Raw genomic sequence first — 55,275 nt, 5'->3', positions numbered from 1 at the left:
ACAGGCGTTTCGATTGTTGCTAGGCTTCAATCGAAACGCCTAAAAGTAAATTAAACCTCGTCGAACCCCTGATAGAACCGGTTCCACGTAGGCGAAATCAGTATTTCATTCACACAGACATGGGCAGGCATCTCTGCCACGTAGCGCACGGTTTCGGCCAGATCATCCACCTGTAACATACGATCCATTTCTTTCTGCGAGGGCGGCACGGGGCGGTCTTTGAGAATGTCAGTGGCAATTTCTCCGGGCATAATCACTGTAGAACGGATACCGTTCCCGCCCTCTTCACAGTTGATTGTCTCGCTCAACGCAACGACAGCGTGTTTGGTCGCAGTATAGGCGGCGCCCGTCAGACGCCCGACATGTCGGCCGGCCCAACTGGATACGATCATCACCAGACCGTCACCGCGCGCGCGCATCTGCGGGAGAACAGCATGAATCGGATAATAGACACCGTTCAGATTGACATTGACCACCTTGTCCCAATCGCCGCTCCCAAGTTTGTCGAGAGACCGGTTCGGCACATTCAATCCGGCACTGGCGAGCAGAATATCCACACGACCGATGTCAGCGGCGGCCTGTTCGACCGCCCCGGCATCTGCCATGTCCAGCGCTACGGCGCTGGCCTTACCGCCCTTGCCTGTGATCTGTTCGACCACTTCTTCGAGCTTGTTGGCACGGCGACCGGACACGATCACTTCTGCGCCCCGTTCGGCCAGTAACAAGGCCGATCCGGCGCCGATTCCGGTTCCACCGCCAGTGATCCAGACCCGTTTTCCCGCAATTGATGACATGACACTTCCTCCTGCTAAACGTTCCATTTGCAGGATGGGCAGACCCGTGGAGAAAGTAAAATTCTATTCCGCCGAACCCTACGTCAGTTAGATCCGCCAAGCTTTGTGCAAGCAGTCTTTGCCAGATCGGTAATCCGCTCCCAATCACCGCCTGTCACAGCATCTTTGGGCGCAACCCAGCTTCCACCGACACAAACCACGTTTGGCAGTTTCAGATAACTGCCTGCATTGTCCAGCGACACACCGCCGGTAGGACAGAATGTAATCTGTGGCAGGGGTGACGCCAAAGAGCCGAGCGCTTTGGCCCCGCCTGCGGCCTCTGCAGGAAAGAATTTCTGCGTGGTATAGCCCCGCTCCAAAAGGCGCATAGCTTCGGTTGCAGTGGCAGCCCCGGCCAGAAGCGGCAGCCCTTCCGCTTCGCAAGCGTCAATCAACGCATCTGTAGCCCCGGGAGAGACACCGAATTTGGCACCGGCAACTTTGGCGTTTTTCACGTCTTGTGCGGTCAGCAGAGTACCTGCACCCACGATTCCGCCTTCGACCTCGGCCATGGCTGCAATCACATCAAGCGCGGCTTTGGTACGCAGCGTGACTTCCAGAACAGGCAGCCCCCCCGTCACCAGTGCCTGACCGAGTGCGGCGGCTGTGTCCGCAGATTCCACCAGCAGCACAGGAATAACCGGCGCGGTTTTGCAAATCTCAAGCGTCTGCGCACTCGCGGTTTTTGCGTCTATTGTCATGGCTCACGCCTCCTCGAAGTTAAATACAGTTGCCCCGTCGCGGGCCGCGCCGACATTCTGGCGGAAAGCGGCGAACAGTTCCCGCCCGAGACCAACCTCGTTGCTGCCAAGGTCAGGATGGGTGATCGCCCGTTCAAAGATGCTGACGTCTTGCGCATCAAGATGACCATTCTCTGCATCAACCGTCACAATATCACCATCCGCCAGATAGGCCAGCGGCCCGCCGTCCAGCGCTTCGGGGCTGACGTGAATGGCCGCAGGCACTTTGCCCGACGCACCAGACATGCGCCCGTCACTGACCAGCGCCACCTTTATGCCTCGATCCTGAAGCACCGACAGGCAAGGCGTAAGCCCGTGCAGTTCCGGCATACCGTTGGCTTTCGGCCCCTGATAGCGCACCACGACAACCACGTCAGAGGTAAACTCACCGGCGCGGAAGGCCGCCAGCACGGCTTCTTGCGTGTGGAACACCCGTACGGGCGCCGTCAGCACACGGCGTTCCGGTGCAACGGCAGAAGTTTTCATTACGCCCCGTCCCAGATTGCCCGACAGGTTGGACAGACCGCCCGTTGCTTGGAAAGGTTCTTTTGTGCTCGCGATGATCTTGTCATTCAAAGAGGCTTTCGCCCCGTCCTGCCAGCTCAGCACGCCGTCCACCAGCTTGGGTTCTTTGGTATAGCGTTCCAGCCCCTGCCCCATCACCGTCAGCGTATCATCATGCAGCAATCCCGCATTCAGCAGTTCGCTGATGACCAGCCCAAGGCCACCCGCCGCATGGAAATGGTTCACATCGGCCAGACCGTTGGGATAAATTCGCGTCAGCAGCGGCACCACTTGGGACAGATCGGCAAAATCTTCCCAGTCGAGCACAATGCCGGAAGCCCGCGCCATGGCGATCAGGTGGATCAGCAGATTGGTAGAGCCGCCCGTCGCCATAAGCCCCACAATCCCGTTCACATAGGCTTTCTCATCCAGCACATGGGACACAGGCGTGTAGGCGTTGCCAAGGTCGCTCAGCCCGAGGGCAATGCGTGTTCCTTCGCTTGTCAGGGCTTCGCGCAGCGGTGTGTTTGGGGCGACAAAGCTGGAACCGGGCAGGTGTAGCCCCATAAATTCCATCAACATCTGGTTTGTGTTGGCTGTACCGTAAAAGGTACAGGTGCCTGCGCTGTGGTAGCTGGCCATCTCTGCCGCCATCAGCGCATCGCGGTCGCATTTACCTTCGGCAAACTCCTTGCGCACCCGTGCCTTGTCGTCATTGGCCAGACCGCTTGGCATCGGACCCGCCGGCAGGAATACAGCCGGAATATGCCCGAAGCGTGCAGCAGCGATCACCAGACCGGGAACGATCTTGTCACACACCCCGAGGTAGATCGAACTGTCAAAAACGTTATGGGACAGGCCAATCGCCGCGGACATGGCTATCGCATCGCGGGAAAACAGAGACAGTTCCATTCCCGTCTGTCCTTGGGTGATTCCGTCACACATGGCTGGCACACCGGCAGCAACCTGCGCAGTACCCCCGGCTGCCCGCGCCGTGTCCTTGATCAGATCGGGATAGGCCTGAAACGGCTGATGCGCCGAAAGCATATCGTTATAGGCAGTAATGATCCCGATATTCGGACCGCGCTTTTCCACCATAACCGCCTGATCCTGCCCCATCGCTGCATAGGCATGGGCCTGATTGCCGCAAGACAAATGCGCACGTTTCGGACCCTCGGAGCGGGCTTGCTCCATCTGGCGCAAATACGCCGCGCGGCTGCGTTCGGATTTTTTCGCGATCCGTGATGTGACCTCTGTCAAAGTGCCTATGACCGACATGGGTGCCTCCCTCTCTCGTCTCAAAAGGTATTTGTTAAACTTACGTTAGCGATAACGTAGAGCAACCGGCCCTATAAAACAAGCCACAAAACTCGCCCTTTCCAAAGGATCATGCGCCATAGTATCAATCATGCACAACAGTCAGAAAAAATGAGTCTCTTGCCCATGTCAGAAAACCGTCTCCCGCACGAAAAAGGATTTCACATCTCCTGGGACCAGATCCATCGGGACAGTCGCGCACTGGCATGGCGGCTGGACGGCCACGGGCCGGACGATGGCGCATGGCGCGCGGTTGTCGCGATTACACGGGGCGGCATGGCCCCTGCCATGATCGCAGCGCGGGAACTGGACATTCGCACAGTGGATACGATTTCAATCAAATCCTACGACCACCAATCACAATCCGATGCACGAGTCCTGAAGAAGCCCGACGACGAACTGATGGGCGACGGCACCGGCATCCTGATCATCGACGATCTGGTAGACAGCGGCAAAACGCTAGAAGTGGTCCGCAAATTGTACCCGAACGCCCATTTTGCAACCGTTTACGCAAAACCCAAAGGGCGCCCGCAGGTGGATACATTCATCACCGAGGTATCGCAGGACACCTGGATTTTCTTCCCTTGGGATATGGCGCTGCAATATGTTGAACCCTATCGGGGCAACTGAATGGCGCGCAAATCCAATACGCTCGCGCCTGAAACGCTGGCGGCCCAAGCCCTGCGCCATATAGACCCTGCCTCTGGCAGCGTGGTTCCGCCCATGGTGGCCGCATCGACCTTTGCGCGGGATGAAAATTACGACCTGCGCGAAGGCTATATCTATGCCCGCTACGGCAGCCCGACCACGGCCCACGCCGAAGAAATCATCGCTACACTGGAAGGCGCGGAAGAAAGCCTGCTGCTGAATTCAGGCATGTCGGCATCCGTGGCAGTGGTCGAAGCTCTGCCTCCGAATGCCCATGTTGTGGCCCAGTCGATGATGTATCACGTCGGCTTGCAATGGCTGGACCGTCAGGCCCGGCGCGGCGTCATCCGCAAGGATCTGTTCCCCGCCGGCGATCTTGACGCGCTGAAAGCCGCACTGGTACCGGGTGAAACCAAACTGGTCTGGATCGAAACCCCCGCAAACGGCGACTGGTCGATCACGGACATCGCCGCCGCTGCCGAACTCGCCCATAGTGTTGGCGCTGTTCTGATGGTGGACAGCACGGCAGCACCGCCCTGCACCACAAAGCCGCTGGATCTGGGGGCGGATATTTCCTTCCACTCGGCAACCAAATACATGGGCGGCCATTCCGACTTCACCGCAGGGGTTCTGTCAGCCCGAAAGGATATGCCGCTCTGGGATGAAATCCGGCAGGTGCGCAGCTTTCAGGGCACCATCCTGCCCGCATTCGAATCCTGGCTGCTGATCCGCAGCCTGCGCAGCCTCCACATCCGCTATGAGGCCTGCAGCCGCAACGCGATGGCCTTTGCAAAGCATTTTGCAGCCCATAAAGACGTGGAGACCGTTCTCTACCCCGGCCTGCCCGATCATCCGGGCCATGATGTCGCCGCGCGGCAGATGAAAAACGGTTTTGGCGGGATGATGTCGGTCTGCGTGAAAGGCAGTGCCCACCGCGCCCTGGAGATGGCAAAGAAGACCAAAGTGTTTATCCCCGCCACATCGCTTGGCGGCGTTGAAAGCCTGATAGAACACCGCCGCACTGTCGCCGGTGCCGACAGCGGCATCCCTGAAAACCTGCTGCGCATTTCGATCGGCATCGAACATATCGACGACTTGATCGCCGATTTTGAACAGGCGCTCGCCGCTACTGCTTAACCCCGTTAACCGGCGCCCCCACAAACCGATGGGCGCCTTGACCCAAGAAGGAACTATCCATGTCAGAAATCACGCGCGCCCACGGAAACGGCCGGATGAGCCAGCTCGTCACGCACGGCGATACCATTTACCTTGCCGGACAGGTCGGCACTGCTGGCGCATCGGTAACACAGCAGACGCAGGACATTCTGAACCAGATCGACACCCTGCTGGCAGAGGCCGGTTCGGACAAGACCAAAATCCTGCAAGCCATCATCTGGCTGGACGACATGGCCGATTTTGCCGAAATGAACGCGGTTTGGGATGCTTGGGTGCCCCAAGGCAACGAACCTGCCCGCGCCGCCGGTTCTGCACATCTGGCAACGCCGGAATATAAAGTGGAAATCATCATCACAGCGGCAAAGTAACCACCGCCAAACAAGCGTGCCTTCCGCCTCCGCGCGGGCGGCACACGTCCCCTCAGACGGCCTTTCGCGCCCGCAACGCGGCTGAGATTGTCCCGTCGTCGAGGTAATCCAGCTCTCCGCCAATGGGCACGCCCTGCGCCAGCGATGTCACGGAAACCCCCGCATCTTCCAGTTGTTCCGCGATGTAATGGGCCGTCGTCTGCCCGTCTACTGTCGCGTTCAGGGCAAGGATCACCTCGGTGATTTCCTCATCCAGCACACGGCGGATCAGGGCGGGGATTCGCAATTCTTCCGGCCCGACCCCGTCCAATGCGGACAAAGACCCGCCAAGCACGTGATAACGCCCTTTGAACACGCCGGAACGGTCCATCGCCCAAAGATCAGCCACATCCTCGACAACGCAAATCTGCCCGTTGGCACGGCGGGTATCCTCGCAGATATCACAGCGGTCCCGCGTGCCGATATTGCCACAGACAAGACACTCCCGCGCCGTGGCGGCTACCGCGAACATGGCATCCGCCAGCGGGGTCAGCAGCAAGGCCCGTTTCTTGATCAGGTGCAACACGGCACGACGGGCCGAACGGGGCCCCATGCCGGGCAGTTTCGCCATCAGGGCGATCAGCCCGTCAATGTCCTGGTTCTTACTGTCCAAGCCCGTCTCCATTTTCGTCAAATATCCCCCGCGGAGCGATCCCGAACCAGCCGGAATCGCGCCCTGTCGGGGGATGGACCACCCGACCGGATCAGAAGGGCAGTTTCATACCTTCGGGCAGGTTCAACCCTTCGGTGACTTTGCCCATTTCCGCCTGCGCGGTTTCCGCAGCGCGGGCCTGACCGTCTTTGATCGCCGCAACGATCAGATCCTCAACCACTTCCTTGTCATCAGCAACAAACAGGCTCGGGTCGATATTGATGCCTTTGACATCGCCCTTGGCCGTCACGGTAACTTTCACCATACCGGCGCCAGCTTCACCCTCGACGGTGATCTCTTCCAACTTGGCCTGTGCCTCGGCCATCTTGCCTTGCATTTCCTGCGCCTGTTTCATGATCTTGGCCATGTCGCCAAGTCCGCCTAAACCCTTCAGCATTGCTTTACTCCTGCAAATTCGATCCGCTTCTCAATACCCTGCATCGCTGCGCGTCACAAGATAAGCTCTCAGGTAAGACGTTTGCAGGTGGTTCAACCCCGTGCATGCAGGTTTCGCACAAAACGCGCGGCCCAGATCATCGCTGCAGTGCCCGCCAGAACCGCCGCCAGCGCCTGTCCGTAGACCACACCCGGGGCGGCCAGCCATTTGCCCATCAATACGCAGCACGGAAAGATCAGCACCCCGTCCCGCAGCCAGTTGCAAGCAGTGGAATAAATCGGGCGGCCCAGATTGTTAAAGGCCGCGTTCGAGACGAAAAGTGCGCCGGTGAACATATACCCCCCCGCCCCGATCAGCATAAAGGCCATCAGCACTTCGGCCGCAGTTCCTTCCAGCCCGAACAGATATGCTACCGGATGGCGCAGCAGGGCAAGGATACTCCAGCTTACAAGCGTATAGAGCGCACAGAACTTCAGCGCGTCCCGATAGGCCTGTTGGACACGGTCAAATTGCCCAGCCCCGTAATTCTGCCCGATAATGCCGCCGATTGCCCCGGAGAGCGAGAATATCCCGCCAAAGGCTAGCACGGCCAGACGGCTGACCACCGCCCAGCCCGCAACTGCAGCATCGCCGTAGACGCTGATCACTTTGGTCAGGATGTAATTCCCGAACGGCGTGGACAATTGGGTCATCACTGCCGGAACAGCAATCATAAGAAAGGGGCGCAACAACTGGCGCATCACGGTGCGGTTGACCGGCCCGACCATGTCGTAGACGCGGATCACAAACCAGACAGACAGGGCCGCCGACAACCCGCGCGAGATGACGATCCCCCAAGCGGCCCCTTCAAACCCCATATCAAGCCCGATGATCAGCACCGGATCAATCACCATTGCCATCAGCCCTGCGGACATGGTTACAGCCATAGACCGCACCGCATCCCCGATAGAGCGCAGCACGGCCGACCCCACCATGCCCAGCGCCATGAACGGCAGGCTCGGCACGCTGATCGACAAAAAGCGTGCTGCATCCGCCTGTGTCTGCCCTTCGGCCCCCGCAAAGGCGAGGATTTCAAACCGGAACACCAGAACCAGCGTCGCCATGAGCATCTGAAAGACAAAGGTAAATATGGCCGCACTGGTGGTCTGCTGGCGGGCTAGCTCGGTTTTGCCCTGCCCGATGGATTTGGACACCAGCGCCATGCTGGCAATCATCAACCCGATGCCGGTCGAGATGGTGAAGAACTGGATGGTCCACGCAAAGCCGAGTGCTGCTACCAACCCCTGATCGCCAAGCGTGCTGACCCAGAAAAGGGTGGCCACATCCACAAGGAACATGAATACCAGCCCGAGCGAACCTGTCAGTGTCATGACCACGACATGGCGCATGATAGATCCGGTCAGAAAGCGTGCCTTCTTGTCCGGCTCTTCTGCCGGCACATCGGTTTCGGTTCCTGACATGCTATTCGGCAGCCTCCGCAGGCAGAACAGTTCGTGCAAAGACGGTTTCATACCCCATGCGCGGATGGCGCGGAATCATCAGGGACAGGATCAGCGACAACACCGCCACAGAAGCGGCAAAGATGAACACGGCGGCTGGCGACAACAGCCACAAATAGCCCAGCATCGCGGGCAAGAGCACCGCGCCGATGTGATTGATTGTAAAGGCAACCGCCGCTGTAGGCGCAATATCGGACGGGTGGGCGATCTTTTGGAAGTAGGTTTTCTGCGCAAAGGCCAGCGCAAAGAACAGATGGTCGATCACGTAAAGGGCCGCAGCAACCAGAACGCCCCAACCGAACATATAGATGCCCCCGTAGGCACAAAACACAAGGATCAGCCCGACATATTCAAAAGCAAGCGCATTGCGTTCTCCGACGCGGGACACAAACCGCCCCATCAGCGGTGCAAAGATCATGTTGGCCACATAGTTGATCAGGAAAAGCGCCGTGACCTCATGCACTTCAAACCCGAACCGTTCCACCATCATAAAGGCGGCAAAGACCATAAAGATCTGCCGCCGCGCCCCTGCCGCCGCCTGAAGGCTGTAATACAGCCAGTACCGTTTCCGCAGGATCATCTTGTTGTGTTGTTTATGGGGTGCCTCGAACGTGGGGTAGGCGAACCAGCAGAACGCCGTCAGCACTACGGCCACGCCGCCTCCAATCATGTAGATGGTATTGTAATCCCAGCCCAGCACCTTCCAGACTAGCACGATCGAGCCATAAGCAATCAAAGAGGCCGCAGAGCCGAAAGCCACCATCCAGCCGAGCACTTGGGGCGCACGTTCCTTGCTGATCCATTGCAGTTCCAAGGACATCTTGACGGTTTCATAGTAGTGGAACCCGATAGAGCCGATCATTGTTGTCACCATCAGCCCCAGAAAGCTGGGGAACCACGCGGTTACAGCGACGGCGATTCCCAGCGCCAGAAGCGATACCACCGCCAGCATCTGTTCGCGCACGAACCAAAGAACATAAATCACGCCAATGGCGAGAAACCCCGGAATTTCCCGAATCGAATGCAGCCAGCCGATTTTTGATCCGTCGAAATGCGCCACTTCGATTACGAAATTATTCAGCAGCGCCAACCACGTAGAAAAGGCCAGCGGCATGACAAAGGCCATAAGCCCCAGCAGGACGACGGGCCGTCGCCAAAGCGGGAGTTCATGGGCGTCTGCGATTTTCACGGCTGTGCTGTGCATGGGTAAATCCTCTCCCAACCGTGCGGAAGGGACCAGAAATTCGTCCATGCCAAAACGGTTCTGCATCTCCAATGACGGGAAATCACGGATAAATCCAGACCAAAAGCCTCTGGAACCCGAATTACGCGGGGACGATTACGCCTGCTTCCAGTCGCACCATCCGGTCCATCCGCGCGGCCAGTTCCAGATTATGGGTGGCGATCAACGCTGCCATACCCGAGGCCCGCACCAGTTCCATCAGCGCTGCGAACACCGTGTCCGAGGTGTTGGGATCAAGGTTGCCTGTCGGTTCATCCGCCAGCAGAACCCGTGGCCTGTTGGCCAGCGCACGGCAAAAGGCAACACGTTGCTGCTCCCCGCCGGACAGCTCTCCCGGACGGTGGCTGGCGCGGTCTTTCAACCCGACTCGGTCCAGCAGTTCCTGCGCGTGTTTTTCCGCCTCGGACTTTGAAACCCCGTTCGCCAGTTGCGGCAGGACTACGTTTTCCAGTCCGGTAAATTCCTGCAACAAGTGATGGAACTGGTAGACAAACCCCACGTCCTGCCGGCGCAACCGCGTGCGGGCACGATCCCCTCCACCGACAAGCTTGCCCCCGATCTTCACTTCGCCGGTGTCCGGTGTATCAAGCAACCCTGCGATGTGAAGCAATGTGGATTTACCGGCCCCGGACGGGGCAACCATCGCCACCACTTCGCCTTCGGCCAGTTCCAGATCAACGCCGTTCAGCACGCGCACTTCGGTAGGTTTACCAAGATTGTACCCCTTGGTGATCCCGCTCAACTCAAGTGCCTTATTCATAGCGCAACGCCTCTACACATAGGCAAACCCGTTTGCCTGATCCGATCAGTGGGTGGCATTCCAGCCGTTTCACGCGAGACTTGTTATTCATAGCGCAGCGCCTCAACCGGGTTCATGCGGGCGGCGCGGCGGGCGGGGAAATAAGTCGCCCCGAATGCCAGCCCGAGGGAGAGGATCACAGCACTTGCGACATCACCGAATTGCAGTTCCGCCGGAAGTGTAGACAACATGCGCACTGAAGGATCCCAGACGCCGCCGCCGGCAACCAGATTAACAAAGTTGAAGATCGGGTCGATATAGATCGAAAACAGACACCCGAGAATCACCCCGAGGATCGTACCCACCACACCGATTGAAGCGCCGCAAATGAAGAACACCCGCAGGATCGACCCTTGGGTCAGCCCCATCGTGCGCAAGATACCCACATCGCGCCCCTTGTTTTTAACCAGCATGATAAGGCCGGACACGATATTCATCGAGGCGATCAACACCAGAATGGACAGGATAATAAACATGATGTTGTCCTCCATCTCCAGCGCCCGCAGGAAGCCGCCGCTGGCGTTTTTCCATGTCCAGACCAGTGTATTTTCACCGGCAGCAGCCATAAGTGGCTCTACCATCCGGCCGATATCGTCGGGGTTTTCGACCTGCACTTCAAATTCGTCCACCACTCCGTCGCGGTTGAAATAAATCTGCGCCTCGCTCATCGGCATATAGACGCGGGTGCGGTCGATGTCATAGCGCCCCACCCCGAAGATATAGACCACTTCATAGGCGCTGACCCGAGGGCTGGTGCCAAAGGCGGTTTTGATCCCGTCCGGTGAAATCAGCGTGATCTTGTCCCCGAGCGCAAGATCCAGTTCCCGTGCGATGCCAAGCCCGATGGCAACACCTTTGTTAAAATTCTCAAGATTGCCCAGTTGGGTTTCAGGGTTTACGACAAGGGGGATTGTCTTGATGTCCTCGAACCGTTCTCCAAAGACTTCGACTCCGGTGTTGCGCCCGTTGGCCGAAGCCATGACCTGCCCTTTCACAACAGGGGCCGCCCGCACAACACCCTCCACCGCGCGCAGGTTCTCTGCAATCGGGTCGAAATCCGCAAAAGTGCGCACAGTACGGTTGTTCTCATCCAGATGGGGCGAGACATAGACCGTGGCATGGGCATTCGCGCCAAGGATCGTATTGGTGAATTCGGTGCGGAACCCGCTGCGCACCGCCATTGTCGCGATCAGCGCGAATACTGCCAGTGTAATCCCGATCAGGGAAATCCAGGTCATCACAGACACGCCACCTTCGCGGCGTTTGGCCCGCAGGTAGCGCCACGCGATCAGCCACTCGAAAGGAGCGAAGGGAGGTGTTGTTCTCATGGTGTTACCTCTGACAGCGGGCGCTTGCGGCGGCCAAACAAAAGCCCCAAGCCACGCAAAAGGCCGAAGCCTGCAAGAAATCCGCCCATAGCGAAAATAAATCCGTCAATGGTAAGGGGTAAGGCAGGCCGGTAATCCTGCCATGCGCGGGTTGCAATCCCCTGATCCGAGAAGCGGGTCACATTGGCCAGTCGATCAAACGGCCCGGCCCCCTCCAGAACCGCCAGATCCCCTTCCAACCGTTCCAGACGGGCGAAAGTGCCCGTCATGTCCCGTTGCCGCGCCTTCTGGAAGGCATTGCCGGTCATGGAGTCGAGCGCCTGCTGACGTGTCAGCCCGACGCTCTGCGCGCTTTTGTCGAAATCCGCTGCAACCAGACGCAGTTCATCCACGGCACCGCCGAGACGCTGCACATATTGCTGCGTGTATTCAGGGAATTGCGATGCGGCGACCAAAAGGATCACCCCACCTCCCAAGTTTAATATCTGCCCCATGGGACCGCCTGTATCAAGCGCCCGCGTAAATATCCTTTACCCGTGCCACTGCTTCTGCCGGTGTCATTTCCGTGCTTTCCCCCGTCTTACGCGAGGTGAGTTCGACGACACCATTTTTCAAACCTCTGGGGCCTACTGTAATACGCCAAGGCAAACCAATCAAATCCATTGTTGCGAATTTGCCCCCTGCCCGTTCTTTACGGTCGTCATAAAGGGGTTCGAGACCAGCAGCAGTAAACTCTTTGTAAAGGGATTCACAGGCCGTATCGGCCTCTTCGTCACCCTGTTTCAGGTTCACGATGCCCACGTGATAGGGCGTAACGCCTTCGGGCCAGATGATGCCTTTGTCGTCATGGCTTGCCTCGATGATCGCACCAAGCAGACGGGACACGCCGATCCCGTGGCTTCCCATATGAACCGCAACAGGTTTGCCATCCGGACCCTGAACCTTGGCGTTCATCGCATCGGAGTATTTGGTGCCGAAGTAGAAAATCTGCCCCACTTCGATCCCCCGCGCGGTGCGGCGGCGTTCTTCGGGAACCTCGTTGAACAAGGCTTCATCGTGGGTTTCATCGGTGCGGGCGTATTTGGTGGTGAATTCTTCCATGATGGACTGGCACTGCGCCACATCATCGAAATCAATCTCGCGGTCGCCAAAGGTCAGATCGGTGACTGCGCTGTCATAGAACACCTCGGATTCGCCGGTTTCCGCCAGCACGAGGAACTCGTGCGTGTCATCGCCCCCGATCGGGCCGGAATCTGCGCGCATCGGAATGGCTTGCAGGCCCATGCGTTCATAGGTGCGCAGGTAGCTGACCAGATGGCGGTTGTATGCGTGCAGCGCGTCTTCTTTGGTCAGGTCAAAGTTATACCCGTCCTTCATATAAAACTCGCGGCCCCGCATCACCCCGAAGCGCGGACGGCGTTCGTCGCGGAACTTCCACTGGATCTGATAGAGCGTCAGGGGCAGGTCTTTGTAGCTGCTGACATGAGAGCGGAAAATATCGGTGATCAGTTCTTCCGCGGTCGGCGTAAACAGCATATCACGGTCGTGACGGTCCTTGATGCGCAGCATTTCTTCGCCATAGTCATCATACCGACCGCTTTCCCGCCACAGATCCGCAGACTGGATGGTTGGCATCAGCATCGGCATATGGCCGGCTTTGGCCTGTTCTTCGTGCACAATATCCTCGATCTTGCGCAAAACCTTGTAGCCCATGGGCAACCACGAATAAATCCCGGCGCTGGATTGTTTGATCATACCGGCCCGCAGCATCAGGCGGTGGCTGACAATCGCGGCTTCGGCCGGGTCTTCTTTCAGAACAGGCAGGAAATAACGGGACATACGCATGGGATAGGCTCCAACTTATCTTTGGCTATTGCTCTAGGCGAAACTGCAATGGGGTGCAACATGCGCTGCATCTGCCGCAGCAGGTCAGGTCCTTGCGCCGCTACCCTGAATTGAATCGTTGCCAGAATGCCGGCCACTGCTTACAGTTTCCCCATTTATTATGGTTTTTATCGGGGTCTTCATGGAATTTTCAGCAAAGGCACTATTTTTCTGCCTGTCACTCTTTCTGGCAGGCTGTGGCGGCATCGACAGAGCTATCTATGCACCGCCCCAAGCCAGCCACGACCAGATGCAACCCATCGGCTTTCCTGATGTGCGCTATTTCGGCGACACAGCGCCCGAAAGTCTGGATAACGAGGTAGACACCTTTGCCCAGCGGCTGCGGGCTGTGCGGCGTGAGGGAGACGGCCTGCACATCCTTGCCTTGTCGGGCGGCGGGCCGAACGGCGCTTTTGGTGCCGGTGTCATGAAAGGCTGGACCGCATCGGGCACCCGTCCCGAATTTGACATCGTCACGGGCATATCCACCGGATCGATAATTGCACCCTTCGCGTTTCTTGGTCCCGAATATGACGATCAGATTGGCGAGTTTTACAAAACCGCCAGAACAGACGCGCTTGTGCACAAACGCTTTCTCGCCGGCATTTTTGGCGGAGGCTCGCTTTATTCAACAGCGCCTTTGAAACGGGTGATCGACTCGGTCGTTACCCCCGAATTTGTCAGCGCGCTGGCGGATGAATACGCACGGGGGAGGTTGCTGCTGATCGGCACCACAAATATGGACGCAGAACGTCCCGTGATCTGGAACGTCACCGAAATTGCCAGTTACCGCAGCGAAGAAGCCCGCGCCCTGATCCGCGATGTGATCCTTGCCTCTGCCTCTATCCCGATCATGTTCACGCCGGTCCGCTTTAACGTGACCGATGGTACCGAGGAATTTACCGAACTACACGCAGATGGCGGGCTGACACAGGAAATCTTCACCTATTCGCCGGAACTGCCTGTGCGCAGCTACTTGCGCCGTGCAGGACTGGCCCATCGGGACAACCGCGTCTGGGTGATACACAACAACCTGATCAATCCTGTGTACCAGCCCCAGAAAACCGGATTGCGCCACATCGGAGAGCGCACCCTCTCTACCCTTATCAAAAGCCAGAGCGTCGGGGATTTGCAACGGATCGCCGCCCTTGCGCGACGCGACGGGTTTTCGCTGCGGGCGATGATCATGCCCGCCCGTTTCACCGATAAATCCCGCGAGTTATTCGATCCGGTATACATGAGCCGCCTCTACGCTGTGGGCGAGGCAATGGGCCGCCAGCCAAACGCTTGGGGACGCAAACTCGAAAGTCTGTTCGAGCGAGATAAACGGGAAGGTGAAGCCGCCATTGCAGCGATCAATGCCGCGCAAGAGCAGTTGTTACAGAAACAGCAATTCCAGAGCGAGTAACTAAACCCTGCGAGCGTTTCGGCGCATGCCGTTGATCTGCGCCCAGACGACCGCGGCAAAAATCAGCACGCCCCCCGTCAGGGACGCAGCGGGGGGTGTTTCGGACAGGATCAGAAACGCGAGTACAGGGGCCAGCGGCGTTTCCAACGCGCCGATCAACGCCACCTCGGCAGCCGGAATGCGCCGTGCCCCTTCCAGCATCAAAACGGATGCCGCCGCGAACACCGCCCCGAAGGCGACAAGAATCCACCGCTCGCTGACAATCACTTCGGCGGGATCGGTAAAAACATATGCTACAGGGACCAGCAGGGCAGCGGACAAAGCAGCAGGCAGGGCCGCCGGTGTTTCCGGCCAGCGCCGATAGATAAGAAAGGATGCCGACATCATCAGGGTCATCCAGAAGGCCAGAAAATCCCCGACAAGACCGCCCCGCTGCAAACTGCCCCACGCCATGATCCCGACCCCTGCTGCCGTGGCAAGACTTGCGAATACCACCCTTTGGCTCGGCCGCTCCCGCAGCAATACCCATGCCAGACCTGCAGTCACAAAGGGGGCAGTGGCCCAGATCAAAGCAACATTCGCAACGCTCGACAGTTTGAACGCAGGAATGAAAGCCGCCGTGCCAGAGGCCATCAACAGGGTCGCAACCCAGGCAGGCGCCTGCATCCTGCGCCATTCCGCCCGCAACCCGCGCCGCAGGACAAGATAGCCAAGGGTAAATCCTGTAGCCGCCAGTCCGCGCCAGAAAATTACGCTCCACGCATCTGCATCGACTCCCCGCGTGAAAATGCCCGCACTCGCCCAGATCAGCGCAGACACTGTGACAAGGGCTACGCCGAAAGTGTAATGCCGGTCCATCATTTCAAATTTCTCCTGTTCCGCCCTTTCATCCCACAACACTGCTGACATGTATCTGTCAGCAGTGTTGTGCTAGAAGCTGGCAAAGACAGGAAACCGCCATGGCCCGATCCAGCCGAATGTTTGAAATCATCCAGTTGCTGCGCACCGCCCGTGCGCCGCTGACAGCACAACATCTGGCCCGTGCGCTGGAAGTAACACCGCGCACGGTGTACCGCGATGTCGCCAGCCTGCAAGCCATGCGGGTCCCAATAGAAGGCGCGGCAGGCATCGGTTATATCATGCGATCGGGTTTTGACCTGCCGCCGCTAAACTTTGACATCGAAGAGGCCGAAGCGATTACCGTCGGGCTGTCGATGATCGCCCGCACAGGCGACAAGGCCTTGGGGCGCGCTGCCGCGCGGGCTGCGGCAAAGATTTCCCAAGCGACTCCGCTAAGCGAAACGCTCCTGTCATCGACATGGGGGGCGCAAGCCCCCAACGGTATCGACCTCTCCGAGATCCGTCGCGCCATTCGCGACGAGGAAAAGCTGCGTATCGAATATCTGGACAGTGATAACGCGCTGTCAGAACGGGTCATCCTGCCGTTGTCGATCATCTATTATGCCGAAGCAATCGTATTGCCCGCCTGGTGTGAATTGCGGCATGACTTCAGGCACTTCCGCGCCGACAGGCTGCAGGGCCAGCCCCGCCCCTGTGGCAGCTTCACCGGCCGTTCCGAGGCCCTGCGACGGCAATGGGCCGCGGAACACAAGGGCGATCTCTAGATTCGAACGGTTGCATCAGGTCAGGGTCAGCCGGCCTTCACAACCCATGGATTGCGCCAGTTCCCCGAGCCGCGTCTGCACCACTTCACCGCCAAAGGCGGCAATGGCAGGGGGAAGTTGCAATTCCAACACCCCCTCGGACTGCACCAGTTTCGCACGACGCAGCACGCTCCGGTCTCCGCCCGCCAGTGACGCGCCCAGCCGCATGGCCTGACCGATCACCTGTGCGCCGGTGTGCTGCTCGTCGTTCAGCAAGGGACGCAGGGCCTTGTATTTGTCGAGCTTCCCGCTCTTGCGGTAGCGGTGCAAAAGCGCCATCGCCAGAAGTACACGCCCGGGATGGTCAAGCCCGCCAAGATTGCCCCGCGAGGCATTGTCAAAACATTCTTCGGCGCGGGAACTCGGGTCGGAACGCCAGCTGACATCATGCAACAAGGCTGCCGCCAGAGTGATACGCTCCCAACGCACCGGATCGGGCAGCAGAGGCAGTATCCAGTGGGCGAGTTCTGTTCCGAAACCCGGAAACCGGGCGGAAGTGCGTTCGCTGAACAGGCAGGCTTCAATCAGGGGATCGCGGGCACGCAGGTCTTCAGGCATCTGTTCGTAAAGCATCCCTTCACGCAGCCCGTAGCTGGAGATTGCAACCTCCTTGGGGTCAAACACATCCACCAGATGCCGCAGCACACGGGCGGCCATCGGCACCAGCATCAACCGGTCCACACTTGTGCTCGACAGGGCACGGAATTCATCCAGCGTCGCGGTTTCGATCCAGTCCAGCGTTTCCGCCAGCCGCGCGCGGGAGAGTTTGTATTCGTGAAGCACCTGCAAGGGATAGTCCCGCCGCGCCATATCCAGCTTTGCAATGGCACGATAAGAGCCACCTACCAGAAACAGAGTGGGGTAATCTTTGGGCAAAGTCTTGCGCAACCCGTGCAAAGTATCGCGGATATGCGTGTCCAGATCCCCCTCCACACCGGCCAGCCGCAGCGGTGCAAGGGAAGAGGTCAGCCGCTCCCCGATATCCCCGTCGTTCAGTTCAACCAGTTCCATCGACGCGCCGCCAATATCACTCACCAGACCATCAGCCCCGGGCCATCCCAACAGGACACCCTGCGCAGAAAGGCGAGCCTCTTCGACGCCGCTGGCCACGGAAACCTCTATCCCAGTCTTTTCCAGAACTTCGGTGCAAAAAGCGGGACCGTCCTCTGCCTCGCGCACGGCGGCGGTGGCGACGGCGGTCAGGGATTGAACCTTAAAGCTTTTGGCAAGGGCAGCAAACCGGATCATAGCAGACAGCGCGCGTGCGCGTCCCTCGGGATTCAACCGTCCGGTCTCGGACATGCCCTTACCAAGGCCACACATAACCTTTTCGTTATAAAAATACGCCGGAGACCGTGCAGCACCGTCAAACACCACCATACGGACAGAGTTCGAGCCCACGTCAATCACGCCGACCCGTTCCAGTGCTGCGAATTTAGTTGTGATCTTCAAGCCGTGCCCCCCTGCTGGCTGCTGTCCTGTTCCCTTGACTTGTTTCAGGCATCATCACTGTGCATAAGTTCAGGCACATCCTTGGCTCCGACCGAACCGCGCCCCGACAGCGAAGGGTTTTCCATGAAGAACCTGTGGCAGTTGAACCGCTTTTCACCATCCTCTTCAACTTCCCGAATATAGCTTCCGTCCGGTTGCAACACCCACGAATTGACTTGATCCGCCATATTCGCCGCCATGATCTGGCTCATAATCTGGGCGTGGACGGTCTTGTTGGTGATTTCTACCAGCGATTCCACGCGATGATTGAGATTGCGCCCCATCCAGTCCGCCGAGGACATGAAAACCCGTGCGCGTTTGTCGGGCAATCCATAACCGTTGCCAAAACAGACTATACGGGAATGTTCCAAAAACCGCCCGACAATGGATTTGACCCGCACATTTTCGGACAATCCCTTGATACCCGGCCGCAAGCCGCAAATCCCGCGAACCACCAGATCAATTTTCACACCGGCTTGGCTGGCGGCATACAGTGCATCAATCACATCCCCGTCGATTAGCGCATTCATCTTGGCCCAGATCACACCCGGCTTGCCGGATTTCACCGCTTCGATCTCGTTGTGGATCATCGCAAGAAGATCACGTTTCAAAAACATCGGAGAGACTGAAAGTTGTTGCAGGCCTTCGGGTTCGACATAGCCGGAAATAAAGTTGAACACTTTGGTCGCGTCATGGCCCAACTGCTTGTCACAGGTGAAAAAGGACAGGTCTGTGTAGAACCGAGCGGTGATCGGATGATAGTTGCCGGTGCCAAAGTGGGTATAGGTAACCAACTCCGCCCCTTCACGCCGCACCACGGTCGAAAGTTTCGCATGGGTCTTAAGGTCGAGAAACCCGTAGACCACGTGCGCCCCCGCCCTTTCCAGCCTGCGGGATTGCCGGATATTGGCGGCTTCGTCGAAACGGGCCTTAAGTTCCACAAGCGCCGTGACGGACTTGCCTTCTTCCGCAGCCTCGCAAAGCGCCTCGACAATCGAGCTTTCGTTGGAGGTCCGGTAAAGCGTTTGTTTGATTGCGACAACTGCGGGATCGCGGGCAGCCTGACGCAGAAACTCGACCACGATGTCAAAAGTTTCGTAAGGGTGATGCAAGAGCATGTCCTTCTGGCGGATCGCTGCGAAGATATTACCTTCAAAGTCCTGCACCCGTTCCGGCACGCGGGGTTTGAATTCCGGCCACTGCAAATCCTTGCGACTGTCCAGAATCAGCGCCCCCAGATCGGAGACCCCAAGCAGACCGTCCACCTCTATTGCTTCATCCGCCGTCAGGCCCAGCGCGCCAAAAATAACTGTTCGCAAGGCCGCAGGTGCATCTGCCGAGATGGTCATGCGGATCACCTCGCCGCGGCGTCGCCGCTTCAGTGCGATTTCGAACTCGCGCAGCAGGTCTTCGGCCTCGTCTTCCAGTTCCAGATCACTGTCGCGCAACAGGCGGAACGCACAGTATCCGTCCACCGTATACCCCGGAAACAACTGGTCGATGAATTTCAGCAGCACTTCTTCCAGCATAATCATCCGCTGTGTTCCACCCGGACCGTCTGGCAGCGGAATGAACCGCTGCACCTGCGCCGGAATAGGCAAAAGCGACTGCAACACCCGTTTGTCCTTCTTCCGCTTGAGCTGCAGCGCCAGCGTCAGGCCGGTGTTGGGAATGAAAGGAAAAGGATGCGCCGGATCAATCGCAAGGGGCGTCAGGATCGGGAAAATCTGGTCCACAAACACCTGTTTGAGATACTCGCGATCCGCGTCATCCAGTTCAGAGCGGACCAGAATATCGATCCCGACCTTTTCCATTTCCGCGATCAGCGTGACCCAGACTTCCTGCTGGACATGCATGAGATGGCGCGCTTCCGCGTCGATCTGCACCAGTTGTTCCTTGGGTGTGCGACCGTCCAGCGCCGGCGTCTCTATGCCGTTGCGTTCCAGTTCCCGCAGGCCCGCCACCCGCACGGAATAAAATTCATCCAGATTGGTGCCGGAGATCGACAGCATTCTAACCCGTTCCAGCAGCGGCAGGCGGGGATTTTGTGCTTCTTCCAGCACGCGCCAGTTGAATTGCAGCCAGCTGAGTTCGCGGTTGAAAAAACGGTCGGTGCTTTCCTTGTCCAGCAGCGGCAGGTCAAGAGGTTCCGGCGCGGGGTTGCGCAGGAAATCTGCTTGCACCCTCCGTTCGACAGGCTGTTCCTGCAAGCTGCCATCCATCAGTTCATCTCCTCTAACCGGCGCAGTGTCTCCGTCACCATGCGGGGACCAACCGGCCGTTTTCGTTGTAGTGATACGCGATCCAGTTCTCCGACGAGCGCACGGATACCTGCAAAGGACCGCTCTGCGCGACGCAGGATCACATCGACGACACCCGGCTCCATCAAAAGCTGGCGGTCTGCACAAAGCTTCAGCAGAACTGCCGCCAGTAGCGTATCGTCTGGTGCGCCAAGCTGAACAAGCTGGCTGCCCTCGATCCGGCTGGCGAGATCTGGCAGGGTAATCCCCCAACTGCGCGGCACGCCGCGACCCGTCATCAAAAGGGGATACCCCCCCTGTGCCATCAGGTTATGAAGGTGGAACAATGCGGCTTCCTGCGTGCGGTCTCCGGCAATTGCGTGCAGGTTTTCGACACACAAAGCCCCCCGCGCCAGCGTTGCCGCATCCTTGACATCCCGCGCCTGCACCACTTTCGCGCTGGCAATATCAGCCCAGATCCTGCCCAGATGGGACTTGCCCGATCCTTCCGGCCCGCTCAACACCAGTTTGCCGAGCGGCCAGTGGCGCCAGTCCTCAATCGCTGCCACGGCCAGACTGTTGGCCGGCGAGGTGAAGAAATCGTCTCGCCCGAATGCCGTTACCACCGGCAGGTCAAAGACCAGTTGCTCAGCCATCGGCCTGCTCCTCGTCAGCCAGCCCTTTGTAAAGGCGCCCGTCCAGATACTGACCAACCCCGAAACGGAAGAACACACCAAGGCAGGCCGCAACGGGCACCGCGATCAACATACCCGTAAAGCCCATGAAAGACCCGAAGGCGGAAAGCGCGAACATCAGCCACACCGGATGCAGCCCGACAGAACGCCCCACCAATTTGGGTGTCAGGAAATTACCCTCGATCATCTGGCCCGCAATAAAGATCGCAAGCACGGCTGCAATCCAGATCGGCGTGTCCCAGAACTGGAACAGCGCCAGCCCGATGGACAGCGCCCCGCCAATGATCGACCCCACATAAGGAATAAACGTCAGCAAGCCTGCGATCAGCCCCACCACAATGCCGAACTGCAAACCGACCGCCATCAAGGCGACAGCGTAAAACGTGCCGAGAATGGCGCAGACCGTCAGTTGCCCGCGCACGAACCCCGCCAGTACATTATCCACCTGCCGCGCCAGATAGCGTACCGTTTCCAGATGGTCGCGGGGCACCCAACTGTCGATGGTGGCAACCATACGGTCCCAGTCCAGAAGCATGTAAAAGGCCACCACAGGCGCAACCACGATGAAAATCGCGACATCCACAATGGTAAAGGCCGATGCCAGCACTGCATTGGCCAGTTCCCCGCCTTTTGACCGGATGAACTCCACCAGCGTGCCAAGCCCCTGACGCACAGCAGAGGTTTCGTCAAAGAACTCGGGAAAACGTGTCGAAATGAATTTCTGAAACTGCGAGACATATTCCGGCAGGGCCGTCACGAAGGCCGCGGTCTGCTTCACCAGTAGCGGGCCGAGCACGATGACCAGCAACAGAATCACCAGCATCGCCGTCAGCGTGATCAAAGTTGTCGCCAGCGCCCGCGAGGCCCCCGCCCGCTCCAGCCGGTCTGCAACTGGATCAAGAAAATAGGCAATGGTCATTCCGGTAATAAAAGGCAGCAGGACATTGCCCAGCAACCACATGGCCACCAGTACCAGCACCAGTCCTATTCCCCAGTACCGCACCTGCTCATTTGCACTTAACGCCATGTAAGCTCCACCAAATTCCGAAAACCGTTTTAACCCAAGACTGTAACAATAACAATTCACCCGCCACGGGTCTTGCGCAAGGGTCCATACACAGGATAGCCCTTATAAGGAACAATCAAAGGCCCTGTTATGCCCAAAACCCGTGTTGCTCTTGAAATCGGCCATGGAACTTCCCTGCGCCGCGCCGATTATACCGCTGCCGCCCGCCGTGCGATTCAAAATGCGCTCTGGCGCAATTCCCTGACTGTGGCCCCTGCTCTCGGCTTTCCGAAAGAAGCCATGATCGTGGATGTGGATATCGCCGTACAGAAACCGGATCAGGTGGACACTGACGCACTGACCGACATGTTCCCCTATGGCCAGATCGCTATCACGGCCTCCCACGGCGGCCTTGATATTGCCAAACCGGATGGTGCGGGGATCACCGTCATCGCCAATGCTGCTATTGTTGTTTCTTTTGATATGGAGCGGGCATGACACAGGACACCCCGACTACCGACAGCCGCATCATTCTGGAAACCGGCATTGGCACGGACCTTTATGGCAAAGATTATACCAAAGCCGCGATCCGCGCCGTGAATGACGCGATCCGCCATTCCTCGCTTACACTCTTTAGCGAATTGGGACTGGATCATCAGGACATGACTGTTGCGGTCACAATCGGCGTGCAGGAACCGGATCAACTGGACAGGGATCGGGTCGCCGCAGAACTGCCCCGCGGCAAGGCGACAGTCAAAGTTGTGAAAGGCGGGCAGAATATTCCATCCCCTGACGGCAGCACTGCCAGCGTCATCGCCACCGCCGCGATAGAGGCCTATTACCCGATCAACACGGCCGACTGGAAACTGAGCAAGGCCGACTGACCTCCGCTCTTTTTGGTTGAAATATCCCCGCGCGGAGCGCTAGGAATCCCGACTTGCGGTCAAACAAACTGCTCGCGGATCAGGCGTTCTTCCAGACCGTGCCCCGGATCGAACAGCAGGCGGTGGGTGATTTCAGGTGCGATGGCAATTTCCACCCATTCAACTTCCCGCGCCTCATTCCCGTCAGCCACAGCCTGCACAGGTCGTTTTTCCATCTCCAACACTTCAAAGCGCACTTTTGCTTTCATAGGCAGCAGTGCTCCGCGCCAGCGGCGGGGGCGGAAGGCGGCCATTGCCGTCAGGGCGAGGATCTCCGCACCAATCGGCAGAATCGGACCGTGTGCCGAATAGTTATAGGCGGTCGAGCCGGCAGGTGTTGCCAGCAGCGCACCGTCGCATACCAGTTCGGGCAGCCGCTCCCTGCCGTCCACAAGGATTCGCAGCTTTGCAGCCTGCGGACCATGGCGAAACAGGGACACCTCGTTAATAGCCAGAGCCTCGATTTCTGTGCCGTCCACACAATGGGCCCGCATTCTGAGAGGGTGAATCACGGCCTCTTCGGCTTCCGCCAGCCGGTCCGTCAGCCCTTCCGGCGCAAAAGTATTCATCAAAAAGCCGACTGTACCGCGATTCATACCATAGACAGGTGCGCGCAGACCTTGGGTCTGGTGTAATACAGACAACATGAAGCCGTCCCCGCCGAGTGCCACAATCAGATCCGCCTGCACCGGTGGCACATCCCCGTAACGCTTTACCAGCACGGCACGCGCTTCTTGTGCAGTCTCTACCTGACTGGCAAGAAAACAAATTTTCTTATACTGCATCAAAGCGCCCCGTGTGGTCCTGCATTGGTCGTCCGGACAGTTTCACCGTCCATCGGGTCCGGCGCAAGGGAAATCCCCAGCCTGCCGCAGGGTTATCTCTGGAAGAAAAAGGCGAAAAACGACTATTGCGCGACAGTTTGCGCCTTTTCTTTTGGGGCAAATGCCCGTACTTGCGTCCGCAATTGGCAGTCACACGTCGCATATGGATCAGCCAGAGCACAGCGCGTGGACTACCCGTACCGCATCGGCAAGACCAACAAAGGATCATCCCCTATGACAACCGTCCGCGACGCTGGATTTTTTACTGAATCCCTTTCCACCCGTGATCCCGAACTGTTCGGTGCAATCACTGACGAGCTCGGCCGCCAGCGGGACGAGATCGAACTGATCGCTTCTGAAAACATCGTCTCTAAAGCGGTGATGGAAGCGCAGGGTTCGGTGATGACGAACAAATACGCAGAAGGTTATCCCGGTCGCCGGTACTACGGCGGTTGCCAGTATGTAGACGTTGCGGAAAACCTTGCCATTGACCGCGCCAAGCAGCTGTTCGGCTGCGAATTCGCCAATGTGCAACCCAACTCCGGCAGCCAGGCGAACCAAGGCGTGTTTCAGGCGCTGCTGACACCGGGTGACACGATCCTTGGCATGTCCCTTGATGCGGGTGGCCACCTGACACACGGTGCCAAACCGAACCAGTCCGGCAAATGGTTCAACGCCATCCAGTACGGCGTGCGCAAACAGGACAACCTGCTGGATTACGATCAGGTGCAATCCCTTGCGGATGAACACAAACCCAAAATGATCATCGCCGGTGGTTCTGCCATTCCGCGCCAGATCGACTTTGCCAAAATGCGCGAGATTGCGGACAGCGTTGGCGCCTATCTGATGGTCGATATGGCCCATTTCGCCGGTCTGGTCGCCGGCGGCGAGCATCCTTCCCCCTTCCCACATGCGCATGTAGCAACAACAACAACCCACAAAACCCTGCGCGGCCCGCGCGGAGGCATGATCCTGACCAATGACGAGACAATCGCGAAGAAGGTCAACTCTGCCATCTTCCCCGGCATTCAGGGTGGCCCGCTGATGCACGTTATCGCCGGTAAGGCCGTCGCCTTTGGTGAGGCCCTTCGCCCCGAGTTCAAAAGCTATCAAAAGCAGGTCGTCGCCAATGCCAAGGCGCTGGCAGACCAGTTGATGAAGGGCGGGCTTGATATCGTTACAGGCGGCACTGACACCCATGTGATGCTGGTGGACCTGCGCCCCAAAGGCGTGACAGGCAACATCACCGACAAGGCGCTGGGCCGTGCCCATATCACCGCAAACAAGAACGGTATCCCGTTTGACCCTGAAAAGCCGACAGTGACCTCCGGCATCCGCCTTGGCACACCTGCCGGAACCACTCGCGGCTTCGGGGAAGCCGAATTCCGCGAGATCGGGGATATGATCATTGAAGTTGTGGACGGGCTGGCCGCGAATGGCGAAGACGGCAATGCAGAGGTTGAAGCCGCTGTACGCGCCAAGGTTGCCGATCTGTGCAAACGCTTCCCGCTTTACGACGATCTCTAAGGTTCAATCGCCCTCAAGCGATACCCGCATGTCAAAGCCGCCCCTTTATCGGGGGCGGCTTTTTTGTGTGACGGCGGATTAACCGCGCCCCAGCATCTTGTTGTATTTGGACAGGAACAAATCCTTACCTTTCAACGCGCGAGTCAGGAAACTACCTGCCGTAAAGAGAACCAGATAGGAATTGCCTTTCTGCGGGCCAAGCGGGACCAGAAACGGTGCTTTATCCCAAGGTTTATAAGGGGGCGTATCTTCTACAGCTTTCCCGTCCATCAGCGACACCAGAGTTTTTTCCAGCCACGGGGCCTGCCTGCTGGCACCGACCACTGTCATCGCATCACCGGTTTCGGCAACGTCACCGGCGGCAAACACATTAGGCAACTCTGAAGGGCGAAGCCAAGCGTCTGTTTCAATACGACGGGAATTCCCCTTCGAAGCGCCTGGAAGTGTTTCCAGTATATCCGTTGCGGCCCGCGACCCGATCACAGGAAAGATCAAATCTGCACTGATCCGCTGTCCGTTGCTCAACTCAAGTGTTCCGGAATAAGGCTCGGTTGTACTTTCGAGGTTTTTGACTTGCGCCCCGAAGACAGTTTTCACACCCGCTTTTGACAGTTTTGATGTAAGCTCGGCCCCGAGTTTTTGCGGCATTTGCGGGAAGAGCGATGGTTCAGCAGAAACTAGTGTAACGTCTTTCTCCGGCATAAAATGGGCAATCTCTCCGGCCAATTCGGTGCCAACGGCCCCTGCCCCCACTATTGCGACGCTTTTCGCAGCCTTGAGCATATTGTGCCCCCGCGCATTATCCGCCCTAAAGGCTTCGATACTGTCGGATTTCGGCTTGAAGGGCACCGCATTGGAAGATCCGGTCGCAACGACAATATAATCCGCTGGTACCTCTTGCCCGTTTTCCAGCGTTACGCCATTTGCGTCGATGCTTGTCGCCCGTGCTTTTATCACACGACCGTTCTTCAAAAGCCCGTCATATGGAATCAGGGCCTGATCCAGAAGCTCTGGAACAACTACGGCACGGATCAGTGCCGGTGTATGGGCAAAATGGCTGCGCGGCTCGATCAATGTGACTTCGGCTTTGCTGTCCAGCCCCTTTGCCAGTTGCACGCCGAGATAGCCGCCGCCGACGATAACAATACGTTGAGACATTCTGAGATTCCCGATACTTGTTTTTGTTGCACTCTTGCTTCTTTAAGAGCACAGTTGAAAACGAAAAACAATGGACAATGATCCATGGTTTGATGTTTACGGAGAAAAACGATGCGTATAGGCGAACTTGCTGAAAAAACCGGTGTGAGCCGGGACACGATCCGGTTCTACGAACGCAACGGGCTTATTTCTTCGTCCGTCAGCGACAGCACCACAAACAATTACCGCGAATACAAAGACGATTGCGTTGTAATACTGAAGTTCTATGCCGGAGCAAGAGAAGCCGGCATGTCAATTGCTGACCTTCGTTCGATTATGGAATCCACCGCAGACAGTTGTGATCCAGAAGTTGGACGGCGGGTGATTCAAAGCAAGATTAGCGAACTGAAGGAACGGGCAGGCCAGATCGAAAACGTGATCCGGTTTCTCGAGAAGGTTAAAAACGGAGCAAATTAAGGCAATCCTGTCAGACTGTTTCGTTTCCCAGCGCCATCCCCCAAGCTGAAGGCAGACAAGTACCGTTCTTGCTGGCCTGCGCCTTGCACGCGGCTACAGATTTCCCTATCGTCCTGCCTATTCAGATTGGCGCCACCAGCTGGTTGCGCATTGATCCAAGGACTTTTTTTATGTCTGACGCCCAGTTCGAAGTAATTGTTGCCGTTGTCTGTGCGGATATTTCCGGCAGCACAGCTTTGTACGATCAGGTGGGCAATCTGGAGGCCCGCGCCCAGATCGATGATTGCCTGCGTATTCTCAGAGATGTGATCAGCGAACACGGGGGCGAGTTCATCCATTCCCGCGGGGACGATGTGCTGTGCATTTTCGAAGACCCGAACAACGCGCTCCAGACCATGCAGGACATGTTGGCGCGCACGCGGGACGGTGCGCTCTCGGTACATATCGGGCTGGATTTTGGCCCAGCCATCCGCACGCGGGACGATATTTTCGGCGATTGCGTGAATGTTGCTGCTCGTCTGACCGGGCTTGCCAACCCGAATGAATCCCTGTGCAGCCGCGCCTTTTTCAAAGCGATCAAACAAGGTGGGCGCGACGAACTGCATTATTTTGACAGCCGCAAGTTGCGGGGCAAGGCCCGTGCTGAAAACATCTACCGCTATGCTGATGTAACTGTAGACAGCAACACACAGGTGTCTTTCGGGTCTGCTCCGAATACGGACCTGCCCCGTGCCAGAAGTGACGGCACCAAGGAACTTTCAGCTCTGATCGCCTTTGACGGCAAGGTCGCGGAATGTACGCAGGACCGCGAGGTCACGGTCGGACGGGCCGACACCTGCGATCTTATCCTGCCGCGCCAGTGGGTGTCACGTCGCCATATCATCATTGAAATGCGCAAGGATCATGCCTACTTACGGGATGTCAGCTCGAACGGCACCTATGTCTGCCTGCCCGGACAGGACCCGATCCTTTTGCGCCGTGAAACCATGGCGCTCCCGGGTAAATGCACGTTGTCGCCAACCAAACACCCCGAGGCCGAGGATGCCCTTTCTGTGACTTGCCAATTGCACCATATGGCCCAGCTTAAACCGGCATAGGCACCTCCCGCCCCGTCACCCAACAAAGGACGTTTCATTGCTTCGCTTTATCGTCACCGTCTTCCTGTTTCTTCTGCCCGTTTCCGCCACCGCCCAAGAGGTTATTCCCCTCAAGAACATCGGCGGCTTGCATTCTGCCTATGTGGTGCCACGCAATGATTTTAACCGTGTGGATGTGCAGGTTCTGGTGCTCTCGGGCAGTTATGACGACGATGAAGTCGCCGGCACCGCGCATTTTCTGGAACATCTCGCAGCGTTTTCTGCCGATACTTATGTGCTGCGCCAGCCGCGCGAACGGGATCTCTTTGCAAAAACATCCGCTGTGGCGACGATCTACACCAACTCGGGGCACCCGGCAGAAATCGACCGGCTGATGAAACTGTCCCGCGCCTTACTTGACACGCCAAAGCTGCCCGAAGACTTCCTGCAAAGCGAAAAGCAGATTGTCGAGCGGGAAACCTACCTGCGGGAGCGCCAGTACCCGACCCGCTGGCTGCGGCGCAAGGCCTTGCAGAACCTTTACGGCTCCACCCGCGGGCGGGCAAATGACATCATCGCGGATGTCCCCAAACTGAGCCTTGAAGCGGCGCTGGACTTTCACGCGAAACACTATGTGCCCTCCAATATTATGCTGATCATTTCGGGGAACATTCCGCCTGAACTGGCGGAAAAGAAGGTGGCGGAGTACTTCGGTGATACCGAAGCCTCGACCCCGCCGGAAAAATGGTGGCTGGACGAAAAACCGCAACCCGGTCTGCGCAAAATCGAACGGCTGACGTCCAACCGGCTGTACGATGACACGCTGGTCTACGCCAAATTCGTCGAATATCCGGTCGAAGACACCAGCATCGACCTGCAAGGGGAGTTCTTCATCGGCGTGTCCATCTTTGAAAGCCGCATCCGCAAGGCGCTGATTTTCGACAGTTTCGATTATCAATCGGTCAACACCAGCTTCTTTCTGGCCAAGAACGGCGATATGGAAATGGTTTCCTTTCTGGTGCCCATGCCCGGCGTGTCTTTTGAAGATGCGCTGGAGACGTTTGAAACCACAATCGCCGGATTGCTGGACACCCCGCCAAGCGCGCAGGAAATCGAAACCGCACGCAAGCGCAACGCTGCCCATGCCAGTTCTGCTGCCCGTCGGCCCGATGATTTTTTGGCATTTTTGGAGAATGTCGGCTCCGACGGGTTGCCCCCGATTTCCCCCGGCACCTATGCCAGCCTGATCGAAGAAACCACCGATGCAGAGGTTCTGGAGTTTCTTGAGAACCTGATTGCTCCCGCTCCGATGTCCGCTGTATTCGCGCAAAAGGAAGATTGAGATGATGTTACGCTTCCTGACCTTGTGCATTGTGACCCTGTTGTTGCCGCTTATGGCCAGAGCCGAGCTGGTCGCAGCATCCTCTGACCCGAAGATCGCGCAACTGACCCCGATGCGTAACGGCCTGTCAGCCGTCACATTTGTCTGGGCCATTCCCGATTTCGCAATGAACCGCGTGCTCGCGCTCAATGCCGGGTTATCTACAGCGATCAGCGCGGGAACCACGGACCTCTCCCCTTTCGAGGCAGAAACCTACCGCGAGGTGAACGGCATTTCGCTGGGTATTTCCACACAAGATTCTGACATCCTTCTCACAATGACCGCCCCACATGCAGTCTTTGCGGACGCGCTGATCCATCTGAACGCGCTTCTGGCCAATCCCGCCTTTTCCAAGGAATGGTATAAACGCCAGTCACTGTTGCTGACTCCTGTCAAAGCCACCAAAAACCGGCGACCCGACCATGTGATCAATGTTATTTCCGATTATGTGCGTTTCCCTGTTGAATCAGACGGGGTTGACACGACAGACACGGAATTTGCCTTCGGCATGCCCCGCCAGATCATTATCCGCACCACGGAACGGGACCCCTCCCCGTTGATCCAGAGCGCCATTAACGGTTTGCCCCTGCGCAATGCTGACGTTGAACCGACAAACAAACCGGACCGGCCCGTGGACCTGCCCAAAGGCATCATTTTCGCGCCTGATCCAGACGGAGAGGAAACCCTGATCCTCGCCGTTCACCACAGCATTTTCGAAAATGCAGAGCAGCAGATCAACGCCAACCTGCTACTGGATTACATGGGGGCCTATCAGGGTTCGGAAATGTTCCGTATCATCCGGCAGGAAATGCGGGCCGCCTATGATCCGGCGTCGGATTTCCACCAGATCGCCCGTAATCAGGCGCTGCTGGCGCTGAGTGCGACGGTCTCCACGCCGGATTGGCCCGCGGTTCTGGAAACCATCCGCACAATCTATGAAACCACCCGCGCCGGCGACGTCGGGGCGCAGGGGCTGGCCAACAACCAGCGACGTTTGCGGAGCGGTTTCGAATACAGGTTTGCCACCAATCCTTCATGGTCCGCCATGCAGTTTTTGTTCGAATATCCCGATGGCACCACCGGTGAAGTCAAAATACCCCTGTTTAGTGCCCTTGTGCAGGCAAAATTGGAAACCATCGCCGCAAAGGGCAAAGAGAGCCTGCCGCCTTTCTCGGATTATCTGGTCCTGCTGATCGGCGGCACCCTGCCACCGTACACCGAGATGCAGGAACAGAACGGCTATTGCGAACTCCCCCTGTCAGAGCCCCTGCGCTACTGTCTTGAAAAATTGCAGGACTAGAGCCCGACCACGCGGCGCACCATTGCGACATAAGTCTGGACCACTGCCTCGCGGTCCAGTCGCCCGCCTTCGCGATACCATGTGTTGACCCCCGTCAGCATGGCAAGAACTGCAAGGGTCGTCAGTTTGGGATCACCCAGACCTTCTCCGCCGCAGGCCACCAGAATATCCTCCAGGACCTGCTCGTATTCCGCTCGCATCGCTTCGATCTGTGCGAAGTTCTCCGCCGTCAGGTTGCGGAGCTCCATATAGGAAATAAACACCGCATCGGCGCGATCCAGATGGTGCAGAATGTGAAACCGCACAAAACTGTCCAGCCGCGACAGCGGCTCCGAACCGGCGTCCACCGCTGCCCAAGTGCTCAGAAGCTCTTCCATATGCACCTGCATCAGCTCGAACAGCAGGCTCTGTTTGTCCGGCGTATAGCGATAGAGCGCACCCGCCTGCACACCTACTTCGGCTGCAATCTGGCGCATGGAAACGGCTGCAAACCCGTGTTGCGCAAACAGCCGCAACGCCGCAGCCCGTACCAGTGGTCCGGTTTTCTGTGAACTGGAGCCGGATGTCCGCGCCATATTCCTGTCCCTGCCTTTGCTATCAGTAACCTGTCTTCCCCAAGAGAAATGAACGCCTGTTTAATTGCAAGCCCAAAGGAAGCGTTCGCGTACCATTGCCCTGTCTTCCGGATTTACATAAACTCCGGCCAGCACAAATGCGGAGCCTTCCTTGATGCGCCTGATCCTGTTCCTGACCGTCGCGCTTGCACTGGCGGCCTGTTCAATTAAATCGAACCGGCCCGATTACCAGTACCCCGAAGGGTCCGATGCCTCTGGCGCTGACTGGCCGGAACTGGCTGTAACATCAGAACTGGCGGCCGCCGGAGAAGGCGTAAGCGCCGCTGCGGAAGAAAATCAGACCGCGACCGAAAGACTTGCAGCCCGCGCCCGTGCCCTGCGCGCCCGCGCCGCCCGTCTGAAACGGGACGCAGCCAATTGAGTCCTCTGACTGGCCGGATCGGATTGCACCCTATGCCCCCTTGGGATAACAGAGGGCGAAACCCGAAGTATTCATCCGTTTTTCAAAGGTAGATCCCATGTCCACCACACTCCGTCTCGGCATTGCCGGACTAGGAACCGTTGGTTCCGGCGTCATCAAGATTGTTCAGCAGAATGCGGCCCTTCTGACGGCACGCTCGGGCTGCACAATCGAAGTGACAGCGGTCAGTGCCCGCTCCCGCGGGAAAGACCGTGGTGTGGATCTCTCCGGTTATGCCTGGGAAGACGATCCGACCAAACTGGCGCAACGGGACGATGTGGATGTCTACGTTGAACTGATGGGCGGCGAAGACGGCCCCGCCAAAGCTTCGGTAGAAGCTGCTCTGGCGGCAGGCAAACACGTCGTCACCGCCAACAAGGCGCTTCTCGCCCATCACGGCCACGCTCTTGCCTCTGCGGCAGAGAAAAACGGATTGAACCTGCGCTTCGAAGCCGCTGTTGCCGGTGGTATTCCGGTGATTAAGGCCCTGACCGAAGGCCTTGCCGGCAACAACATCACCCGCATCATGGGTGTGATGAACGGAACCTGTAATTACATCCTGACCCGGATGGAAAATGCCGGCCTGCCCTATGAGGACGTGTTCGAAGAGGCCAACCAACTCGGTTATCTGGAAGCGGACCCGAACCTTGATGTAGGCGGGATTGATGCGGCGCATAAACTCGTGCTGCTCTCCTCAATCGCTTATGGCACACAGGTCGATTTCAAAGCGGCACAACTGCAAGGCATCGGCGAGATTTCCATCGACGATATCCGCGCCGCCAGCGACATGGGGTACCGGATCAAACTGCTGGGTCTTAGCCAGATGACAGAGCACGGGCTGGAACAAACCATGCAGCCCTGTCTTGTGCCCTACAACTCGCCGCTGGGCCAGCTTGAGGGCGGCACCAACATGATCGTGATCGAAGGCGACAGCGTCGGCCAGATCGTGCTGCGCGGCGCCGGTGCCGGCGAAGGCCCGACCGCCAGCGCCGTGATGGGCGACGTGATGGATATTGCGCGGGGCCTTACCCTGCCTGTCTTTGGCATTCCTGCGGCACAACTGGTGGACACACCTTCGGCCCAGTCCCAAGCGCCGTCGGCCTATTACATCCGCACCAGCCTGCGGGATGCGCCAGGTGTGCTCGCCAACATCGCCCGCGCGCTTGGAGATGCCAATGTCTCTATCGACCGGCTGCGCCAGCAGAACCACGAAGGGGACAGTGCGCCTGTGCTGATCGTCACCCACCCTTGCAAGCCTTCCGACGTGGCAGCCGCCATAGAGGGTATAAAGGCCACTGGCGATGCCACAAGCGATCCGATCGCGCTCAAGATCGTAGAAGTTTAAGAAAACAGCGCAGCCGGAACCTGAGCTTCCGGCTTCCATTTTCTGGAAATATCCAAAGAAAAACCCCGCAGCCTTCACTGCGGGGTTTTTCGTGTCTTAGTGCCAGAGGCAGAACCCTAAATGCGTTCCGCCCGCCGTCAGATTAGTGCAGCTTTTCGCCCACATCCTTGATGGAAGCGTCGATCAGCGCGCCTGCGTCTTTAGCAGTCATGCCTTTCGCGATCACGTCGCTGGCTGCAGCTACAGCTACAGCGATAGCACGATCCCGCACGTCCTTGATCGCGGCAGCCTGAGCCGATGCGATCTGGTCCTCGGCGCCTTGCAGACGACGTGCGATAGAGACTTTGATGTCTTCTTTCGCCTGTTCGGCAGCGCGGTTTGCTTCGGCTTTGGCAGTTTCGATGATGTGCTCGGCCTGTTCGGACACTTCCTTTTGCTTGCGCTCGTAAGTGGCCAGAATGCTCTGGGCTTCTTCACGCAGGGCACGGGCTTCGTCCAGTTCAGACTGGATGTCAGTCGCACGCTTGTCCAGCAGACCGGCAACCTTCGCAGGAACCTTCAGATAAACCAGAACCGCAATGAAGATCACAAATGCGATTGTGACCACAAAGTCGGTGTTGGCCATGCTGAAGAATGGACCACTGGCGGCAAACGCCGGAGCGGACGACAGGGCGAGGGCTGCGAGAGTGTTGAGAATTTTCATAGTCTTCACCCTTTCAACCGTGCAGAAACAGCTGCTTTGACCGCTGCCTTATCCGCTGCTGCCGGCATAACCTTGGCAACGATGGCTTCGGCTGTGTCATTCGCAACTTCTTCGATCGCGCTCATCGCGGAGTCACGGATCTCTTTGATCGCAGCTTCGGACTCTGCTGATTTCGCAGCAATTTCCGCATCTGCTTTCGCCATTGCCACATCCACATCTTTCTGGATTTCGGCACGGGTCGCTTCGACGATAGCCTGCGCTTCGGCACGGGCATCCACCAGTGCTTTGTTATACGCAGCCTCTGCCTCGACAGCTTTGGCTTTCATTTGCTCGGCTTTGTCCAGATCGCTCTGGATGGCGCCATGCCGTTCCGCAAGAACCGAAGCGATACGCGGAAGCGCAACGCGGCTCATAACGAAATAGATAACGACCAGAGTAACCAGCAACCAGAAAATCTGGTTCGGAAAAGTCGAGAAGTCCAGCTGCGGCATACCCTGGGCATGCTCGGTTGCAGCTCCGTTTGTTTCAGTTGCCATGGCAACCTCCGTTCAGCTTAAGAACCAAAGGGCGGGCCGAATGGCCCAACCCTTACGTACTTCGGTTCGGTTGGCTTAAACGGCAAACATCAGCAGCAGCGCAACGAGGAACGAGAAGATCCCCAGAGCTTCGGCAAACGCGATACCAATGAACATGGTCGCTGTTTGGCCAGCAGCCGCAGCAGGGTTACGCAGAGCGCCGGACAGGTAGTTGCCAACAACGTTGCCCACACCGATGGCTGCGCCACCCATGCCAACACTTGCCAAGCCTGCGCCAAGGAATGCACCCATTTGTGCCAGATCGCCTTCGATTGCCATTTTTTTTCTCCTTAAGATTCTAATGACGTAGATAGTTTACTCGGACTTAGTGCGACGGATGCAGAGCATCTTTGAGGTATACACAAGTCAGAATGGTGAACACGTAAGCCTGAATACAGACCACGAGCGTTTCCAGCGCATAGATCGCAACGATCGCGCCAATTGCAGCAGGGGAGATGAAGGTCACAACAGCGAACCCTGCAAAAACTTTGATAACAGCGTGTCCCGCCATCATGTTCCCGGCCAGACGAATGGAGTGGCTGACGGGACGCACGAAGTAAGAGATCACTTCGATCAGTGCCAGGATGGGACGCAGCGCCAGAGGTGCGGCAGAAACCCAGAACAGGGACAAAAAGGCTGTGCCGTTTTTCACGAAACCCAGAACCGTAACAGCGACAAACACGATCAAGGCCAGCGTTGCAGTCACAGCGATGTGGCTGGTTGTGGTGAAGGACGCCGGCAGCAGGCCGACAACGTTTGCCACAAGGATGAAAATGAACAGCGAGAAGATATACGGGAAATACTTCAGACCGTCCTTGCCGGTGATGTCTTCAACCATTTTGTAGATGAACACATAGATCACTTCGGCGATGGACTGGCTGCGGCTTGGCACAATCGCGCGGCCCCGTGTGCCCAGAACCATCAGAGCGATGGCACAAAGAACCGTAATCCCCAGCCACAAGGTGGCATTGGTGATTGTGAACATGCCGATATCGCCGTGGCCACCGCCAAACAGCGGCTTGACCAGAAACTGGTCCATTGGATGAATGGCGAGCTCAAGCTCCTGTTCGACTGCATCACTTTCAATTGCCACGGTCTCGTGTCCTCTTTTCGGGCGGGAACCCTATGGTCCCGAATTAATTGTCGTGCGTTTCCGCGTTCTTTTTCGTGATCTCTTCGGCGGATCGCATCATTGCACGCACCCCACCGGCGAAACCCAGCATCGTAAATATGACCAGAAATACCGGCATGGTGCCAAACGCACGATCCAATCCGTATCCCAGCCCGAAACCCAGCAGCAAACCCACTACCAGCTCCGTAACCATCCGCCATCCGGCTTGCGCCTGGCTCAGGTGATGCTCTTGCGCGGGGGCAGGCTCGATTGCCTTCCTCTTTGCCTGAAGCTTCTCCTCAAGGGCGTTCAACCTGTTGGGGTCAGGGCTATCTGACATACGCCGAGCCTCCTTCATCCATGGTCAAAACGCCGCTTTGGACAGTTGCGCGGAAAATAGCAGGGGTTCACACAGAGTCAACGGGAATAGCATTTACCAAGCTATTGATCAGAAACAGTTTTCTAGGATGTCGCAGGGGCGGCTGTTACACAAAGAACGGATTCAGCGCCTTTTCGCTTATTCAACGTTTTGGTTGAATAACAGATTACGGCCTAACGGGTACGCCAGGCTTCGCTCTCTGAAAGCATCCAGTCCCGAAACACTTTCACGGCCCTGCGCCGTGCGGCGGTGGCGTTCGTCAGCAGATAATACCCCCCCGATTGCACCCCCACATCCGAAAGTTTGATCAGCCTTCCGGCTTCTACCTCGACCGAGGTCAGTTCCGCCGACATCAGGATTGCCCCCAGTCCTGAAATCGCCGCTTCGATCCCAAGCACCGCATCCAGCGGCGTGGACAGGTTCAGCGGCCTGTCCGGCACGACGCCAGCCGCGCGGAACCACATCGGCCAGAGCAATCCGGTATGTTCCTGTATCAGATGCTGACGCGCCAGCAGCGCAAGATCCAGATTATCCGGGTCGAGATCGGCAAAACCCGGTTTGGCGTAAGGGTAAACCGGCGCACGGCTGATTTCATCATAGGCCGATACATCCACACCCTCACTGACATAGCGCAGCGCAATATCGCAATCGTGGTTGGCAACATTGGCCAGCCGGTCGGTGACGGTCAGGGTGATCCGCACGTCAGGGTGCAGCGCAGCGAACCGTCCCATTCGCGGAATCAGCCATTTCTGCGCAATGGAAGGTTCGCAACTCAGGATCACCTGCCCTGCCGGTATATCGGTCAATCCGTCTGTGGCCTCGGAAATCGTGTCCAGCGCAGGCCCGATGCGTTCCAGATACCATTGGCCGTTCGGGGTCAGTTCAACCCCGCGAGCCACCGCCCGGAACAGCGCCACATCGAGCCGCTTTTCAAGCCCGCGCACATGGCGGCTGATGGCGGAATGGGACACGTTCAGTTCCTGCGCCGCGCGCGTAAAACTGTTCAGCCGCGCCGCAGATTCAAAGGCACGCAGGGCATTCAGAGGGGGAAGAGTTCGAGCCATAGCGGACACGTGACTTTTTTGCACAGTACCTGTCAAGTAAAGCCGTTTGTGCGAGCGGCGTAAAGTCCCCAGATTAGACCCAACGCAACCGATTGACCCGAAAGGGGATGAAAATGGCCCTTATTGAAACACACCCGTCACGCAAGCTCCGCGCAGCCCTGCAAAGCACTCCGGATGCCCTGCGCGGCAAGCTGGCTATCCTCGACGTGCTACCGGTCGTCCGGCGCTTTCGCGCTGCTGCAACCGAAGCGCGCCGGTTGCACCGTCTCCGCCAGATGCCAGAGCATCTGCTACGGGATATCGGCTTGAACGACGGTGATATAGCACAACTTCGCCCGACCGCGTTCACTTCGACGATGGATGATTCCGACAGCCTGCGTTTAAGGTAACACGGCATCCTTTGCGGGCGGTGCGACAAGTCCCCGTTGCATCGCCCCGCAAACCGCACCGATTGCCAGAATAACCGCGGCCGCCACCAGCCCGTAGCCGATATCGTCAAACGCATCCCCGATCAGCCCCGCCGCATAGGGGCCGATACACTGGCCTGTCGCAAACATAACAGTATAGACACTCATCAATCGGCCCCAGGTGTCGGGCGGATTGTTCTGCCGGATAAAGCTCGTCACAGACGTGGGCGGCATAAAGACCGTCAATCCGAACAGCGCCGACGACACAAGCAGCCCTGCGAGCGTCGGGAACACCACCGGCAACAGGATCGCCACCGCGACACAGCCGTTGGTCAGCGCCAACGGCACTCCGGACTGGAACCGCCCGATTACGCCGCGCCAGATAAAGGACGACAGAAGCGTTCCAACGCCCACAATCGACCAGACGGCTGATACCATCCACGGCCCAGCGCCAAGACTGCGCATCCATGCGCTCAGGAAGGTCAGATAGACGATATACCCCACAGCAAACATAAAATAGCCCGCGATTTCGAACCCCATACTGCGCAGTGGCGGCGCGGGTGCATCAGTGCCCCTGCGCACAGGTGTATTCAATTGCCGCGCGGCCCAGAGAGACAAAGGCGTCATCAGAACGCTGGCCACCCCCATGGACAACCACGCAAGCGGCCATGAACCGGCCCCCTGAAAGGCAAACAGCGGCGGAAAAGTAACCGCAGCAAGCACCATGCCAAGCCCGCCCCCGCCGAACGTCAGGGCAATTGCCATCGCATTGCGGCGCTGGTCCGCGCCAAACAGATTGGACGCCAACGCCCCTGCGGCAATGAAGACCGGAGCTGCAAATACGCCACTGGCAAAACGCCAGAAGGACAACACCCAGAAGTCCCGTGTCAGCCCGCTGGCCACAAGGGTAAGGGTGGTCAGCACCACACCCCATGCAAACAGACGTTCCTGTGCAAAGCGGCGAAACAGCCCGACGGACACAACGGCGCTGAGAAGATAGCCCAGCGCATTGGCCGTGTTGATCCATCCCGCCTGTGCAAACCCCCATCCCAGATCGTCCTGCATCGAGGGCAGGATCAGGCCATATGCAAACCGCGCAAAGCCACTGGTGATACAGACCCCAAAAGCGAGACCCGCCAAAATCCAGAGCGCTTGCGCCCCGCTGTACTTCTGATCCTGCATCCGCGCTCTCCCTGTCGCCGCGCTTTTTACCGCTCCTGACGGAAGCGGGTTCCCCTGCGCGGTGGCTTTGACACACCGCCGGCAAAACATTGCGCGGTGGTCATCCATTCCGCTGCGACGTCGCCGTGTGCGTGCAGGTCCGTGTCCTTCCAGTTGCGCGTCTGTGTGACCGTCTGCGCAAAACCGAGTGCTGATCCCGTGATAATATTATCCGAGAGATCCTCGCCAAAGGTCCAAACCTCCCCGCTTGGCGCGGTGAGCTTCAGGCAGGGCATTGTAACCGGTACCGGCTTGCCCCGAACGGTAAAGCTCCAACCGAAGGTGTTCACCCCAAGCACCACTATATTGCGGATGCGGTCTGTTTCCTGACGCTCCACCCCCAAAAGATCAAAAACCTCATGCCCGTGGGCCCATGTCTCCATCTGCCGCGCCGTGATACTGGATCGCGCGCTCATGCTTGGACCCGCCCAGCGGACACGGGTCTTGGGGTCGGCACCTGCATAGGCATCTGCCAGAACATCACAACCCTTGCGCCAGGCATCGAACAACGCCTTGCCTTTCAGCCCGTCCAGCCAGGGATATTGCGCTTCTACCATTGTGTCGCCCTTGGCCATCCGCGCCGCGATCTCTCCAAAAAACGCATCAAACGCATCCCCGTCTTTCAAGGACAGTTCCGCTGCGTGGTTGAACATGTGCAAATGGCCAAGCACATCATCTATCGTCCAGCCTTTGAACTGCGTCGGCTTGAAATACGCGTCTTCGGGGAGAGGGGTTAATACCTCTGCGAGGGCCACGCTTTCCGCGCGAAAATCTTCTGCTTGTTGCATGGGAAACGGCTCCTTGGGATCGCCACTAGGTTTGCGCCGCGTCATGCGGACTGTCCAGAGCGGTTACGCGGCTTTTCTGCGCTCGGGTCATTCAGGACAATTACCCCGCCATAACCAGCGGCAGGAGCTTGTCGCGCTGACTTGCCTCCATCGGCGTCGGTTTGTGCCCGTCTGAAGTCACATGGACGTGTACGAAACGCCCGTCTGCCGCAGCTTCTTGCGCACCGTCACGGAACAGTCCAATCTGCCAGACCACAGACGACCCGCCCAAACGTTCGATGCGCAGTCCTGCCTGAATCGTCTCCGGAAACATCAGATCACCATGATAACGGCACCCGGTTTCCGCCACGATAAAGGCAGTCTCTGTCCCAAATGTCAGCAGCCCCTGCTCAATCAACCAGCCATTCACGGCTGTATCAAAAAGCTGGTAGTGCACCGCATTGTTCATATGGCCGTAAAGGTCATTGTCATTCCAGCGGGTCTGCACCGGACGGAACAGGGAATATTCGGACCGCAAGCTCGGGGGGATACGCGCCATCTGACTGACCTTTACCTTACACCAGTTTACTGCGCCGGACCGTTACGGACTCTCCCGCAGGGCGGGACGCGCATTTCCCGTCAGTGTCCCTGCAACGGGCTGCTCATGCAAGCCTCCAAAGCCGCCGGAACACTACGTCACAGCGGCTTTACAACGTCCTGCAAAGCGGGTTCACTCTGTTCGAATTAAATGGGAGCGGGCCTCGCCCGGAGGAAACATGATTGAAAAAGCACTTGAAATCCAGACGTCGAAAATTGGCACGGAAACCGGCGTTTCCGACTGGGTCACAATCGAACAGGAACGGATTGATACCTTCGCCGAGGTGACGGAAGACCCGCAGTGGATTCACACTGATCCGGAACGCGCAGCGAAAGAAACCCCTTTCGGCGGCTCTATCGCACACGGATTCCTGACGCTGTCGATGGCCTCAAAATTTGCAATCGACACTGCAGAAGATCTGCCCGGTCAGGTGATGGGCATCAACTATGGCCTGAACAAGGTGCGGTTTCTCAACCCAGTCTGCGCCGGAGACCAGATCCGCGGGCGGTTTGTGCTGAAATCCGTGACCCAGAAATCCCCGACGCAGCTACTGTCGGAAAACACGCTGACCATTGAAATCAAGGGCAAGGACACCCCCGCCCTCATCGCCCAATGGCTGGGTATGGCGGTTTTTGAAGCCTGAACACAGTAACACACACCGCCACCGGCCAAACCCCGCCGGTGGCGCAGCTGTATCGTTTGCCTTTAGGCGCGATCTTACCTACCGTTGGGCAAGCGTATTCAGACAGGCCGCGCCAATGCCCCCGATAGATCCGACCCTGCACAACAGCCTAGAGCGTTTCTTAACCGCGCAAGCACCGGTCTATGACGCAGTGCTCTCCGAATTGCGGGCAGGGCGCAAGAAAACCCACTGGATGTGGTTCATCTTCCCCCAGTTGCGCGGCTTGGGCCGCAGCACCACAGCCGATTACTTCGGACTGAAAGACATTGCCGAGGCCCGTTCCTATCTCGCACATGAAACGCTCGGCGCACGTCTGCGCCAGTGCAGCGGCATCCTGCTGACCACGGGGGACAAAACCGCCTATCAGGTGTTCGGCTCCCCTGATGATCTGAAGCTTTGTTCCTGCATGACCCTGTTTGCCTCTCTGGCTGAACCCAACTCCCCTTTTGATGAAGTTCTGCGCAAATATTTCCCGAACCAGCCCCCTGCCCCCGTTGCATCGGGCGGATAAGCGCCGGAAATCCGGCAAACCGGCTCTTTTTGGGTCAAATATCCAATCCTGACGCCGCCAAAACCCTTTTCCTTGCGGATAAAAAACCCCTATACCGCAAAAATGAGCCAGAACCCTCCCAGCCTCCGCCCCGACCTTGCCCCGCAAGCCCGTTTCTCTGATGCCCCGCGCGACGGCCAGCCGAAAATCGGCATGGTCAGCCTTGGGTGCCCGAAAGCACTGGTGGATTCCGAACGCATCCTGACAAGGCTGCGGGCCGAAGGCTATGCCATTTCGCCGGATTACGCCGGTGCGGAAGCGGTGATCGTGAACACCTGCGGCTTTCTGGATTCTGCCAAAGCCGAGAGCCTTGAAGCCATCGGCGAGGCTTTGAACGAGAACGGCAAGGTGATCGTGACCGGCTGTCTGGGTGCAGAGGAAGACTACATCCGTGGCACCCACCCGAGCGTGCTTGCCGTGACGGGCCCGCATCAGTACGAACAGGTGCTGGACGCCGTACATACCGCCGTTCCGCCCCAGCCCGATCCGTTTATCGACCTGCTGCCTGCGCAAAATGTGTCACTGACGCCGCGCCACTACAGCTATCTGAAGATCTCCGAAGGCTGCAATCACAAGTGCAAGTTCTGCATCATTCCGGACATGCGGGGGCGGCTGGCCTCCCGTCCGGCCCATGCGGTGCTGCGCGAAGCGGAAAAGCTGGTGGATGCGGGCGTGAAAGAACTGCTGGTGATCTCGCAGGATACATCCGCCTACGGGCTGGACCGCCGCCACGATATGAACCCGTGGAAAGACGGCGAGGTCCGGTCCCATATCACCGATCTGACCCGCGAATTAGGGCAACTCGGCGCATGGGTGCGGCTGCACTATGTCTATCCCTACCCGTTCGTACGCGATCTGATCCCGATCATGGCAGATCCGGCCAACGGCGTGCTGCCCTATCTGGACATTCCGTTCCAGCATTCCCATCCTGATGTGCTAAAACGCATGGCCCGCCCTGCGGCGAGCGCAAAAACGCTGGATGAAATTGCAGCGTGGCGCGCCACCTGCCCGGACATCACCCTTCGGTCGACCTTTATCGTCGGCTACCCCGGTGAAACCGAGGCCGAGTTCCAGCACCTGCTGGACTGGCTGGACGAAGCGCAACTGGATCGGGTCGGCTGCTTCCAGTACGAAAACGTGGACGGCGCACGGTCCAATGCGCTGCCGGATCATGTGCCGGATGAGGTGAAACAGGACCGCTGGAACCGTTTCATGGAGAAATCCCAAGCAATCTCCGAGGCCAAGCTGGAAGCCAAAGTCGGCAAAACGATGCAAGTCATCGTGGACAGCGTGGAAGACGACGGCGCCACCTGCCGCACCATGGCCGATGCACCCGAGATCGACGGCAACCTGTTCATCGACGAAGGGTTCGAGGGACTAAGCGCGGGTGATATCGTGGCGGTCGAAGTGGACGAAGCGAGTGAGTATGACTTGTGGGGGAAGATCTTGTGAAATCCGGTTGGGTCTATGCTTTATACTCACATCAATCGCCTTTGATCAAAATAGGATTAACGACCACTTCGCCCGCAAAACGAATTAGTGAAATAAATTCTAGTAAAAATTACGACCCGTTAGGCCCTTGGTTACAGCTTGATGTACGACAAGTCAAAGATACCCGCGGCATTGAAACAGCTTTACATAGGCAGTTGAATCAATTTTCTCACAAAGGCGTTCCTACAGCATCCGAACTTTTTGAAATCTCGCCGAAACAAGCAAGAGATGCGCTCTCTCAAATTCCAGCCTCCGAACTCCTTGCACCTTTGCCAATTACAAATTTAAATCTGGAACCCGATTTCGTTGCCTATCTGATTGCACTCTTCAAAAATTCCGGTATTGAGAATTTTCGCGACATTCAAGAGAGTTGGACGTTCTCGCTCTTCCCAAAGACCGACGGCGGCAGGTTTTTCACCTTGAACATCGATAAACACGAAGTCGCATTTAGCCGCCCAATCACAAGTGAAGCGTCTCTCGTTCACCATGAAATTGTTGTTGACCACATGGTCCTGAAAGACTGGCGTTTGAAAAACTGGGTCAAAGAGCGCGGTGGTTTCATCGAAAGTACGAAATATGTTTCCAGCTGGGGCAATTCCAGTACATTAGTTTTTCAATCCACATTTGATCATGCACGCACGCTATTTGAATTGCCTGGCTTTCGTCGAGCATTGATTGCTTACTGGTACGAAGCCTTGTTGCGGATGCAAGATAGGGGAACTCGCAGCTTCTTTGCAAAAAACCATAATTATAATGCCGTTAGCGAAATTTTTAGACATATGTCCGAAGCTAACTCCTTTCGAGCAAGATTAGAGAGGTAGAGATTGAGCCCCGCGTCCGACCTCGCGTGGGCGCGTTCCACTTTACTCACCTCAAGAACGACCGTTGCAAAGCGCCCTCCCGAGGGGGAGGTCGGGCGCGGGGCGTCCTTCCTGACGCCCTCTTCTCGCAAAGTGCTCTACCCCAAACAAAAAAGGGGCGCCCCTTGGCACCCCTTTCCTACTCGTTACTCTTTAACCTTTAACACTACGCGCCTTTAGTGGCGGGCAAGAAAATCGTCCACTTCGCGCTCGGCTTGCTCTTTGGTCTTGCCGTATTTGGCTTGCAGCTTGCCTTCCAGTGCGCGGCGGTCGCCGTTTACCTCTGCAACTTCATCGTCGGTCAGATCGCCCCATTCGGACTGGATCTTACCGGAATATTCTTTCCACTTACCTTTAACTTGGTCCCAATTCATAACGGTTCCTTTCTTTGTAAATGTGTCTGCCCAGATCATTGCGCAGACATCGGTTGCTCTGCCAATGGAACGCGCCGGATCGGGAAAGAGTTCCGGCGGTTTCGCAAAACGCCGGAAAAAAGTCGCAAAAAACTGCATCATCCGGCGGCTGTCCGTGCAACACTGTGCCAAGACTTCACACAAGAAACAGGATTTTCGTTTTGACCCCGACAGAGACCGCCCTCGCAGAGACCTTCGAAGCCACCTCCGCCAGCTTTGGCGGACGCCTGCAAGCCGCCCGCGAAGCCAAAGGACTGACCGTTCAGGGACTGAGCGAAAAGCTTGGTGTGCAGCCCGAGACCATTGAACAATGGGAAAGTGACGAGGATTCGCCCCGTTCCAATCGCATTTCAATGCTCGCGGGACTTCTGAACGTCTCTATCATCTGGCTGATCACCGGCGAAAGTAACGGAACCAGCAATATCGAAGACAGCTATGACCGTCCTGTTGCAATCAATGATGCACTGGGGGAAATTGCGCAATTGAAAGAGACACTTGCCGGTGCTCTGGAGAAACTGGAACAGCTAGAAACCCGCTTGCAGGATGCGAACTAGTCGGCATAACACCCCGGAACCGGCATTTCACGGCTCACATACACGTGAATGACTCGAATCTTTTGCGAATCCGCCCTATCTGCTAGGAGAGCGTGAAACCAATGAGAAGAGTTCGAGCTATGACACAACAAAACCGCCGCACATTCATCACGGCCGCACTGGCCACGTTGAGCGCGCCTTCTTTGCTGCGTGCGCAGAATTCCCCGGCTGTGAACCCTCTGGTACATCGGAACGTATCGGGTTTCATGGCGCAGGATTGGCAGGACCATTTCAGCGCTTTGGACCGCGTCTCCATTCTGTGCGATACCAATTCCCGTTCCCTGCACTACTGGAATCCGGTGGGCAATGACTACCGCATTTACCCGACATCCGTTCCCCAAAGCAACGAGTTGACCAAACGCGGGTATACCAGTGTGGTGCGCAAGAAAGTCGGACCCACATGGACGCCGACCGCCAATATGCGCAAACGGGACCCGAGCCTGCCTGCCTTTATGCCAGCCGGTGAAGGCAACCCGCTGGGCACACATGCCATGTATCTGAGCTGGCCTGCCTATCTGATCCACGGCACCCATGATACCCGCAAGATCGGGCGCCAGTCCTCTTCCGGCTGCATCGGCCTGTTCAACTATATGATCGAGGAACTTTTCGAGATCACACCGGTTGGTGCACAGGTCCGCGTCATCTGATTTTAACCTGTCTTAAGGTTCACAGCGTCATTGCCCGACAGCCCCGCGGCGGCTAGGCTGCGGGAATGACGTTGTATCGTACTATCGTATTTCTTCTGGCCGCCTTTTACTGGCTGGAATTGTTCCGCCATATCGATCCCGCCGCGTTCGGCTGGCAATTCCGCTTTCTCACCATCTGGACCCTGACAGCCAACCTTATCGTAGCCGGTCAGATGCTGCGCCTGAGTCTCGGGCGCACCACCGCCCGTTGGGAGAGTTTTGTCTCTCTGGTTGTTGTGATGAACATGGCTGTGTTGGTGCAATACTGGCGGCTTTACTTTCTTGATCCGGCCAATGTGACAACCGGTGACGGGCCGGTCTGGTGGAAGGAATACTATCTGCATCTGGGCGGGGCCGTATTAATGTGGATCGACGCCTTTTTCCTGCTGGGCGTGTTTTCACGGCTGCGCCCTGTGTTTGTTGCCGTCCTTGTCCTCGGGGTTGTCTATCCGCTCTGGCTGGAACTTTTTGTACATCCGCTGAACGACGCGCCTGTCGGGACTGTAACAGCCGGACTACCCTATCCGTTTCTCAACGACCTGGAATTGGGCGGCAGGCTGATGTTCTATGCTTTCGTGACAGCCGCCAATATCGTCTTCGTCTTTGTGGGATGGGGGGTTGCGCGCGCGGTCGACGCTATCCGGCAGCGCTGACGCCTGTGCGAGCTTCAACATAAGCGCGCACACAGGTTTGCACATGACGGAACCGGTCGCCGCCCAGATGTACACCGCCGTACCATCGGGTGACGACGATTACCTCTCCGATTATGTTGTCGCGCTCCAGCATACGCAGGATTACCATGCCGGCCCCGCTCTCGCCGTCATCGTTTTTGATCTGAGTACCATCCGGCAGAATCACCGCCCATGTGTTATGGGTAGCCTTCGCAAATTTTTTTTTCCGGCAGAGCGTTTTAACAAATTTGGTCGCGCTGTCGCGGTCTTGGACCACGCCTCCGGTCACGGCATATTTGGAACCGCGGTCTGTTAGCACATTTTCGATTTGTATCATTGCCGCTTTGGTTCCTGAAGGTTACGCTGAAAACATGTTTACCATTGAACACGATTTTGACGCCACCATCGTTACCCTGATCGACGACGGCGAACGCCCGTTGCAGGATGACATCACCATCGCCGCCTTCGCAAGTGTGGTGACAGTAGAACAGTATAATCCGGATACGGACCGGACTGACAAGATTACCCTGTCAATGGCGCAGCTGCGCGATCTTCAGGCGGCGCTGGACCTGCCGGAAGGCAGCTACCGGTTTGCCGAAAAAGAATAAACGCCCCTGTTCCGCGCGAAGCAATTCTTCCTTGCCCGGGCAACACCGGAAGAATTTACCATGCTTCCTGCTTGGATTTGCCTGCTTGTCCGGTTCTGAACACCCTGCATTTACGAAGCTTCATATTTGCAGGGTCATAACCGGGTTTCGCCTTTGTTTTCAAATGGCCTTTCCGTTCCTTCATTTCTACGGCACAGGAATTTCCCCAACGACTGCGTAAAACCTGATAACGTTAACCCTGCTGCGGAAATTGGCCGCTTCTTGCATACTGCTGCGACGCAGCGTAAACACGTTTCAATTGCAACGAGGAGTCCCCAATGGGTAAGATATACAACTCCGCAGCAGAGGCGCTTGACGGCCTTCTGTTCGACGGAATGCTCATCGCGGCAGGCGGCTTTGGCCTGTGCGGTATCCCTGAAAACCTGATCAGCGCCATTAAAGACGCTGGCACCAAAGACCTGACCGTCGCCTCCAACAACGCAGGCGTCGACAATTTCGGCCTTGGCGTGCTGTTGCAAACCCGTCAGGTGAAAAAAATGATCTCCTCTTATGTGGGTGAAAACGACGAATTCATGCGCCAGTATCTTTCCGGAGAGCTGGAACTGGAATTCAACCCCCAAGGCACACTTGCCGAGCGTATGCGCGCTGCAGGCTGCGGCATCCCCGGCTTTTACACCAAAACCGGCGTGGGCACCGTCATCGCCGAGGGCAAGGAAGTGAAGAACTTTAACGGACAGGATTACATCCTCGAAGAAGGCATTTTTGCAGACCTGTCCATCGTCAAGGCGTGGAAAGCCGATGACACCGGCAATCTGGTGTTCCGCAAGACAGCGCGCAACTTCAACCCGCCGGCAGCCATGTGCGGCAAGGTCTGTGTAGTAGAAGTCGAAGAAATCGTTCCGCGCGGCTCTATTGATCCCGATCACATCCACCTGCCCGGCATCTATGTGCATCGCATCATTCAGGGCGAGCACGAAAAACGTATTGAACAGCGCACTGTGCGCCAGCGCGAGGAGGCTTGAACCATGGCTTGGGACAGAAACCAGATGGCCGAACGGGCCGCACAGGAACTGCAAGACGGCTGGTATGTGAACCTCGGTATCGGCATTCCGACACTCGTGGCGAACTATGTGGGTGACAAGGACATCACGCTGCAATCTGAAAACGGCATGCTGGGCATGGGCCCATTTCCGTTTGAAGGCGAAGAAGACCCCGATCTGATCAACGCAGGCAAGCAGACAATCACCGAATTGTCGCGCACCGCCTATTTTGACAGCGCTACATCCTTTGGCATGATCCGCGGCGGCAAAATCGCAGCGGCGATCCTTGGCGCGATGGAAGTGGCCGAAAACGGCGATCTTGCGAACTGGATGATTCCGGGCAAGCTGGTCAAAGGCATGGGCGGCGCGATGGATCTGGTGGCCGGTGTTGGCAAAGTGATCGTCATTATGGATCACGCCAACAAGAAGGGCGAAAGCAAGCTGCTGAAGGAATGTACCCTGCCCCTAACAGGCAAGGGCGTTGTGGATCGCATCATCACCAATCTGGGAGTGTTTGACGTGGTCGAAGGCGGCCTGAAACTGGTTGAGATGGCCGATGGTGTCACCCGCGAGGAAATCGACTCTCTGACCGAGGCTACTCTGATCAACTGATCCACAGATCTTCGAAAGACTCTTTAAAGGCCCCGACCCTGTTCGGGGCCTTTTGCTTTGCCACTGCAATCACCACAAATATGCAACAGTCGTGACCCTTGCGCGCCACACTCTGGCCCAAATCCGGCGCTATCTGATAGCCAACGCGGCACAAAGACAGACCGCCCGAGGCAGAGACAATGACACCCGCAATGAACGGCGCGCATCCATATCGCTCCACCCTGATCGTTCTGGCGATTTTCCTGGGGTGCGGTGTGCTGGCCTTTGCCACCGCCTCCGGAGAAGACATCTGGCATCAGATCACCCTCTTGTCCCTGACGCAAATCGGTATCTTGTTGGCCCTTTCCCTTATCAACTACACCTTCCGCGCCTTTCGCTGGTTTCTTTACGGCCGCGCGCTCGGGCTGGACCTCGGGGTTTTACAGGTGTTGCGGCATTATCTGGGCGGCTTTGCCCTCACCATGACGCCGGGACGGCTGGGAGAACTGGTGCGGGTGCGCTGGATCAACCGTGAAACCGGCGCCAGTGTTGAACGCACTGCGCCTCTGGTGCTGGTTGACCGTGCGGCTGATCTCGCCTCCTCCGGCCTGCTGCTGGCGGCTGCGATGCTGGTTATGGCCGGTGGCATCAGTGGTGGCATCCCCGTTGCCATTGTCGCAATCCTCGCCGCCATAATTGCGACGCGCCCTGCCCTGTTCCGCTGGTGCGTAACCACATTATACAAGCTGATCGGACGCAAGCCGCGTCTGTTCGCCCGCGCCCGCCGCGCGGCGCTTTCGCTGAAACCGTTTTCCCAACCCGCCATTGCGCTGCCCGCCTTCGCACTGGGCTTTCTGGGTTGGTTCGCAGAAGGGTATGCCTTTTACCTTCTGCTTGACTGGATGGGCGCAAGCCTGCCTGTATGGACCTGTGTCGGCATCTTTGTCTTTGCCATGATGACCGGCGGCGCCACCGGATTGCCCGGCGGCGTTGGCGGTGCAGAAGCCGCCATGCTCGCGCTATTGTCCTTGCAAGGGGTTCCGCTGGAAATCGCCCTGCCTGCTACTGCCATTATCCGCATCACGACGCTCTGGTTTGCAATCGGGCTGGGTGTACTGATCTTCCCGATTGCCGAAACCGCTGCCGCACGGAGGCCACATGCGCTGGAAAACCGTTGAACTGACCGGCTGGGGCCGTGTTTTATCCGGAAAGGCCGAACTGGCCCGCCCAGAAAAACCCGCCGCCCTGTCGGGGATATTCGCAGACACGCCCGCCCCTGCCATCGGTGCGCAACGCTCCTACGGGGATGCGGCGGTGAACAGCGACGGGCGCGCCGTCGACATGACGCGGCTGGACCGCTTTATCAGCTTTGATGGGGACACTGGTATCCTGCATGCCGAAGCGGGCTGTTCCATTACCGATATGCTCGACACATTCGCCCCCAAAGGCTGGATGCCCGCGGTAATGCCGGGAACCGGATTTGCCACGCTCGGCGGTTGTATCGCCAACGATGTCCACGGCAAGAACCATCACAAGGTGGGCACCTTCGGCCAGCATGTTCTGGAAATCGAACTGGCAGGAGCGGATGGCAACCCCACAACTGTGACACCCGAAGGCGATCCCGCCCTGTTTAAAGCGACAATCGGCGGGCTGGGCCAAACGGGTGCGATCCTGTCGGCCAAAATCCGGATGATCCCCTGCTCGTCCCGTCTGATACAGGTAGACGAACGCCGCGCGGCAAATCTGGCAGAGTTCATGGAGATGCTCAAAGCCTCGGACGCGACTTATTGTGTTGGCTGGATTGACGGCACCGCCAATGGCCAGAGCCTTGGACGGGGTATTCTGGAAGAGGCCGAACTGACCAGTTCCAACATGGCCCCGAAGCTGCGCAAGCCGCGCAAGGTGCCGTTCAATGCCCCGAAATTTGCGCTGTCCCCACCGACAGTACGGCTGTTCAACCGCATGTATTTCAACCGCATCCCGAAACAGGGGCGCGGCGTGTTGCGCAGCCTCAAGGATTTTTTCTTCCCGCTCGACAAAATCCACGACTGGAACAAGCTCTATGGCAAGCGCGGCTTCCACCAGTTCCAATGCGTTCTGCCCGATAAAATCGCCGAACGCACCCTGCGCGATATGCTGCGCCTGATCGCAGATGCGGGGCTTGCCTCGCCGCTGGCGGTTCTGAAACGCACAGGTCCGGGGCGGGCCGGTTCGCTCTCCTTCCCGATGGAAGGATTCACGCTGGCGCTGGACTTTCCCAATAGCGAAAAATCCCGTGCGCTGGTGGCCCAGTTAAACACACTGGCCGCAGAAGCCGGAGGCCGCATTTATTTCGCCAAAGACAGTCTGGCTACCGCGGCGCAGGCCCGTCAGATGTATCCCGAACTGGCAGAATGGCAGAAAACCGTTGAGGCAGCCGATCCGGACGGCGTTTTCCAAACCGATCTTGTCCGCCGCCTGAAATTGAGGACCCCCGCATGAGCCAGACATGGATAATACTCGGCGCCGGTTCGGCTATGGGCCGCGCTTTCGCCCGCAAAGTTGCCACTGAAGGCGCGCATCTGGTGCTTGCCGCGCGGGATCAGGATGATCTGGATCGCACCGCTGCGGATTGTCTTGCAAGGGGCGCGGCTTCGGCGGCATCTGTCCTGTTTGACGTGCGCAAACCCGAAAGTTTCGCACCGATCTATGACGCCGCTAAAGCCAATGACGGCATCATTAACGCGGCTGTTTTCGTCGGCTCTATGGCGCCGCAAGGGGATGTGGACGCAGACCCGAATACGGGCGATCTGACCATTCAGGACAGTTTCACCGGCCCTGTCAACTTCCTGCACGGGCTTGCCCCGATCATGGAAGAGCGAAAGGGCGGTACTGTCCTTGGCATCGGGTCGGTTGCGGGGGATCGCGGCCGGATCGGCAACTACACCTACGGCGCGGCCAAGGCCGGTTTTCACACCTACCTGTCCGGCCTGCGCAACCGTCTGAACCGCAGCGGCGGGCATGTTGTCACCGTAAAACCGGGGTTTGTGGACACTGCGATGACATGGGGAATTGAAGGCATGTTCCTAGTGGCCAGTCCCGAAGAAATTGCCAAGGATCTTTGGACCGCCCATGAAAAGCGCAAGAATACGCTCTACACGCCGTTTTTCTGGCGCTACATCATGGCGATTATCAAATCCATCCCCGAGCCGATTTTTAAAAAGCTTTCTGTCTGACAATGTACCGGATCTGTGCAGCTTTGCTGGCTAGCCGACTTCGTCTTGACATTCCAGCGCGGCCTCAAGCCCAACATAGCTCCCGTCCAGATCGATGGACATAACCTCACCCTCTTCGGAATAGAGTGTCATTGTATATCGCTTGGCAATATCCCAAAGGAAATCAGCATTCGTAAAGGCAATATCCGCGCCCGGAATATTTTCCAGATAGATACCTACCGCCTCGCCGTCATAAACCTGCCCGTCGAGGGAAAAAGAGATCGGATAAATAGCGTCTTCCTCGATATCGCCCCACGCGTCGTTAAAGACGGTCACATATGCGCCGCCTTCGAGCCGGTCGAATCCGATCCGCACCACAGAGCCGTCATTGTACTCTGCCTGAATCAGACATCCGTCCCCCAGCGAGGGATCGATCAGGACTTCCCAGCCGCCAGCGGTCCCCCAAAGCTCCAGTTGTTGCGCTTGTGCATGTGGCGCGATCCCAAGCACCAAGCCGAAGACCATAGTTAATCCGTATTTCAAAGCCAGCCCTCCCGTTGCAGTTTCTATGAGGGCAAGTGTACCACAAAAACCGCTTCAGATCGGAAATTTCATCCGGCTGCGACAGGTACACGGAGCCTCGCAACGGGTTTGAGCCTTCAGCGTCTGGTTCCTTGTGAGAGTGCTCAGGCGAAATCGCCAGCGGCGTAGAACAGGATCAGCACCGTTACTGCGATGATTGCGATGCCGGATTTATCCCGCATGGCGAAAACAATCGGGTCATAATCCTGCTTCCCCTGCCAGCCGAGCAGCACCATACGGATCTGCCACAACGCAAGGGGAATGATCGCAAGGCGCAGCATCCAGATATCCTGATACAGCATCTTTGCCGTTCCGCTAAATGTGTACATCAGGAACACCAAAAGCGAGAAGAACACGCCAAGACCTGCCACATTCACCAGATCCTCGCGGTCCGATTTGCGATAGCCCCGTCCGGGCACCTTGCCATCCGATTTCGCAAGGGTCAGTTCGGTCAGGCGCTTCACACACCCAAGGGCAAGGAAGGTCGGGAAGATGAAACCGACCAGCCAACCAGAGGCCGCAACCTGCGCGGCAAGCCCGCCAGCGATCACCCGCAGGGTATAAAGGGCCGCAAGGGTGGCAATATCGACCCAGCGCATTTTCTTCAGCTTTAAAGAGTAAGACAGGGACAAAAGCATATAGAGCGCAATCACCCCCAGGAGCGCCCAGCCGAGGATAAACCCGACCCCAAGCGCAAACACTCCGAGCGCAAAGCTCATCAACATGGCATCGGGAATGCGCGCATTACCAGAGGCTAGCGGGCGGAACTGTTTTTTGGGGTGCTGGCGGTCTGCTTCCAGATCCAGCAGGTCATTTACGATATAGATTGAAGAAGCAGCAGCCGAAAAAGCAGCGATCGCCAGTATTACCCGCATGATCGACAGCGGATCAAGGGAATGGGCGGCTATCAGCGGCAGAAACAGCAGCGCGTTCTTGACCCATTGATGGGGCCGCAACCCCATAGCGAGGGACCGGCGGGACCAGGACTTCCTGACCTGCACGACGTCCACCCCGTCCTCTTTCAACTGTCGCACCACTGATGGGTGGCGCCCGACAACAATCGCTTCGCCAGCGGATTTCCAGACTTTGAAGTCGAGCTTCTGATCTCCGGCATAGGCGTATTGCCCCTCGCCGAAACGGGCATTCAGAGCGGCCGCCTTGGCTTCCCCTTTCAGGTTCACTTCTCCGTCCGAACCGATGTGATCCCCTTCTACCCCGTGGTGTTCGGCAAGCCGTTGCACAAGGGTCGCGTCACTGGCAGAAGCAAAAATCACCTCCCGCCCGTCGGCACGGGCTTCTTCCATATAGGCCTTGATATCGGGATTGACCGGCAACAACTCGACGTTCACATCCGCAAGCTCGGTAATCTCGCGCTTCAGACGGGCACGGTCATTAAAGTGGCGGAAAACGGTCTTTATTGTTTTCAGGGGCTGTTTGCCCATCGCAAGCCAGAACCCCTCAAACAGCATATCTGTTTTCAGGAAGGTGCCGTCGATATCTACGGCAAGCGGTCTTTTATTGGTCATTTACTGGCTCTTGTTTTGAAGACGCATCCGTCTGTCACATATTTGGGCGGCGTCATACACAAGCTGCGGGCGACTTGCCATGCTGCGACCACTTTGGGCACATAGGCACGGGTTTCGGGATAGGGTGGCACGCCAAGATGCTTTTTCACGGCATTTTCGCCGGCGTTGTAACCTGCAAGCGCAAGAAGCGGGTCACGGTCGAATTCGTCCAACAACCAGTCCAGATAGGCCGAGCCACCCTTGATATTCTGGGCCGGATCGGTGCTGTCCGTTACATTGAAACGTGCGGCGGTGTCAGGAATAAGCTGCATCAGCCCCACAGCCCCTGCCCCGCTGACCGCATCGGCACGTCCGGCTGATTCCACACCGATTACAGCCAGTACGAATGCTGGCGATACATTCTTGCCCAAAGTCGCAAGCAGGATATTGCCACCATATTTATCTGCCAGCGATTGCATGTGCCCGATATTGGGCGACAGGCGTGCGGAATGTCCGGGATTCTTGTTCAGGCTTTGCAGCGCTTTTTCCAGCCGTCCGGAAGCCGCTGCTGTAATCAGTGGCGAATTTTCGTCCCAGAACCAATCCTGCAGGTCTGTCGGTTTTACAGCTGCAACCGCAACGCCTGCTTTATCCGCGGCAGCCCCTGCCTTCTGGTTTTCCATCTTTTCGCGGTGGAGACGTTTATAATAGTCTTCTTCAGGCGTGATCTGCACGTTAATGCGCTTGCCCGAGGTCTTGCCGGGAACGCCCACCTTCTTGAACGTGATGCCTTGTGCGCTTGCTGTCGGGGCGAGTGCTCCGGCAAGACTGATTGCTCCGGCCAAACACACCGCTTTGAATGCGGGAATACCTGTCACTGCTCTGCTCTTTTGATTTTGTTTTCCTAGGAATCGCAAAAAAGCAGCCGCAAAGCTAGAAGATTGTGTGTTTTAACTGTGGCTTTTTTGTCGAAAAGTCCTTCCCACCCTGCAAAAAACCGCCGGTTCCAGAAAAAATTTCACAAGTAAAGTATCGTAAAATAAGGGAATTTCGACTTACTGCGACAAAAAGTGAAAATCCTATAAATTCGAAGTTTATGCGCCAAACTGTGGTCACATTTCCCAGTATAAATAGCTTCATAGACACGACGGGCCGAGCATTGACGAGAACGCTCTCCCAATTAGCCGGGTCTAAGAGAAAAACTTAAATGTGACCTTGGAGGGTTCAAAAATGAAACTGTTTAAATTTGCAAAAGACGAAGACGGCGCTGTAACTGTAGACTGGGTTGTTCTGACAGCTGCACTGGTTCTGGTTGGTGGCGTTGTTGTGACAGCGATCCGCGGCGGCATGGAAGATCTGGCCTCCGACATCAACACTCAGCTGTCCGCGACTTCCGTATCGTAAGCTGACTGATGCTGTAGCGAAGGGCCGGCGGCCCTTCGCTCTCCACCGCGCCAGGCGGCAGCAAAACAAAAAGATTTGTATGCCGCGAACGATCATTGATCGGGTCGCGCTTTTTTTTGGTGGAACAGTTCAGATGTTCACGGAGTGCGCCAAACGATACTCCTGAACAACAGCTTGAAAGGCCGCTTGCACATAATCGCGCGCTGCCACAGGTCGCAACTCAACCGATTAAATGAGTTCAATCGAGTAATCAGATACAAGAAGAGCGGGTGAAGAAAATGCGTATGGTTTTTGCATTAGTGCTAATTATGGGGGTCGCCATAGCAGGTGGCGCCGTTTACATGGCGATGGAGCGTTTCAATCAATATGAAGCGGCTCTCGCACAGAAGAACACGCCGACAATCCAGAAGATCGACCTGAAGACAGTCTATGTCGCAGCGAACGAACTTGAATACGGCAAACCGCTGACAGAAGAAGATGTTAAAGCGGTGGAATTTCCAGTGGCAGCCGTTCCGGAAAACTCCTTTTCCGAACTGGAAGCTCTGATGGGTAGCGGAGAAGACGACGGCGAATTCCGTACCGTGCTACAGGCAATGGTTCCGGGCGAGGCTATTCTGGCTTCCA

The 55,275-nt window shown here is 57.3% G+C and carries 63 protein-coding genes (1 of these 63 cut by a window edge); 30 read left to right on the top strand and 33 right to left on the bottom strand.

Annotated features, from left to right (window positions below; translation table 11 throughout):
• Positions 1-50: 50 nt before the first annotated feature.
• The 3 genes from C0U40_RS04670 to edd all read right to left on the bottom strand — a co-directional run bounded on the left by C0U40_RS04670 (position 51) and on the right by edd (position 3,355).
• Positions 51-794, bottom strand: a complete 744-nt coding sequence (locus C0U40_RS04670; protein WP_101654541.1) for an SDR family oxidoreductase — start codon at positions 792-794, stop codon at positions 51-53.
• An 83-nt stretch (positions 795-877) separates the two neighbouring features.
• Positions 878-1,534 carry a bifunctional 4-hydroxy-2-oxoglutarate aldolase/2-dehydro-3-deoxy-phosphogluconate aldolase gene (gene eda, locus C0U40_RS04665; RefSeq protein ID WP_101654540.1) on the bottom strand — a complete coding sequence of 219 codons (657 nt, stop codon included), beginning with the start codon at positions 1,532-1,534 and terminating at the stop codon, positions 878-880.
• 3 nt (positions 1,535-1,537) lie between these two features.
• Positions 1,538-3,355 carry a phosphogluconate dehydratase gene (edd, locus tag C0U40_RS04660; protein WP_101654539.1) on the bottom strand — a complete coding sequence of 606 codons (1,818 nt, stop codon included), beginning with the start codon at positions 3,353-3,355 and terminating at the stop codon, positions 1,538-1,540.
• A 165-nt stretch (positions 3,356-3,520) separates the two neighbouring features.
• Here edd and gpt point away from each other — a divergent pair, with 165 nt between their 5' ends.
• From gpt to C0U40_RS04645, 3 genes are read left to right on the top strand one after another with little or no spacing between them, the layout of a single operon-like run.
• Positions 3,521-4,024 (top strand): xanthine phosphoribosyltransferase, encoded by a 504-nt coding sequence (gpt, locus tag C0U40_RS04655; RefSeq protein WP_101654826.1) that lies wholly within the window; start codon positions 3,521-3,523, stop codon positions 4,022-4,024.
• Positions 4,025-5,179 (top strand): trans-sulfuration enzyme family protein, encoded by a 1,155-nt coding sequence (locus C0U40_RS04650; protein WP_101654538.1) that lies wholly within the window; start codon positions 4,025-4,027, stop codon positions 5,177-5,179.
• 59 nt (positions 5,180-5,238) lie between these two features.
• Entirely contained in the window at positions 5,239-5,586 is a 348-nt protein-coding gene (locus C0U40_RS04645; RefSeq protein WP_101654537.1) for a RidA family protein, read from the top strand.
• 52 nt (positions 5,587-5,638) lie between these two features.
• On the opposite strand, the gene recR is transcribed toward C0U40_RS04645, so the two are convergent.
• From recR to proS, 8 genes are all read right to left on the bottom strand, one after another.
• Positions 5,639-6,238, bottom strand: a complete 600-nt coding sequence (gene recR / locus C0U40_RS04640) for a recombination mediator RecR (protein ID WP_286134779.1) — start codon at positions 6,236-6,238, stop codon at positions 5,639-5,641.
• A gap of 91 nt (positions 6,239-6,329) precedes the next feature.
• Entirely contained in the window at positions 6,330-6,674 is a 345-nt protein-coding gene (locus C0U40_RS04635; protein ID WP_101654535.1) for a YbaB/EbfC family nucleoid-associated protein, read from the bottom strand.
• A gap of 92 nt (positions 6,675-6,766) precedes the next feature.
• Entirely contained in the window at positions 6,767-8,134 is a 1,368-nt protein-coding gene (locus tag C0U40_RS04630) for an MATE family efflux transporter (RefSeq protein WP_286134777.1), read from the bottom strand.
• A gap of 1 nt (position 8,135) precedes the next feature.
• On the bottom strand, positions 8,136-9,377 hold the full coding sequence (locus C0U40_RS04625) for an MFS transporter (protein WP_101654534.1): 1,242 nt from the start codon (positions 9,375-9,377) through the stop codon (positions 8,136-8,138).
• Positions 9,378-9,498: 121 nt separating this feature from the next.
• Positions 9,499-10,176, bottom strand: coding sequence for an ABC transporter ATP-binding protein (locus C0U40_RS04620; protein ID WP_101654533.1), 678 nt, complete (start codon positions 10,174-10,176; stop codon positions 9,499-9,501).
• Between the two features lie 83 nt (positions 10,177-10,259).
• Complete coding sequence (locus tag C0U40_RS04615) at positions 10,260-11,543, bottom strand: lipoprotein-releasing ABC transporter permease subunit (protein WP_101654532.1); 1,284 nt, start codon at positions 11,541-11,543, stop codon at positions 10,260-10,262.
• On the bottom strand, positions 11,540-12,037 hold the full coding sequence (locus C0U40_RS04610) for a DUF2937 family protein (protein ID WP_101654531.1): 498 nt from the start codon (positions 12,035-12,037) through the stop codon (positions 11,540-11,542). The genes C0U40_RS04615 and C0U40_RS04610 overlap by 4 nt, the downstream gene beginning before the upstream one ends.
• 13 nt (positions 12,038-12,050) lie before the next feature.
• Positions 12,051-13,388 (bottom strand): proline--tRNA ligase, encoded by a 1,338-nt coding sequence (proS, locus tag C0U40_RS04605; RefSeq protein ID WP_101654530.1) that lies wholly within the window; start codon positions 13,386-13,388, stop codon positions 12,051-12,053.
• 181 nt (positions 13,389-13,569) lie between these two features.
• Here proS and C0U40_RS04600 point away from each other — a divergent pair, with 181 nt between their 5' ends.
• Positions 13,570-14,835: a patatin-like phospholipase family protein gene (locus C0U40_RS04600; protein ID WP_180957617.1), complete on the top strand. Its 1,266-nt coding sequence runs from the start codon at positions 13,570-13,572 to the stop codon at positions 14,833-14,835.
• Here the strand turns inward: C0U40_RS04600 and C0U40_RS04595 are convergent, their stop codons facing one another.
• Positions 14,836-15,744: a DMT family transporter gene (locus C0U40_RS04595; protein WP_101654528.1), complete on the bottom strand. Its 909-nt coding sequence runs from the start codon at positions 15,742-15,744 to the stop codon at positions 14,836-14,838. It abuts the gene before it with no gap.
• A 50-nt stretch (positions 15,745-15,794) separates the two neighbouring features.
• On the opposite strand from C0U40_RS04595, the gene C0U40_RS04590 reads away from it, so the two are divergent.
• Positions 15,795-16,460 carry a helix-turn-helix transcriptional regulator gene (locus C0U40_RS04590; RefSeq protein WP_101654527.1) on the top strand — a complete coding sequence of 222 codons (666 nt, stop codon included), beginning with the start codon at positions 15,795-15,797 and terminating at the stop codon, positions 16,458-16,460.
• Positions 16,461-16,475: 15 nt separating this feature from the next.
• On the opposite strand, the gene C0U40_RS04585 is transcribed toward C0U40_RS04590, so the two are convergent.
• The 4 genes from C0U40_RS04585 to C0U40_RS04570 are packed head-to-tail and all read right to left on the bottom strand — an operon-like array spanning position 16,476 to position 21,952.
• A complete protein-coding gene (locus tag C0U40_RS04585) occupies positions 16,476-17,951 on the bottom strand; it encodes a Ppx/GppA family phosphatase (protein WP_286134776.1) in 1,476 nt (491 codons plus the stop codon).
• Positions 17,952-17,995: 44 nt separating this feature from the next.
• Positions 17,996-20,212, bottom strand: a complete 2,217-nt coding sequence (locus C0U40_RS04580) for an RNA degradosome polyphosphate kinase (RefSeq protein WP_101654526.1) — start codon at positions 20,210-20,212, stop codon at positions 17,996-17,998.
• Entirely contained in the window at positions 20,212-20,886 is a 675-nt protein-coding gene (locus C0U40_RS04575; RefSeq protein ID WP_101654525.1) for a chromosomal replication initiator DnaA, read from the bottom strand. Before C0U40_RS04575 ends, C0U40_RS04580 begins: the two co-directional genes overlap by 1 nt.
• Entirely contained in the window at positions 20,879-21,952 is a 1,074-nt protein-coding gene (locus C0U40_RS04570; RefSeq protein WP_101654524.1) for an AI-2E family transporter, read from the bottom strand. Before C0U40_RS04570 ends, C0U40_RS04575 begins: the two co-directional genes overlap by 8 nt.
• A gap of 129 nt (positions 21,953-22,081) precedes the next feature.
• On the opposite strand from C0U40_RS04570, the gene C0U40_RS04565 reads away from it, so the two are divergent.
• Positions 22,082-22,429, top strand: coding sequence for a Lin0512 family protein (locus tag C0U40_RS04565; RefSeq protein WP_101654523.1), 348 nt, complete (start codon positions 22,082-22,084; stop codon positions 22,427-22,429).
• Positions 22,426-22,815 carry a Lin0512 family protein gene (locus tag C0U40_RS04560; RefSeq protein ID WP_101654522.1) on the top strand — a complete coding sequence of 130 codons (390 nt, stop codon included), beginning with the start codon at positions 22,426-22,428 and terminating at the stop codon, positions 22,813-22,815. The genes C0U40_RS04565 and C0U40_RS04560 overlap by 4 nt, the downstream gene beginning before the upstream one ends.
• Positions 22,816-22,874: 59 nt before the next feature.
• Here the strand turns inward: C0U40_RS04560 and C0U40_RS04555 are convergent, their stop codons facing one another.
• Positions 22,875-23,639, bottom strand: a complete 765-nt coding sequence (locus C0U40_RS04555) for an NAD kinase (RefSeq protein WP_101654521.1) — start codon at positions 23,637-23,639, stop codon at positions 22,875-22,877.
• A 273-nt stretch (positions 23,640-23,912) separates the two neighbouring features.
• Here C0U40_RS04555 and glyA point away from each other — a divergent pair, with 273 nt between their 5' ends.
• Entirely contained in the window at positions 23,913-25,205 is a 1,293-nt protein-coding gene (gene glyA, locus C0U40_RS04550; protein ID WP_101654520.1) for a serine hydroxymethyltransferase, read from the top strand.
• A 78-nt stretch (positions 25,206-25,283) separates the two neighbouring features.
• Here the strand turns inward: glyA and C0U40_RS04545 are convergent, their stop codons facing one another.
• The gene (locus C0U40_RS04545; protein WP_101654519.1) at positions 25,284-26,363 is read right to left on the bottom strand and encodes an NAD(P)/FAD-dependent oxidoreductase; all 1,080 of its coding nucleotides are present in this window, start codon (positions 26,361-26,363) and stop codon (positions 25,284-25,286) included.
• Positions 26,364-26,474: 111 nt separating this feature from the next.
• Here C0U40_RS04545 and C0U40_RS04540 point away from each other — a divergent pair, with 111 nt between their 5' ends.
• The 4 genes from C0U40_RS04540 (at position 26,475) to C0U40_RS04525 (ending at position 30,576) form a co-directional block, all read left to right on the top strand.
• Complete coding sequence (locus tag C0U40_RS04540; RefSeq protein WP_101654518.1) at positions 26,475-26,819, top strand: MerR family transcriptional regulator; 345 nt, start codon at positions 26,475-26,477, stop codon at positions 26,817-26,819.
• A gap of 170 nt (positions 26,820-26,989) precedes the next feature.
• Positions 26,990-27,916 carry an adenylate/guanylate cyclase domain-containing protein gene (locus tag C0U40_RS04535; protein ID WP_101654517.1) on the top strand — a complete coding sequence of 309 codons (927 nt, stop codon included), beginning with the start codon at positions 26,990-26,992 and terminating at the stop codon, positions 27,914-27,916.
• Between the two features lie 37 nt (positions 27,917-27,953).
• On the top strand, positions 27,954-29,237 hold the full coding sequence (locus C0U40_RS04530) for a M16 family metallopeptidase (RefSeq protein WP_101654516.1): 1,284 nt from the start codon (positions 27,954-27,956) through the stop codon (positions 29,235-29,237).
• A gap of 1 nt (position 29,238) precedes the next feature.
• A complete protein-coding gene (locus tag C0U40_RS04525; protein ID WP_101654515.1) occupies positions 29,239-30,576 on the top strand; it encodes an insulinase family protein in 1,338 nt (445 codons plus the stop codon).
• Here the strand turns inward: C0U40_RS04525 and C0U40_RS04520 are convergent.
• Entirely contained in the window at positions 30,573-31,151 is a 579-nt protein-coding gene (locus C0U40_RS04520) for a TetR/AcrR family transcriptional regulator (protein WP_101654514.1), read from the bottom strand. The two genes, C0U40_RS04525 and C0U40_RS04520, sit on opposite strands and share 4 nt — an antisense overlap.
• Before the next feature lie 151 nt (positions 31,152-31,302).
• On the opposite strand from C0U40_RS04520, the gene C0U40_RS04515 reads away from it, so the two are divergent.
• Complete coding sequence (locus tag C0U40_RS04515) at positions 31,303-31,572, top strand: hypothetical protein (RefSeq protein WP_145991884.1); 270 nt, start codon at positions 31,303-31,305, stop codon at positions 31,570-31,572.
• A gap of 97 nt (positions 31,573-31,669) precedes the next feature.
• Positions 31,670-32,956 (top strand): homoserine dehydrogenase, encoded by a 1,287-nt coding sequence (locus tag C0U40_RS04510; RefSeq protein WP_101654512.1) that lies wholly within the window; start codon positions 31,670-31,672, stop codon positions 32,954-32,956.
• Positions 32,957-33,098: 142 nt separating this feature from the next.
• Here the strand turns inward: C0U40_RS04510 and C0U40_RS04505 are convergent, their stop codons facing one another.
• The 6 genes from C0U40_RS04505 to C0U40_RS04480 form a co-directional block, all read right to left on the bottom strand.
• Positions 33,099-33,659 carry a F0F1 ATP synthase subunit B gene (locus C0U40_RS04505; RefSeq protein ID WP_101654511.1) on the bottom strand — a complete coding sequence of 187 codons (561 nt, stop codon included), beginning with the start codon at positions 33,657-33,659 and terminating at the stop codon, positions 33,099-33,101.
• Positions 33,660-33,664: 5 nt separating this feature from the next.
• Positions 33,665-34,195, bottom strand: a complete 531-nt coding sequence (locus tag C0U40_RS04500; RefSeq protein ID WP_101654510.1) for a F0F1 ATP synthase subunit B' — start codon at positions 34,193-34,195, stop codon at positions 33,665-33,667.
• 75 nt (positions 34,196-34,270) lie between these two features.
• Positions 34,271-34,507, bottom strand: a complete 237-nt coding sequence (locus tag C0U40_RS04495) for a F0F1 ATP synthase subunit C (protein WP_069300419.1) — start codon at positions 34,505-34,507, stop codon at positions 34,271-34,273.
• 52 nt (positions 34,508-34,559) lie between these two features.
• Complete coding sequence (locus C0U40_RS04490; protein WP_286134775.1) at positions 34,560-35,327, bottom strand: F0F1 ATP synthase subunit A; 768 nt, start codon at positions 35,325-35,327, stop codon at positions 34,560-34,562.
• Positions 35,328-35,370: 43 nt separating this feature from the next.
• A complete protein-coding gene (locus C0U40_RS04485; RefSeq protein ID WP_101654509.1) occupies positions 35,371-35,685 on the bottom strand; it encodes an AtpZ/AtpI family protein in 315 nt (104 codons plus the stop codon).
• A 212-nt stretch (positions 35,686-35,897) separates the two neighbouring features.
• A complete protein-coding gene (locus C0U40_RS04480) occupies positions 35,898-36,788 on the bottom strand; it encodes a LysR substrate-binding domain-containing protein (RefSeq protein WP_101654508.1) in 891 nt (296 codons plus the stop codon).
• A 113-nt stretch (positions 36,789-36,901) separates the two neighbouring features.
• Between C0U40_RS04480 and C0U40_RS04475 the strand changes: the two genes are divergently transcribed.
• Positions 36,902-37,177, top strand: coding sequence for a DUF1127 domain-containing protein (locus C0U40_RS04475; protein WP_101654507.1), 276 nt, complete (start codon positions 36,902-36,904; stop codon positions 37,175-37,177).
• On the opposite strand, the gene C0U40_RS04470 is transcribed toward C0U40_RS04475, so the two are convergent.
• The 3 genes from C0U40_RS04470 to C0U40_RS04460 form a co-directional block, all read right to left on the bottom strand.
• On the bottom strand, positions 37,169-38,377 hold the full coding sequence (locus C0U40_RS04470; RefSeq protein WP_180957616.1) for a YbfB/YjiJ family MFS transporter: 1,209 nt from the start codon (positions 38,375-38,377) through the stop codon (positions 37,169-37,171). The genes C0U40_RS04475 and C0U40_RS04470 overlap by 9 nt on opposite strands.
• Before the next feature lie 26 nt (positions 38,378-38,403).
• Positions 38,404-39,204 (bottom strand): TIGR03084 family metal-binding protein, encoded by an 801-nt coding sequence (locus C0U40_RS04465; protein ID WP_101654823.1) that lies wholly within the window; start codon positions 39,202-39,204, stop codon positions 38,404-38,406.
• 100 nt (positions 39,205-39,304) lie between these two features.
• Entirely contained in the window at positions 39,305-39,742 is a 438-nt protein-coding gene (locus C0U40_RS04460) for an acyl-CoA thioesterase (protein WP_101654505.1), read from the bottom strand.
• Between the two features lie 217 nt (positions 39,743-39,959).
• Here C0U40_RS04460 and C0U40_RS04455 point away from each other — a divergent pair, with 217 nt between their 5' ends.
• The 4 genes from C0U40_RS04455 (at position 39,960) to C0U40_RS04440 (ending at position 43,325) form a co-directional block, all read left to right on the top strand.
• Positions 39,960-40,424: a MaoC family dehydratase gene (locus tag C0U40_RS04455; RefSeq protein WP_101654504.1), complete on the top strand. Its 465-nt coding sequence runs from the start codon at positions 39,960-39,962 to the stop codon at positions 40,422-40,424.
• 115 nt (positions 40,425-40,539) lie between these two features.
• Positions 40,540-40,974 (top strand): DUF1810 domain-containing protein, encoded by a 435-nt coding sequence (locus C0U40_RS04450; protein WP_101654503.1) that lies wholly within the window; start codon positions 40,540-40,542, stop codon positions 40,972-40,974.
• Between the two features lie 102 nt (positions 40,975-41,076).
• On the top strand, positions 41,077-42,465 hold the full coding sequence (gene rimO, locus C0U40_RS04445; RefSeq protein WP_101654502.1) for a 30S ribosomal protein S12 methylthiotransferase RimO: 1,389 nt from the start codon (positions 41,077-41,079) through the stop codon (positions 42,463-42,465).
• Positions 42,462-43,325: a GIY-YIG nuclease family protein gene (locus tag C0U40_RS04440; RefSeq protein WP_180957615.1), complete on the top strand. Its 864-nt coding sequence runs from the start codon at positions 42,462-42,464 to the stop codon at positions 43,323-43,325. Before rimO ends, C0U40_RS04440 begins: the two co-directional genes overlap by 4 nt.
• Before the next feature lie 215 nt (positions 43,326-43,540).
• Here the strand turns inward: C0U40_RS04440 and C0U40_RS04435 are convergent, their stop codons facing one another.
• On the bottom strand, positions 43,541-43,738 hold the full coding sequence (locus C0U40_RS04435; protein ID WP_101654500.1) for a CsbD family protein: 198 nt from the start codon (positions 43,736-43,738) through the stop codon (positions 43,541-43,543).
• 200 nt (positions 43,739-43,938) lie between these two features.
• Between C0U40_RS04435 and C0U40_RS04430 the strand changes: the two genes are divergently transcribed.
• The 3 genes from C0U40_RS04430 to C0U40_RS04420 all read left to right on the top strand — a co-directional run bounded on the left by C0U40_RS04430 (position 43,939) and on the right by C0U40_RS04420 (position 45,709).
• Entirely contained in the window at positions 43,939-44,331 is a 393-nt protein-coding gene (locus tag C0U40_RS04430; RefSeq protein WP_286134774.1) for a helix-turn-helix domain-containing protein, read from the top strand.
• Positions 44,332-44,450: 119 nt separating this feature from the next.
• Positions 44,451-45,017 (top strand): L,D-transpeptidase, encoded by a 567-nt coding sequence (locus tag C0U40_RS04425; protein WP_101654498.1) that lies wholly within the window; start codon positions 44,451-44,453, stop codon positions 45,015-45,017.
• A gap of 65 nt (positions 45,018-45,082) precedes the next feature.
• Positions 45,083-45,709 carry a hypothetical protein gene (locus C0U40_RS04420; protein ID WP_101654497.1) on the top strand — a complete coding sequence of 209 codons (627 nt, stop codon included), beginning with the start codon at positions 45,083-45,085 and terminating at the stop codon, positions 45,707-45,709.
• Here the strand turns inward: C0U40_RS04420 and C0U40_RS04415 are convergent.
• Entirely contained in the window at positions 45,693-46,064 is a 372-nt protein-coding gene (locus C0U40_RS04415; RefSeq protein ID WP_101654496.1) for a YigZ family protein, read from the bottom strand. The two genes, C0U40_RS04420 and C0U40_RS04415, sit on opposite strands and share 17 nt — an antisense overlap.
• A gap of 34 nt (positions 46,065-46,098) precedes the next feature.
• On the opposite strand from C0U40_RS04415, the gene C0U40_RS04410 reads away from it, so the two are divergent.
• From C0U40_RS04410 to C0U40_RS04385, 6 genes are all read left to right on the top strand, one after another.
• Entirely contained in the window at positions 46,099-46,335 is a 237-nt protein-coding gene (locus tag C0U40_RS04410) for a hypothetical protein (RefSeq protein ID WP_101654495.1), read from the top strand.
• A gap of 317 nt (positions 46,336-46,652) precedes the next feature.
• A complete protein-coding gene (locus C0U40_RS04405) occupies positions 46,653-47,357 on the top strand; it encodes a CoA transferase subunit A (RefSeq protein ID WP_101654494.1) in 705 nt (234 codons plus the stop codon).
• Positions 47,358-47,360: 3 nt separating this feature from the next.
• Complete coding sequence (locus C0U40_RS04400; protein ID WP_069300382.1) at positions 47,361-47,987, top strand: CoA transferase subunit B; 627 nt, start codon at positions 47,361-47,363, stop codon at positions 47,985-47,987.
• Between the two features lie 179 nt (positions 47,988-48,166).
• A complete protein-coding gene (locus C0U40_RS04395) occupies positions 48,167-49,144 on the top strand; it encodes a lysylphosphatidylglycerol synthase transmembrane domain-containing protein (RefSeq protein WP_286134773.1) in 978 nt (325 codons plus the stop codon).
• Positions 49,125-50,447, top strand: coding sequence for an FAD-binding oxidoreductase (locus C0U40_RS04390; RefSeq protein ID WP_101654493.1), 1,323 nt, complete (start codon positions 49,125-49,127; stop codon positions 50,445-50,447). Before C0U40_RS04395 ends, C0U40_RS04390 begins: the two co-directional genes overlap by 20 nt.
• Positions 50,444-51,181: an SDR family NAD(P)-dependent oxidoreductase gene (locus C0U40_RS04385; RefSeq protein ID WP_101654492.1), complete on the top strand. Its 738-nt coding sequence runs from the start codon at positions 50,444-50,446 to the stop codon at positions 51,179-51,181. The genes C0U40_RS04390 and C0U40_RS04385 overlap by 4 nt, the downstream gene beginning before the upstream one ends.
• Positions 51,182-51,211: 30 nt before the next feature.
• On the opposite strand, the gene C0U40_RS04380 is transcribed toward C0U40_RS04385, so the two are convergent.
• From C0U40_RS04380 to C0U40_RS04370, 3 genes are all read right to left on the bottom strand, one after another.
• The gene (locus C0U40_RS04380) at positions 51,212-51,703 is read right to left on the bottom strand and encodes a hypothetical protein (RefSeq protein WP_286134772.1); all 492 of its coding nucleotides are present in this window, start codon (positions 51,701-51,703) and stop codon (positions 51,212-51,214) included.
• Positions 51,704-51,846: 143 nt separating this feature from the next.
• Positions 51,847-53,268 (bottom strand): UbiA family prenyltransferase, encoded by a 1,422-nt coding sequence (locus tag C0U40_RS04375; RefSeq protein WP_101654490.1) that lies wholly within the window; start codon positions 53,266-53,268, stop codon positions 51,847-51,849.
• Positions 53,265-54,125 (bottom strand): lytic transglycosylase domain-containing protein, encoded by an 861-nt coding sequence (locus C0U40_RS04370; protein ID WP_286134771.1) that lies wholly within the window; start codon positions 54,123-54,125, stop codon positions 53,265-53,267. The genes C0U40_RS04375 and C0U40_RS04370 overlap by 4 nt, the downstream gene beginning before the upstream one ends.
• 352 nt (positions 54,126-54,477) lie before the next feature.
• Between C0U40_RS04370 and C0U40_RS20160 the strand changes: the two genes are divergently transcribed.
• Positions 54,478-54,651 (top strand): hypothetical protein, encoded by a 174-nt coding sequence (locus C0U40_RS20160; RefSeq protein WP_172827912.1) that lies wholly within the window; start codon positions 54,478-54,480, stop codon positions 54,649-54,651.
• A 284-nt stretch (positions 54,652-54,935) separates the two neighbouring features.
• Positions 54,936-55,275, top strand: the beginning of a protein-coding gene (cpaB, locus tag C0U40_RS04365) for a Flp pilus assembly protein CpaB (RefSeq protein WP_353616031.1). The gene runs 488 nt beyond the window's last position; 340 of the gene's 828 nt are visible here — the first part of the coding sequence; it begins with the start codon at positions 54,936-54,938; its stop codon lies off the right edge, out of view.

It is taken from the genome of Neptunicoccus cionae (genome assembly GCF_002860325.1).
GTDB lineage: Bacteria > Pseudomonadota > Alphaproteobacteria > Rhodobacterales > Rhodobacteraceae > Amylibacter > Amylibacter lutimaris.
The sequence above is the reverse complement of the archived record's forward strand: the minus strand, read 5'-3'. Positions and strand labels throughout refer to the sequence as shown.

Bases quoted from the DNA above. Each gene is read 5' to 3' on its own strand.
- C0U40_RS04400 (WP_069300382.1), top strand. From the start codon at position 47,361: ATGGCTTGGGACAGAAACCAGATGGCCGAACGGGCCGCACAGGAACTG.
- rimO (WP_101654502.1), top strand. From the start codon at position 41,077: ATGAGCCAGAACCCTCCCAGCCTCCGCCCCGACCTTGCCCCGCAAGCC.
- C0U40_RS04525 (WP_101654515.1), top strand. From the start codon at position 29,239: ATGATGTTACGCTTCCTGACCTTGTGCATTGTGACCCTGTTGTTGCCG.
- C0U40_RS04425 (WP_101654498.1), top strand. From the start codon at position 44,451: ATGACACAACAAAACCGCCGCACATTCATCACGGCCGCACTGGCCACG.
- C0U40_RS04505 (WP_101654511.1), bottom strand. From the start codon at position 33,659: ATGAAAATTCTCAACACTCTCGCAGCCCTCGCCCTGTCGTCCGCTCCG.
- C0U40_RS04375 (WP_101654490.1), bottom strand. From the start codon at position 53,268: ATGACCAATAAAAGACCGCTTGCCGTAGATATCGACGGCACCTTCCTG.
- eda (WP_101654540.1), bottom strand. From the start codon at position 1,534: ATGACAATAGACGCAAAAACCGCGAGTGCGCAGACGCTTGAGATTTGC.
- C0U40_RS04645 (WP_101654537.1), top strand. From the start codon at position 5,239: ATGTCAGAAATCACGCGCGCCCACGGAAACGGCCGGATGAGCCAGCTC.
- C0U40_RS04615 (WP_101654532.1), bottom strand. From the start codon at position 11,543: ATGAGAACAACACCTCCCTTCGCTCCTTTCGAGTGGCTGATCGCGTGG.
- C0U40_RS04545 (WP_101654519.1), bottom strand. From the start codon at position 26,363: ATGTCTCAACGTATTGTTATCGTCGGCGGCGGCTATCTCGGCGTGCAA.
- gpt (WP_101654826.1), top strand. From the start codon at position 3,521: ATGTCAGAAAACCGTCTCCCGCACGAAAAAGGATTTCACATCTCCTGG.
- C0U40_RS20160 (WP_172827912.1), top strand. From the start codon at position 54,478: ATGAAACTGTTTAAATTTGCAAAAGACGAAGACGGCGCTGTAACTGTA.
- C0U40_RS04630 (WP_286134777.1), bottom strand. From the start codon at position 8,134: ATGTCAGGAACCGAAACCGATGTGCCGGCAGAAGAGCCGGACAAGAAG.
- C0U40_RS04570 (WP_101654524.1), bottom strand. From the start codon at position 21,952: ATGGCGTTAAGTGCAAATGAGCAGGTGCGGTACTGGGGAATAGGACTG.
- C0U40_RS04590 (WP_101654527.1), top strand. From the start codon at position 15,795: ATGGCCCGATCCAGCCGAATGTTTGAAATCATCCAGTTGCTGCGCACC.
- C0U40_RS04625 (WP_101654534.1), bottom strand. From the start codon at position 9,377: ATGCACAGCACAGCCGTGAAAATCGCAGACGCCCATGAACTCCCGCTT.
- C0U40_RS04410 (WP_101654495.1), top strand. From the start codon at position 46,099: ATGTTTACCATTGAACACGATTTTGACGCCACCATCGTTACCCTGATC.
- C0U40_RS04635 (WP_101654535.1), bottom strand. From the start codon at position 6,674: ATGCTGAAGGGTTTAGGCGGACTTGGCGACATGGCCAAGATCATGAAA.
- C0U40_RS04435 (WP_101654500.1), bottom strand. From the start codon at position 43,738: ATGAATTGGGACCAAGTTAAAGGTAAGTGGAAAGAATATTCCGGTAAG.
- C0U40_RS04405 (WP_101654494.1), top strand. From the start codon at position 46,653: ATGGGTAAGATATACAACTCCGCAGCAGAGGCGCTTGACGGCCTTCTG.
- C0U40_RS04455 (WP_101654504.1), top strand. From the start codon at position 39,960: ATGATTGAAAAAGCACTTGAAATCCAGACGTCGAAAATTGGCACGGAA.
- C0U40_RS04390 (WP_101654493.1), top strand. From the start codon at position 49,125: ATGCGCTGGAAAACCGTTGAACTGACCGGCTGGGGCCGTGTTTTATCC.
- glyA (WP_101654520.1), top strand. From the start codon at position 23,913: ATGACAACCGTCCGCGACGCTGGATTTTTTACTGAATCCCTTTCCACC.
- C0U40_RS04535 (WP_101654517.1), top strand. From the start codon at position 26,990: ATGTCTGACGCCCAGTTCGAAGTAATTGTTGCCGTTGTCTGTGCGGAT.
- C0U40_RS04555 (WP_101654521.1), bottom strand. From the start codon at position 23,639: ATGCAGTATAAGAAAATTTGTTTTCTTGCCAGTCAGGTAGAGACTGCA.
- C0U40_RS04450 (WP_101654503.1), top strand. From the start codon at position 40,540: ATGCCCCCGATAGATCCGACCCTGCACAACAGCCTAGAGCGTTTCTTA.
- C0U40_RS04485 (WP_101654509.1), bottom strand. From the start codon at position 35,685: ATGTCAGATAGCCCTGACCCCAACAGGTTGAACGCCCTTGAGGAGAAG.
- C0U40_RS04510 (WP_101654512.1), top strand. From the start codon at position 31,670: ATGTCCACCACACTCCGTCTCGGCATTGCCGGACTAGGAACCGTTGGT.
- C0U40_RS04610 (WP_101654531.1), bottom strand. From the start codon at position 12,037: ATGGGGCAGATATTAAACTTGGGAGGTGGGGTGATCCTTTTGGTCGCC.
- C0U40_RS04470 (WP_180957616.1), bottom strand. From the start codon at position 38,377: ATGCAGGATCAGAAGTACAGCGGGGCGCAAGCGCTCTGGATTTTGGCG.
- C0U40_RS04475 (WP_101654507.1), top strand. From the start codon at position 36,902: ATGGCCCTTATTGAAACACACCCGTCACGCAAGCTCCGCGCAGCCCTG.
- C0U40_RS04480 (WP_101654508.1), bottom strand. From the start codon at position 36,788: ATGGCTCGAACTCTTCCCCCTCTGAATGCCCTGCGTGCCTTTGAATCT.
- C0U40_RS04595 (WP_101654528.1), bottom strand. From the start codon at position 15,744: ATGTCAGCAGTGTTGTGGGATGAAAGGGCGGAACAGGAGAAATTTGAA.
- C0U40_RS04385 (WP_101654492.1), top strand. From the start codon at position 50,444: ATGAGCCAGACATGGATAATACTCGGCGCCGGTTCGGCTATGGGCCGC.
- C0U40_RS04565 (WP_101654523.1), top strand. From the start codon at position 22,082: ATGCCCAAAACCCGTGTTGCTCTTGAAATCGGCCATGGAACTTCCCTG.
- C0U40_RS04500 (WP_101654510.1), bottom strand. From the start codon at position 34,195: ATGGCAACTGAAACAAACGGAGCTGCAACCGAGCATGCCCAGGGTATG.
- C0U40_RS04560 (WP_101654522.1), top strand. From the start codon at position 22,426: ATGACACAGGACACCCCGACTACCGACAGCCGCATCATTCTGGAAACC.
- C0U40_RS04580 (WP_101654526.1), bottom strand. From the start codon at position 20,212: ATGGATGGCAGCTTGCAGGAACAGCCTGTCGAACGGAGGGTGCAAGCA.
- C0U40_RS04670 (WP_101654541.1), bottom strand. From the start codon at position 794: ATGTCATCAATTGCGGGAAAACGGGTCTGGATCACTGGCGGTGGAACC.
- C0U40_RS04575 (WP_101654525.1), bottom strand. From the start codon at position 20,886: ATGGCTGAGCAACTGGTCTTTGACCTGCCGGTGGTAACGGCATTCGGG.
- edd (WP_101654539.1), bottom strand. From the start codon at position 3,355: ATGTCGGTCATAGGCACTTTGACAGAGGTCACATCACGGATCGCGAAA.
- C0U40_RS04420 (WP_101654497.1), top strand. From the start codon at position 45,083: ATGACGTTGTATCGTACTATCGTATTTCTTCTGGCCGCCTTTTACTGG.
- C0U40_RS04650 (WP_101654538.1), top strand. From the start codon at position 4,025: ATGGCGCGCAAATCCAATACGCTCGCGCCTGAAACGCTGGCGGCCCAA.
- C0U40_RS04395 (WP_286134773.1), top strand. From the start codon at position 48,167: ATGACACCCGCAATGAACGGCGCGCATCCATATCGCTCCACCCTGATC.
- C0U40_RS04415 (WP_101654496.1), bottom strand. From the start codon at position 46,064: ATGATACAAATCGAAAATGTGCTAACAGACCGCGGTTCCAAATATGCC.
- C0U40_RS04600 (WP_180957617.1), top strand. From the start codon at position 13,570: ATGGAATTTTCAGCAAAGGCACTATTTTTCTGCCTGTCACTCTTTCTG.
- C0U40_RS04520 (WP_101654514.1), bottom strand. From the start codon at position 31,151: ATGGCGCGGACATCCGGCTCCAGTTCACAGAAAACCGGACCACTGGTA.
- C0U40_RS04465 (WP_101654823.1), bottom strand. From the start codon at position 39,204: ATGCAACAAGCAGAAGATTTTCGCGCGGAAAGCGTGGCCCTCGCAGAG.
- C0U40_RS04540 (WP_101654518.1), top strand. From the start codon at position 26,475: ATGCGTATAGGCGAACTTGCTGAAAAAACCGGTGTGAGCCGGGACACG.
- C0U40_RS04460 (WP_101654505.1), bottom strand. From the start codon at position 39,742: ATGGCGCGTATCCCCCCGAGCTTGCGGTCCGAATATTCCCTGTTCCGT.
- proS (WP_101654530.1), bottom strand. From the start codon at position 13,388: ATGCGTATGTCCCGTTATTTCCTGCCTGTTCTGAAAGAAGACCCGGCC.
- C0U40_RS04620 (WP_101654533.1), bottom strand. From the start codon at position 10,176: ATGAATAAGGCACTTGAGTTGAGCGGGATCACCAAGGGGTACAATCTT.